Here is a 56003-nt window from a genome sequence, read left to right as displayed (position 1 = left end):
GCCAGGCGCCTCAGTGCTCTACCGCGAACAGCCGCCACTCGCCAGGGATACCCTTGAGGCTTTGCACTCCTCGATCCTGAAACACGAGCCCGGAACCTGCGACAAGATCCTTGACCGTGCCGGAGACCAGCACTTCGCCGGCGCGCGCCTGTGCAGCAACGCGTGCGCCGGTGTGCACAGCGATGCCGCCGACCTTGCCTCCCATCCATTCGCACTCGCCGGTGTGTAGCCCGGCGCGGATCTCGAGCCCGAGCGCACGCACCTCCTCGGAGATCGCACAGGCGCAACGCACGGCGCGCGCCGGCCCATCGAAGGCGGCGAGGAAGCCGTCGCCGGCGGTGTCGATCTCGCGGCCGCGAAAGTGCTCCAGCTCGTGGCGAATCAATGCGTGGTGGCTGTCGAGCAAATCGTGCCAGCGGCGGTCGCCGAGGCTGGCGGCGCGCTCGGTGGCGCCGACGATGTCGGTGAATAGGACGGTGGCCAGGAGCCGGTCAGGTTCCGCGTCGTGCCGAGCGCCGGTGAGGAATTCTTCGATCTCGTCGACGATAGCGTCGCAGTCGCAGCCCCAGGGAACGTGATCGATGCCGTGCAGTTCGACCAGCTTGGCTCCGGGGATGTGATCGGCCATGTAGCGGCTTGCGCCGAATTCGATCGTGCGGTCGTTGCTGCTGTGCAGCAGCAGCGTGGGCACGCGCACGGCCGGCAGGACATGCCGGATATCGATCTCCATGTTCATGCGCACCAGCGTTGCCGCGGCCGCCGGGCTGGCGCTGGCGCGCAACCAGCGGGCCCACCACCGTCGGTAGCGCTCGTCTTGGGCCAGACTAGGGCACCGGGCATCGATGCCTACCGGTCCGCCCCAGTCTCGTTCGATCTGGTCGGCAAATGCCAGGTGCTGCTCGGCCGTCGGCCCCCAGGGGTAGTCGGGCGCCCGTGTGCGTCGCGCGAAAGCGCCGCCCATGATGAGCGCCGAAGACCGTTCCGGATACGTGGCGGCGAACAGAGCGCACATCGCGCCCCCCTCGGAATAGCCGAACAAGGCCGCACGCTGCGAGCCGACCGCATCCATCACCGCGCGCACGTCGTCCATGCGAAGCTCGAGGCTTGGCATGTCGTTGACACGGTCGGACAGGCCGGTGCCCCGCTTGTCGAACAGGATCAGGCGGGAGAACGAGGCCAGCCGCGTCAGCAGCCGGGCCAGCGTCGGCTCCTCCCAGAAGACGTCGATATTCGACACCCAGCCGGGAACCAGCACCAGATCACGCGGACCGTTGCCGATCGCCTGGTAGGCGATGTTGACGCCACCGCTCCTCGCATATCGGGTTTCGGGAACCATAGAAGGTTGAGCCTCCGCACGCCGGTCCACTGGCACTTGTCCACGAGCGGGAGCTTGCCACAAAACGCACCGTCGCACCTTCGTGTTCAGCTCCCTGGCTCAAATGCGAACTCACAGTCTCGGCCAGGAACGGACATTCCTTCTCTTCCGTTGATGAAAATCATCCTGTCTCTCGGCCCCAATACCGGCTTCAGGTCGCGAACGCAGCCAGTGACCGGCCGGTTTCCGTGCGCGCAAGCAGGACGAGCACAACGCCGCCCTAGGTCGCGCGTTGGCCATTGGTGGCCCGCGCTGTCGAAACCGGCGCTAGACCCCCGCCACCGGATCCGCCGCCGCGAACCGCGGTTCGCGCTCCGCCTCGGCCTTCGCCGGTCCGAAGCTGAAGCTGGCATACCCATCCTGTACGGCCGCCGTCGTGTACTGACGGTAGGCATGGAAGCCCCCGGTGAAGAGCGTGAGCCCCTGCGGCTTGTCCTTCACATTCGCGCCTACCCACCAAGTCTTGGCCTTGTTGATCAGCGAGCGCTTGGCAAGGTTGCGCACGACGCCCATCCAGTCCTCCTCGGCCTTGGGGGTCGGCTCGATGGTGGTGAGGCCGTTCTTGTGCATATGGGTGATGGCCCCGGCGATCCAATCCACGTCGTGCTCGCTGATGCGGATGATGTTGGCGAGCGCCGCCGGACCGTTGGGGCCGGTGGTCATGAAGAGGTTCGGGATTCTTGTGCTCGTTCATGGTTGTCTTCTCGATCGATGAGTGGCGAGATCGGCTTCAGGCGAGCTTGTCCTTGAGCCGGTAATAGGCCCCTACCAGCGGCAGGAACCACGGTGGTCCGACATGCCCCGGGATCGCGGGCCAGTCGAAGTCTTTCCAGGGATTGAGTTCGGCGCGCCCGTCCATGACTTCCGCCATGATCGTCCCCATCAGGGTCGACATCTGGGTGCCGTGGCCGCTGTAGCCCATCGAGTAGTAGATGCCATTGCGCTCGCCGGCGCGTGGCAGGCGGTCACGCGTCATGTCGACCATGCCGCCCCAGCAATAGTCGATGCGCGCTTGGCGAAGGTCGGGAAAGACGTCGTGCAATGCCGCCTGCAGGATCGCGCCACTCTTCTCGTCGGAGGTCGGGTTGGAGACGGCGAAGCGGGCGCGTCCACCGAACAGCAGCCGGTTGTCGGGCGTCGTTCGGAAGTAGTTGACGAGATTCTTGGTATCGACCGCCATCCGGCGCCGCGGCAACAGCCGGTCGAGCGTCTCTGTCGGCAGGGGCTCGGTGACGATCAGGAACGCGCCGACCGGCACGATGCGGCGTCGAATCCAGCCCAGCGGCCCCGTCTGCGAGGTTCCGCTCGCCAGCAGAACCTGCTTGGCGTAGAGCCGGGCCTTCGGCGTTTCGATCTGGTGGCCTCCGCCGGGCGCGGGTCGCAGGCCCGTCATCGGCGCCTGCTCGTGGATCTCCACGCCACGCCGCGCTGCCGCTTCCGCCAGGCCGCGGACGAAGCGCCCGACATGCATGCCGGCGCCTTTACGGTAGATCAGCCCGCCGTGGAAGCGGTCCGACCCCACCTCGCCGGCAATGTCGGCGCGACTGACCATCTCCGTGTCGGGGTCGACGTTGGCCGCCAGCAGTTCCTGACTGCGCGCCAGCTTGTCGTAGTGCTCGGGCTTGGCCGCCAGCTTGATCTTGCCAACGCGCGCGAAGCTGCAGTCGATCTTCTCTTCCGCCACCAAGCGCTCGACCGTATCGACTCCGGCGTCGAAGGCCCGATAGAGCCGGTCGGCGACTTCCTTGCCGAGTTTGGCCGACATCGTGCCGTAGTCCTGGGCGAAGCCGTTGTTGCACATGCCGCCGTTGCGACCGGAGGCGGCGTGCCCGATGGTCTCGGCTTCCAGGAGTACGACGCGTGCACCCTTCTTGGCAAGCGCCAGCGCAGCCGAGCAGCCAGTCAGGCCGCCGCCGATCACCGCCACGTCGCAGCTGCCCTGCACCGGTCCTGCAGTGGCACTACGGAAGGGCTCCGAGGTGTCCAGCCAATACGAGGTCAGCTTCATAGCGGCCTTTCCGGGGTCTTCGAGCGCGGCATCGTGATGTCTCCTAATTGAACGACTGGTTGGCCAGCGCGAACATGCGTGCTGGCCCCGCCGGCGGGATGTGCGGCCCCTTGACCATGGTGGTGGCGTCACCGACCTGGCGCAGGCCGATGCTTTCGAGCCAGTCCCCGAGCTGCGAGGTGGCATCGGTGTCGACGCGGACGAAAACCTGGCCGAGATGTGCGAGCGCGGCTTCGATCAAGGCGCGCGCATCGGCCGCACTTTCGGCAACCACGGGACCGATGACGTGCCCGCGGCCGAACAGGCGTGAAATGGCAAAGCCGCGCGGCTCGCCGTCACGCACGAGCACGTGGCCGTCACCAGCCTGGATGAGCCGATCCAGCATCTGCCGCCTGGCCCAGCCCGTGGCCTGCTGGTCCAGACGCGCGACCGCCTCGACATCCGATGGAGTAGTCGCCCTGACCAGGCTGGCCGGTGGCGCCTGGTGGCGCTCGTCGGGAACGCCTTGATGCTGTTGGATGACGCCGATGCGGACAAAGCCGCGCCTTTCATAAAGCGCCAGACCTTCGGCCGTCGAGTTCAGCGTGATGGTCCGCGGGTGCGCCCCTGCCAGCAGCGCATCCATCAGCCGGGCACCGTGGCCACGGCCTTGGGCCGCGTTGGCGACGATGATCATCCCGGCTGAAGCATGGTCCTCGCCGTAGGCCCACCAGGCCGCAGTCGCGATCACCGTACCGGCGCCGTTGCGGAGCACGAAGCCCTGGCCGAGCTCGAGCGCGAGGGCCCAGTCCTCGAGCCGATAGGGCCAGGACATCTCCTGCGAAAGCTGGAGGGCGCTTTCCAGGTGTTCCGTGGCAAACGGGACCAGCACCACGTCTTCGTGGTCGTGGTGGCCGGACCGGGTCGCCATGGCGGTCATGGTTCGCGCACCGCGATGGCGTCGATCTCGACCAGGTACCCGTAGTGCAATTCTGGCACCGGAACCACGCTGCGCGCGGGGCACGCACCTGGCAGCATGGACGCATAGACCGCGTTGAAGCGGGCCCAGTTGGCGATGCCGACGATGTAGGCCGTCACCTTGACGATCTGTTGCGGCGAGCTGCCCGCGGCGTGCACGATCTCCAGCATGTTCTGGATCGCCTGCCTGGCCTGCGCCTCGAATCCGTCGTCGTCCAGCGCACGTCCATCCGGGCGGATCGGCAACTGGCCGGAAACGAAGACGTGGGCGCCCGAGACAATGGCCTGCGTGTAGTGACCTGCCGGCTTCGGCGCCCGGTCCGTCAGGATGCCGGTCGCGAACTGCTCGCCGCTCATCGCCAGCCCCCGAAACGCGACCACTCGGCTTCGACCCGGTCGGAAGCGCCGCGAACGACGTGATAAGCCCGGTGCTGGGCGCCTGTGGCGCAGGCGTGGTTCGGCAGGATCCGCACACGATCACCGATCGCGAGATCGGGCAGCTTGCCCCCCGAGCCGGGACGCACCGTGATGATCCCGTGCTCCTGGTTGGCGTCGGCAACGAGCAGGTCCGGATAGGGCACGCCGGCGGTGTCGCACACCTGCCCATAACCTTGGTCGATCGCCTGCCTGCGGGTGCCGCGGTCCTGCGATAGTGCCATCCAGCCGGCGTCGATCACGATCCATCCCTTGTCGCGCTGGTGGCCGATCACCGTCGCGAGTACCGACAGCGCGATGTCGTCGACCTGGCAGACACCGATACCGGCCATCACGAGATCGAAGAACACGAACACGCCCGCCCGCACTTCGGTGACGCCGGTGAGGTCGGTGGCGTTGTGCGCGGTCGGTGTGGAGCCGACGCTGACCACCGGACAGGGCAAGCCCGCCTCACGCAGGACGGTGGCGGCATCGACCACGCTGCGGCGCTCGACCTCGGCACATTCACCCAAGGCCTCGGCCCCACGGGCCGAATAACTTGCGCCGGCGTGCGTGATCACGCCCCGCAGTTCCGCGCCGTCTTCGAGGGCGTGGCCGATGTCCAGCAGCAGCTGCCGGTCGGTCGGCAGCACGCCGGAGCGGTGGCCGTCGCAGTCGATCTCGATCAGCGCCGGAATGCGCGTGCCGGCCTGGCGCGAGGCCCGGGCAACCGCTTGCGCCTGCTCCACGGTGTCCAGCACCACGGTCACGTCGGCGCCCCCGGCGCGCAGCGCCAGCACCTGTGGCAGTTTCGATGGCGCGATGCCGACGGCGTAGACGATGTCCCGCACGCCGGCCGCCGCGAACTGCTCGGCTTCAAGAAGCGTCGAAACGGTTGCCGGACCCGACGGCGACGTCATGACGCGGCGCGCGACGTCCACCGACTTGGACGTCTTGAGGTGGGGACGCAGCGTGACGCCCAGGCCGTCCAGCCTGGCTTTCAGGCGTGCGATGTTCCGCTCCATCCTCTCAGCGTCGAGGACGAGGCAAGGCGTCGCCAGTTCCCCCAGCGTCGTTGCGGTCTGTTCGGCTTGCGCCTGCTTCATGGCTAAGGGCTGGCCCAATGTCGTGCTCCGAGTTGTGCTTGTCCGATGCGGCCTGCTGGATGCGGGCCGGCACCGACCAAGTGAGATGACCGGATGTTGCGCCTGATCGATTCAACCTACAATTTATCGAACCTGCATAGCGAGTTAAGGTCCCACTAAATGATCAGCTCTGAGGATCTGCGCTTCTTCAACATGCTGGCCCAGTCCGCGTCGCTCGCTGAAGCTGCCCGGAAGATGGATGTCACGCCGCCGGCCGTCACCCAGCGCCTGCAAGCGCTGGAAGCACGGATTGGCATCCGGCTGATCGACCGTTCCGGCCGCAGGATGGTCCTCACCGATGAAGGCGATTTGGTCGCATCGCACGGGACGATCGTGGCCGATGCGATGGAGGCGCTGTCCGAGGCATTGGCCAATCGCAAGAAGGCCGTCAGCGGGCATCTACGCATAGCCGCCCCGCATGGCTTCGGCCGGCTGCATGTCGCACCCGTGGTCGATGCGTTTGCAAAAGCGCACCCTGGCGTGACGGTCACCCTGGACCTTGCCGACCATCCCGGCGCGCACCTGGTCGAGAGCAGCGACGTCATCGTCCACATCGGACCGCCTGGCGCCCAAAACCAGATCGTCACGACGCTGGCACCGAACCGACGCATCCTCTGCGCCAGCCCGGACTATCTCGCCAGTGCTTCGCCGATTCAGTCGCCTTCAGATTTGCTGCGGCATCGATGCCTGGTGGTGAGAGAGAACGACGAGGACGTCACACTGTGGCGCTTCGTGCACGCTTCCCGCGAGCCGGAGACGGTCCGGATCCGTCCCACCATGTGCAGCAATGACGGCGCGGTGGTGCGCGACTGGGCGGTCACAGGGCAGGGTGTCGCGATGCGGTCGGAGTGGAACGTCGCTGCCGATCTGGCAGCCGGTCGGCTCAAGCGGGTGCTCGCGAGCTGGGATGTTCCTGCCGCCGACGTCGTCGCCATGCTGGGCACCCGCTTCGGGCGAAGTGCGCGGGCAACGGCCTTTCTGGCGATGCTGCGCCAATCTCTTGCGCCGCCACCTTGGAGGCGAAGGACCGTGCGATGACGCCGGGACTAAATGCTGCTGGTCGCTGTTCTTCCTTCAATGCCCGCTTAGGGTTTGTATTGCAGACATCTTCAAGGTGCATGCCAACGTCATTCTTCCGCGATTGATCAGCACGATGGGGCTCAAGCCAGAGCCCCATACACGCTGCCACACTTGACGTCAGAATGCGTGACGCAGCCCGAAGTCGTAGCCCGTAGCGCTGCGCGGCGCCAAACCCGCCACGCCCGAACCCGTAGACAAGAAGGCAGGGCCCCCAAGCCCGACGGCCATGATTGCAGGGTTGTTCTGCCCGTTCTTGATCCGAGCGCGAGCCACCGTGGCGTAGAGCGCGGTGCGCTTCGACAGGTTGTGGACGTAGCCGAGCGCGAGCTTGTTCACCGACGCGTCGCGGTCCAGTGCCGACAACGTCGGCGCGGCGGAACTCGGGTCGTTCTTGAACTTGACGCGAGCGTACGACGCCTTCAGAACGCCAGCACCGACGGGGACCGTCATGCCGATCATGGCGCCGTTGTACTCGTCATTGTCTTTGAAGGTGAGTCTGCCGGCACTCAAGGGAGCGGTGGTGGTCTCAGCCTTGTCCTTGACCTGCGACAACTCGCCCATCAGCTTGAGGACACCAAAATCGTAGGACGCGCCCAAGTTGATTGTGCGCAGTTTCTCGGAAAGCCGGGTGCCGGCCACGACCCCGGCCTCGCTGATCAACAAGGTGTCGGCTGCCGTGCTTTGTCCGTAGGCAACCGCCATATCGAGCGGGCCGCTTGCATAGCCGAACCGCCCGCCGTAGTAGCGGCCACGTTGGGACGGGCTGTCGGACAGGTAGCTGTATTTCACGTTCTCAGGAAGGGCGTACATGACCTGACCGTAGAAACCGCCGAGATCGCGAGGCAGGAAGTAACCCACGCTGTTGGACGCCCGAATCGCGTTGTCATTCGCGGCAATGGCGGAGCCCGGGCCGCGCGCCGTGGCGATGTTGCCGCTGATGCTCTTGATGAGGTTTTCGCCGACGCCGACTGCACCCATCGGATCGAACACGCTCTCGTTCCAGTAGGTCGGAACATAGTCCCGGCCGAGCCTGAGTTCACCGAATCCGCCGGACAGGCTCACCGTTGAGCGACGGCTGAACGAGGTCAGTCCGTTTGCGCCGCTGTCCTGGTTGAAGCCCGACTCGAGCCAGAATCCTGCTGCCAGTCCCCCGCCCAGATCTTCGGTGCCACGGAAGCCGACACGACTCGACGAGTTGGCGCCGCTCGACAGGACGGTTTGGGAGCGCGTTGCTTCTGCCACGGCGAGAGCTGATGGCGGCGGGAGCGTCCCCGTGTTGTTGTAGAAGGAACTCTTCACGCTGTAGTGACTGACCGCCGAATCAGCGACGCCGAAAAGCGTCAAGGACGACTGCGCCGAAGCAGCGCCCGAAGCAGCCAGCGCCGCAAAGGTGATCAAGGACTTACGCATAGCAAGTGTCTCCAAGGGACGGACAAGGATTACCGGCGCCTCGCAACGCCGGTGGTGGATGCGGCAACGTGCCGCAAGATGGTTCGGCAACGAGTGCCGGGTCTGGGTGATTCGGCCGATCAATCCGCCGCAAGCAGACGGATGTCTTGCGGCGCGAGGCCGCCCTCGTCCACCACGTCCTGCCAACGACCGAACTCGTGCCGAACGCGTTCTCTCAGTGCAGAGGGCGGACCGGCCTCGACCCTGGCGCCTTGGCGTTCGAATCGGGCAACCACTTGCGGATTGGCGAGAACCTCGTTGAGGGCGCGGTTGATCTGCGCGACCACCGCGGGCGAGGTGCGTGCAGGGGCAAACAGCCCATACCACTGCGAGACATCGACCCCTTCGATGCCTGATTCCGAGAGCGTAGGCACCGCAGGCAACGCTTCGAGACGCGCCGGGGCCGCAACGGCGAGGGCGCGCAGCCGGCCGTCGAGGATGAAGGGATGCGCGGTGAACAGGCTCGGAAACATGACCTGCGAGCGACCATCGAGTGTGTCCACGATCGCAGGCGCTGCACCCTCATGGGTTCTACCTTCCATCCTCGTGCCCGTGTTGAGTTGGAACAGCTCCGCCGCGAAGTGTGGCGGCGTACCGTCACCGGCCGACGCGTATCTGATGCTGCCCGGCCCGCTGCGCAGACGCTGCAGGAGGCTGCGAACGGTGTCGAAGCCGGCGTGCTGGTTGGCCACCATCAGGGTCGGCGACGATCCGATCAACCCGACCGGCTCAAAGTCTTTGACAGGGTGGTAGCCCAGCTTCTGGAGTGCGGGGTTCATGGCGTGGGTGCCCACGTAGCCGAACATGAGGGTGTGGCCGTCCGGTTCTGCCCTGGCCACATACTCGCTCGCGATGGCACCATTTGCGCCGGCCCGGTTGTCCACGAGAACTTCTTGGCCGAGCATCGGCTTCAGTTCGGCCGCGATGATCCTGGCCATCGTGTCGTTGCCGCCGCCCGCACGGGTCGGCACGATGATGGTGATCGGTTTGCGCGGGAACGTGGCCGACTGACGCGCAACGGCCTCAGGGCGCGTAAAGACATAGTCGGGCAACTGCATCTCGCCCTGCATGATCTTTCTGGCGGTACGCACCAGCGCCGCCGCTTTCACGGTCGCATCGTCCGCCCGACCCGCAAGCTCGACTTCCACGTCGATCTGCCCTGCCGGGTGCAGGAGAACCAGGTTGTGACGGCCTGGCTCGCGAGCAGAGGTACTGGCGACGGTGCCCGGGAGTGCGAAGGCGCTGAGAACGCCGATCGCACCAGTCACCGCATGCGAAGCATGGCAGCGGCGTGGGGTGAAGTAGCGCGAGGTGATGCTGTCCGGCGAGTCTCCTGCGCTGACCAGCACCGGCTTGGGAATGACGCTGCCCGAAACATCCCCGAGTCCCATCAACAGGCCGGCCTGAAGACGCAGCTTCTCGAGCCGCTCCAGCAGTACCGTATTCGAATCGAGCGCCCCGGGCTTTTCGCCGCCGGTGACGCCCAGGTCACGCGCGCGCACGATCATCAGCGGCATCGCCGCATCGATGCACGTCACCTCGATATCGTCGATCGTGTCGATCCGCCGACCGGTCGGAAAGACCTTGCCCGTCACGGCACCCCACGCGTCCAGGAAGTTCAGGAGGATTGGTGCAGCCGTACCGGCCACGCCATCGATGCGCGCATCTCCCTCGTAGGTGACGCGCTTGCCGGGCGTCCTGACCGTGACGTCGATGCGCGATCGCGTGTTGACATTGAAGACGCGTACCCGCGTCACCCCGTCCTGCGCCTTGACCAGCCCCTGCTCGATTGCGAAGGGCGCGACGCCCGACAGCATGTTGCCGCAGTTCGGCCGCGTGTCGACGGAACGGTGTCCGACTCCCACCTGCGCGAACAGGTAGTCCAGATCGCAGCCCGGTTCCTTTGAACGGGAAACGATGGCGACCTTGCTGTTGAGGGTGCTGCCGCCGCCCAAGCCGTCGAGCTGCAGCGGATCGGAGGCACCGATCGCGCCGATCAGCGCCTGGTCGCGCTCCTCGTCGCTTTCAGGCAGCCACTCCCTCAGGAAGAAAGGGCCGCGCGAGGTACCCGCACGCATCAGCACGCAGGGAATGGTCCTGCTCATCTCAGTCGGCCGAAAGCTTTGCCGCCTGGACCACCTTCTTCCACTTGACCTGCTCCTGCTGCACATAGGTGCGCATCTGCTCGGAAGTCATGGTTTCAACCTCGGCGCCGTGGTCCTCCAGCTTCTTGATGACGCCCTTGTCGGCCAAGGCCGCATTGAGCACCTTGTTGAGTTGCTCGATCACGGGCTTCGGAGTCTTGGCTGGCGCGAAGATACCGTACCACTGCGAAACATCCACGTTGTCGACGCCCTGCTCCTTGAGCGTCGGCACGTCCGGCATCTGCGGCGAACGCTTGGTACCGGCTACGCCGATCGCCTTGAGCTTGCCGGCTTTGACGTAGGGCATGGCAGTGAAGAGGCTCGGGAACATCACCTGTGTCTGGCCGCCGATCGTGTCGGTGATCGCAGGCGCCGATCCCTTGTACGGTACGTGAAGCATGCTGGTGCCCGTCGACAGCTTGAACATCTCAGCGGCGAAATGCGGTGCCGTTCCGTTGCCAGCAGACGCGTAGCTCGTCTTGTCGGGGGCGGCCTTGAGCGCGGCGACCAGTTCTTTCGCATTGTTCGCTTTGACCGAAGGGGTCACGACCATCAGCGTCGCGGACGTGCCGACCATGGCCACGGGCTCGAAGTCCTTCACCGGGTCGTAGCGCAGCTTCTGCAGTGCGGGATTCATCGCATGCGTGGCCACATAGCCGAGCATCAGCGTGTAGCCATCCGGCGCGGCGCGCATGACGAACTCGCTGGCAATCGCGCCGTTGGCGCCCGCCTTGTTGTCGACGACGACCGGTTGCTTGAGGGCGGCCGACATCGCCTGGCCGATGACTCGCGCCATCGCGTCGTTGGCGCCCCCGGCGGCGGTCGGCACGACGATGGTGATCGATTTTTCGGGATAGGCGGCGAGCGCGCCGCTGCAGAAGAGCACAGCCGCCGAGGCCAAGGCACACAGGACGGGTGCGTTGTGAAGTTGCATTGATGTCTCCGATGGTTGAAAGATTGGCATCCAGGTCGCTTCCTTGACCGTGGACCTATGGTCTTCGGTTCGATGCTTGCTGTGAATTGCATGTTTAGGATCGATTGATGCACACTGTCGATCAGTCAAACATGCCTGCGGTACCTGACCATGGCGATCAATTTCAACCTCAACGACCTGCAGGCGTTCCGCGCCGTCGCCGAACTGAACAGCTTTCGCAAGGCGGCCGAAGCGCTGCACGTATCGCAGCCCGCGTTCAGCAGGCGCATCGAGAAGCTGGAAGAAGCGCTCGGGGTACGGCTGCTGGAGCGGACCACGCGGCGGGTGAGCCTGACGGCGGTCGGGCGCGACTTCGACCGGAAGGTGCAGCAGCTGCTTGACGATCTGGACCTCACGCTGCTGGGCATCCGCGGGGTGGCGGCAACGCGCATGGGCGAGGTCACCATCGCTTGCGTGCCCTCGACGGTCTACTACTTCGTGTCGCAGGTAATCTCGCGCTATCACGAGCGATACCCGAAGGTCCGGGTCAAGGTCTTCGATGCGAGCGCCAACGAGGTGCTGGCCGCCGTGTCGCGCGGCGAGGCGGATTTCGGGCTTAACTTCATTGGGGGGCAGGAACCCGACATCGAGTTCAAGCCGCTGATGGAGGAGCGCTTCGTTGCCGCTTGCCGGCGCGACCATCCGCTCGCCGGCAAACGGAAGGTGAGTTGGACCGAACTGGCGCAGTACGACTACATCTCGGTGAGCAAGGCGTCCGGAAACCGCTTGCTGCTGGACCAGGCGCTATCTGGTTTGCCAGGGCGCCCGCAGGCGATCTACGAGGCGCAGCACGTCACGACGATGTTGGGCTTGGTCGAAGCCGGGCTCGGCGTTGCGGCAGTTCCCTCGATCGCCATGCCGGGCGCCGATCATCCGCTGCTGGTCAGCGTGCCGTTGGTTGAACCGGTCGTCAGTCGCAAGGTGGGCTTGATCCGGCGCAAGGGCCGCACCCTTTCTCCGGCCGCCATGCAGTTCTTCGAGTTCTTCTCAGAGATGAAGGGCAGGCGCGCCCAGGCCGGGAGAAAGCGCACCTCGGCTTGAAGGCTCAGCGACGCGCCGTCAGTACCCGATCGACCATCACGCCGGCCTGGCCAAGGTTGTTGACGGGGTCGCACATCGCGTCGAGCTGGGCGCGCGTGACATGCTTGCTGATCTCCGGGTGATCTGACAGGATCTCGATGAGCGGGCGATTCTTGCTAATCGCTTCGCGGCACAGGTCATACACAAGATCGTGAGCGTACTCGCGGCCGATGTACGGCCCCAGTCCCATCATCACGGCTTCAGACATCACCAAGCCGTTTGTGAGGTCGATGTTGGCGCGCATGCGGGTGGCGTCGACTTCGAGGCCCTTGAGGATGAATTTGGTCTGCTTCAGCGCCCCGGACATCAGGCAGAAGATTTCCGGCAAGGACACCCACTCGATTTCCCAAGGTCCGGTGGAGCGCTCGTGGTCGGCCACCATCGCATCCATGAGCGCAGCGACATGCTGGCGCGCCACGGAAATGTTGGCATGGATGTAGAGGCACGAGATCGGGTTGCGCTTTTGCGGCATGGTCGACGACGAACCGCGGCCAGGTGCAAATGGCTCGAACACCTCGGCGACTTCGGTCTGCATCATCAGCTTGACGTCCATCGCGATCTTGCCGAGCGAGCCGCCCACCAGTCCAAGGAAGGCGCCCACCTCCGCGATGGTGTCGCGCACGGTGTGCCAGGAGATCAGCGGCTGGGCAAGGCCAAGTTCCTTCATCAGTCCGGCCTGTGTTTCCATCGCGCCCTTCTCCAGCGACGACAGCGTGCCCGACGCGCCGCCGAACTCCCCCATCAGCACCCGCGGCTTGAGCTGCTGCAGACGCTCGCGGTGACGGTCGATACCGGCCAGGATGCTTGCCATCTTGTAGCCAAAGGTGATCGGTGTGGCCTGCTGCAGATTGGAGCGGCCGATCACCGGCGTATCGCGGTACCTTTTTGCCAGCGAGGCCAGCGCGTCGCCTATCTCGTCCAGGTCCTGCTCGACCAATGCGAGGCCTTCACGCATCTGCAGCACCGCTGCCGTATCGGTGATGTCCTGAGTGGTAGCGCCCCAGTGGCAATACTCGCCCAGCTTGTCGCGGCAGTTGGCGTTGATCTGGTTGACGACCGCAATGATTGGATAGCCGATCTGCTCGGTCTTGGCCTTGAGCTTCACCCAGTCGATCTGGGATAGCTCGCAGTTGCGGACGATCTCGTCTGCCGCATCCTTGGGGATGATACCGAGCTCGCCCTGCACCTTGGCCAGCGCGCGTTCGATGTCGAGGTACTTGGCGGTCCGGTTCTCGTCAGACCACACGTCGCGCATGCGCGCGTCGCTGAACATGTCGCCAAAGATGCGCGAGTCGATGATGGTGGAGGCCATGGTGTGGGATCTTTCTGGGCTGGATGTTGAGGGTAGGTTTATTCGCGGGCCAGGGCCAGCGTGCGTTGTGCCTGCAGCACCACAGGTCGATCGACCATGCGGCCATCGAGCCGCGCAGCGCCCGGGGACGCGGCATCGGCTGCCAGCACTCGCTGTGCCCACTCCAGTGCTTCTGCGGGGGGTCTTAGCGCGGTGTGAATGGGCTCCACCTGGCTCGGATGAATGCACAGTTTGGCGCCAAAGCCCACAGCACGCGCCGAAGCCAGGTCGGCCAGAAGGCGCTTGCGATCGTCCAGCCGGGGCGTGACCCCGGCAACCGGCGCCGGCAGGCCTGCCACGCGCGAGGCAATCGCGATGCGGCTGGCCGCGTAGGCGAGACCCGAGGCGTCGTTGTCAATCTCGATGTCCAGGTCCAATGCGAAGTCCAACGTGCCGAACACCAGGCGCGACACGCCCGCGGCGGCGACGGAGTCGACTCCGGCCACTCCGCGCGCACTTTCGATCAGCGCGAGAACGCTGGCTCCGGGCAGCGCGGCGAGCGTGGCCGCGACCTGCTGTGCAGACTCGGCCTTGGGCAGCAGAACGCTGCAGGCCCCGACCTTGCGCAGCGCCGTCAGGTCGTCATCGAACCACGGCGACGCGGCATCGTTGATGCGCACCACCGTGCGCGACCGGTCGCCCGCGGATGCGGAACGGAACCAGTCTGCGATCGCCTGGCGGGCAAGCGCCTTGTCGTCGGCTGCGACCGCGTCTTCAAGGTCCAGGATGACGGCATCCGCGCCGCTTGCCAGTGCCTTGCCGAAGCGTTCCGGCCGCGTGCCCGGAACGAAGAGGTAGGTGCGAGGAATATTGGAAGCAACGGACATGATGCCCACCTCAGACAGCCTTGGACGCGCGCAGCGCCTCGATCTCGGCCGCGCCGTAGCCCAGCTCGGCAAGGATTGCGTCGGTGTGCTGGCCGAGTGCCGGCACGGGGTCCATGCGCGGCCCCACGTCCCAGGTGCCGGGCGGCAGCATGGCGGGGAGCGGGCCGTTCGGCGAGCCGACTTCGGTCCAGCGCCCGCGCGCCTTCAGTTGCGGGTGGGCCCAGACATCATTCATGGTGTTGACCTGGGCATTGGCGATTTGCGCGAGTTCGAGCCGTTCGACCACCTGTGCCCTGGTCAGGGATGAGAAGGCTTCCACAATGATTCTGCGCAGCGCGTCGCGCTCGGCCACCCTCTTGAAGTTGGCTGTGAAGCGAGGATCGGCAGTCAGCGCCGGTCGCTGCAGCACCGTCTCGCAGAAACTGGCCCACTCGCGTTCATTCTGAAGGCCCAGCATCACCATGTTGCCGTCACCCGTGGGGAACGGGCCATAGGGGTAGATCGTTGCATGACTGGCGCCGGTTCGCGGTGGTGGTGCGGCGCCTTCGAAGGCGTAGTAGAGCGGATAGCTGGTCCATTCGGCGAGCGACTCCAGCATGGAGATGTCGATGCGCTGCCCCTTGCCGGTCTGGCCGCGTTGCAACAGCGCCGCGAGAATGCTGCTGTACGCGTACATGCCCGCGGCGATGTCGGCGATCGATGGACCGGCCTTGCACGGCTCATCGGGCGTGCCGGTGACCGAGACGAACCCCGCTTCGCTCTGAATAAGAAGATCGTAGGCCTTCTTGTCACGGTACGGACCGGGGTTGATCGGGTCGTCGCCATAGCCTGAGATGTCGCACACGATCAACCCCGGCTTTGCGGCGGACAGCATTTCATACCCGAGGCCGAGGCGCGCAGCGGCACCGGGCGCGAGGTTCTGTACAACGACATCTGCCTTCTCCAGCACCAGGCGTTCCAGAATCGTGGCCGCCTCGGGATGCTTGACGTCGAGCGTCAGGCTCTCCTTGGAGCGGTTGGTCCAGACAAAGTGCGACGCCAGTCCGTGCACGCGCTCGTCATAGCCTCGGGCGAAATCGCCCGATCCCGGCCGTTCGATCTTGACGACGCGTGCGCCGAGGTCAGCGAGTTGGCGCGTGGCGAAAGGCGCCGCGATCGCGTGCTCCAGCGTGACGACCGTGAGGCCCTTGAGTGGCTGCATGTGTTGCTCTATCCGAAGGTAGGTGGGTTGATGGAGATCAGCGCAGGACCGCAGTCGCGTCCATCGTGAGCCAGCCTTCGTGATCGGAGGCCCAGAGCCGGATGGTCTTTCCGTCGGCTTCAGGTTGTCCCTGGAGATGGAACGGATGCAGGTCGAATGTCGGGCGCACCGCCTTGAATCGAAAGCTGGCCACATCGGCTTGCGGCATCTGGCGCCGAAGGAGATCCATAAGCAGCGTTGCAATCAGCGGTCCATGCACGATCAGGCCGGGATAGCCCTCGACGTTGGTGACGTACTGCCTGTCATAGTGAATGCGATGGCCGTTGAAGGTGAGTGCCGAGTAGCGAAACAGCAGCACGTCATCCGGCACGATGGAGCGCCTCCATTGGGCTTCCGCAGGCGCGGCTTGTGGCGGTGGGGCGACGTCGTTCGGACCCTGAGCCTCGCGGTAGACGATGTCGTGGAATTCGACGAGCGCTGGTTCGCTGCTGTCGTTGCAGCGCACCTCGTGCCTGACCTTGACGAAGACAAGCGTGCCGGTGCGGCCCTCTTTGACGGTCACGTCGTCGATGGTCGAGGTTCGCGCGACCCGGTCACCGACTCGTATGGGCGAGCGAAACTCGAACTGGCTGCCGGCCCACATGCGGCGAGGCAGTGGCACCGGAGGAAGGAAGCCGCCGCGCTTGGCGTGCCCATCGGCGCCGATTTCCGACTGTCGATGCATCGGCAGGAAATACAACCAATGCCAAAGGTACGGCAAAGTGGTGCCGGTCTCGACGGGCACCGAAGGGTGATCCAGCGTGGCGGTCAGCGCGATGACGGGCGTCGGGTTAACAGCGTCCTGAATGGTCTCGCTGCGTCCGATCCAGGCACGAAGTTCTTCAGCTTGAAGAGTCACTCACTTGTCTCCAGTTGCGGCTCCTGTATCTGAGGAACCTTGCGAACGAGTCTCGCGCCTTGGCAGGACAAAGTGAATTGCAAGATTCAGAACGATTGATGCATCGGGCGCATAAACGATATGCTCGCGCAGGATCGGTCCGCGGCAATATCGGCATTGACAAGAACGGCCAGGCATTCGATCCGCAGTACTCCACTGCGCTCGAGGCCGGATTGAAGCTGCAAACGCGGGATCAGCGCCTGGGCGCCAATCTGGCGGTGTTCGACATCAAGAAGACGAACGTACTGACAGCAAGCGACACACCGGGATTCTCCGTTGCGGAGGCGAAGTCATGGAACAAGCGATTTCGTTCAAGCGTCGGCCTATTCCCCCCGCGGCGAGTTCCTTGAACGGACACATCAATTGAGCCTCGATCGACATCAAGGCCGCCGGCATCAAGCTCGATTGAAGCTGACGTACCAATCTGGAAGTGAGGTATTACCCTCGCACTCGGTTTTCGGGCGCAACCGATGCGATGAACTCCGACCTGCGCCGGGCAACTCAGACCGAAATCTTCTCCAGGTAATAGCAGCCTAGCCCGCGAACCGTTGCGACGCGCACCGGCCCCTTCTCTATCTTCTTGCGCAGGCGATGGATGTACACCTCAATCGCATTGAGGCTCACCTCCTCGCCCCATTCGCACAGGCGCTCCACCAACTGGTCCTTGCTGACCGGCCGCCCTGCGCGCTGCAGGAGCACCTCGAGCAGGCTCAGCTCCCGGCCCGACAAGTCCACCATCTTGCCGTCGAGCGTTGTCAATCGGCTGGCCTGATCGTAGACCAGCGGGCCATGCCTGATCGCGTTGCCGGAGATGCCCATGCCGCGTCGCGAGAGCGCGCGTACGCGCGCCTTGAGCTCCTCCAGGCTAAAGGGCTTGGCCATGCAGTCGTCGGCGCCGTTGTCCAGGCTCCTGACGCGCTCCTCCACGCTGTCTGCCCCGGTGAGTACAAGCACCGGTAGGTGCGACCCGCGGGCACGCAGGCGCCTGAGGATCTCGAGGCCGTCCATGGCGGGAAGGCCGAGATCGAGGATCAGCAGGTCGAACTCGCCATGGGTGATGAGGCTCGTATCTGCCTCCGAGCCGTTGGTCACGTGATCAACCACGGCGCCCGACGCACGCAGGGTGCGCAGGATCGAGTCGGCCAGCACCTGATCGCCGTCCGCGACAAGAATTTTCATGGTGATCTCTTACGTTGATCCCCTGACCACCGCTCACGGAGTCGCACGAGCCGCCAACGATTGACAAGCTGCGTCTTCGGTTCTCTCATGCAACGCCTCAATGCAGCTTGACGTGGGGCTCGGTGCGCCGCGTGATGAGCCGGGCCAGCGTGTCGAGCGAGACCTTGACCACGCCGTGCAGCGCGAGTTCGTGCATCTTGTAGAGCGACACGTACATTAGCCGTGCGAAGGCGCCTTCGATCATCAGGCTGCCGCCGATCAGGCCGCCCATCATGTTGCCCACCGTGCTGTACTCGCCGAGCGAGACCAGCGAGCCGAAGTCGCGGTAGCGGTAATCCTTCAGCGGCGTGCCGGCCAGGCGGCGACGAATCTGCGCGGCGACGTGCGAAGCCTGCTGGTGCGCCGCCTGTGCGCGCGGCGGCACGAAGCCGCCCTTGCCGCCGTTGGCCTCAGGCCAGGCGCAGGCTGCGCAGTCGCCGATCGCGAAGATGTCGTCGTCGCGCGTGGTCTGCAGCGTCGGGCGCACCGCGAGCTGGTTGCTGCGGTTGGTTTCCAGGCCCGCGATGTCCTTCAGGAAGTCGGGCGCCTTCACGCCCGCGGCCCATACCACCAGCTCGGCCGGCAGCGTGCGGCCGTCGGCCAGGCGCACGCCCTCGGGCAGCACCTCGGCCACCTTGGCCGAGGTGTGCACGTCCACGCCGAGCTCGCGCAGCAGATCCTCGGTGGCCTTGGACAAGCGCGGCGGCAGCGCCGGCAGCACGCGATCGGCGGCCTCGATCACGCTGACCTGGATGTCCTTCTCGGCATCCACGCGATCGAGCCCGTAGGCCACGACCTCGCGCGTGGTGCGATGCAGCTCGGCCGCCAGCTCCACGCCGGTGGCGCCGGCGCCGATGATGGCCACGTGCAGCTGCTCGGGGCGCAGCGGCGTGGTCTGCGCGTGCGCTCGGATGCAGGCATTGACCATGCGCATGTGAAAGCGCTGCGCGTCGGCCTTCGACTCGAGCCTGAGCGCATGCTCGCGCACGCCGGGCGTGCCGAAGTCGTTGCTGAGGCTGCCGATGGCGACGACCAGCGTGTCGTAGCCGAACGCGCGCGCCGGCGTGACCAGCCGGCCCTCGTCGTCCATGTAGGGCGCGACATGCACCTCGCGCCGCTCGCGGTCGATGCCGGTGAGCTCGCCGAGCCGGAAGCGGAAGCGGTGCCAGTGCGCCTGCGCGAGATAGTCGACCTCGTGCGCACTCATGTCCATGCTGCCCGACGCGATCTCGTGCAGCTTGGGCTTCCAGATGTGGGTGCGGTGCATGTCGATCAGCGTGATGTCCGCCATGCCGCGCTTGCCCAGCGTATCGCCGAGGCGAGTGGCCAGCTCCAGACCGCCGGCACCGCCGCCCACGATGACGACTCGGTGCTTGGACAAAGGGCTGTTCATGGTTGACTGCTCGTACAGGCGCGGGGGCACTTCAATGCGGCCGGGCCACGATGACCGATCGGTTCGCCGGGCACGGCCACCTTGTGGAGGTGCGCCAGCATTCCAGGCCGAGGCCCAGCGCTGCTACAGCTGCCCCTGGCACACGTACTTGATGTGCATGTAGTCGTCCAGCCCGTGCACCGAACCCTCGCGGCCGTAGCCGGACTCCTTCACGCCGCCGAAGGGCGCGGCCTCTGCCGCCAGGGCGCCTTCGTTGATGCCGACGATGCCTGATTCCAGCGCCTCGGCCACGCGCCAGATCCGGCGCACGTCGGTCGAGTAGAAGTAGGCCGCGAGCCCGAAGGGCGTGTCGTTGGCGGCGGCGATCACCTCGGCTTCGCTGTCGAAGCGCGTGATCGGCACCACCGGCCCGAAGGTCTCCTCGCAGCTGCAGGCCATGGTGGCATCGGCGTTCACCAGCACCGTGGGCGCGTAATAGTTCGGGCCCAGATCTACAAGACGCCTTCCGCCAGTGAGCACTTTGGCGCCCTTGGCGACCGCGTCCTGCACATGGCGCTCGATCTTCTCGACCGCGCGCGCATTGATCATCGGACCGATCTGCGAGCCCGGCTCGCTCGCCGGGCCCACCTGGAGCGCACCGACGCGCCCGGCCAGCTTGTCGGCGAAGGCGTCATGCAGGCGCTCGTGCACGAACACGCGGTTCGGGCAGACGCAGGTCTGGCCGCCGTTGCGGAACTTGGCCGCCATCAGGCCTTCGACGGCGGCATCGATATCGGCGTCTTCGAAGACGATGAAGGGCGCATTGCCGCCGAGCTCGAGCGAGAGCTTCTTCAGCGTGTCGGCCGAGCGGCGCGCCAGGTGCTGGCCCACCGGCGTGGAGCCGGTGAAGCTGATCTTGCGCACGCGCGCATCGTCCAGCCACACGTCCACCACCTCGGGCGTGCGTTCGCGCGAGGCAGTGACGATGTTGATGACCCCCGCCGGCACCCCGGCCTCCTGGGCCAGCTTGACCAGGGCCAGCGATGTCAGCGGCGTGTCCTCGGCCGGCTTGCACACCACGGTGCATCCGGCCGCGAGCGCCGGCGCGATCTTGCGCGCGATCATGGCGGCCGGGAAGTTCCACGGCGTGATGGTGGCGACCACGCCCACCGGCTCCTTCAGCGCGAACATGCGCCGTCCCGGCACCGGCGCGGGGATCACCTCGCCATTGGCGCGCGTGGCTTCCTCGGCAAACCACTCGACGTAGCTGGCGGCATAGGCCACCTCGCCCCGGCCCTCGGCCAGCGGCTTGCCCTGCTCGCGCGAAATGAGGCGGCCCAGGTCTTCCTGGTGCGCCATCACCAGATCGTTCCAGCGCTTGAGGATGCGGGCGCGCTCCTTAGCCGGCACGGCGCGCCAGGCGGGGAAGGCGGCATGCGCGGCATCGACGGCGGCGCGCGCGTCGGCGGCCGTGCCGTCGGGCACGCTGGCGAAGACGGCGTCGGTGGCGGGATCCGTCACGTCGAGGCGGCGTGCGTCGCTCGCCTCGCGCCATTCGGCGCCGATGAGATGGGTGCCGGGCATCAGGTCCTGGCGTTCGAGGGTCAGTGTCATGGTGTTTGTCATGGGGGGTTCAGGCTGCGGCGACGCGCTCGGCGATCGCGATGCCCATCTCGGTGGTCGATGCCGTGCCGCCGAGGTCGCGCGTGCGCGGGCCCTCGCGCAGCACCGCCTCGATGGCGGCGAGGATCGCATCGTGGGCGGCGCGGCCGGCGCCCTGCCCTTGGGTGAGGAAGTCCAGCATCAGCGCCCCCGACCAGATCATGGCGATCGGGTTGGCGATGTTCTGGCCGTAGATGTCGGGCGCCGAGCCGTGCACCGGCTCGAACAGCGACGGGAACCTGCGGTCCGGGTTGAGGTTGGCCGAAGGCGCCAGGCCGATGGTGCCGGTGGTCGCGGGGCCGAGGTCGGAGAGGATGTCGCCGAACAGGTTGCTCGCCACCACCACGTCGAAGCGCGTGGGCTGCAGCACGAAGCGCGCGGACAGGATGTCGATGTGCTGCTTGTCGACCTGCACCTCGGGATAGTCGCGGCCGATCGCGTCGGCGCGGCCGTCCCACCAGGGCATGCTGATCGCGATGCCGTTGCTCTTGGTGGCCACCGTCAGGTGCTTTCTCTTGCGCGCCTGGGCGAGTTCGTAGGCGTACTTCAGCACGCGGTCGGTGCCGTGGCGCGAGAACACCGATTCCTGGATCACGATCTCGCGCTCGGTGCCCTCGTACATCACGCCGCCGAGCGAGGTGTATTCGCCCTCGGTGTTCTCGCGCACCACGAGGTAGTCGATGTCGCCGGGCTGGCGGCCGGCCAGCGGGCAGGGCACGCCTTCGAACAGGCGCACCGGGCGCAGGTTGATGTACTGGTCGAATTCGCGGCGGAACTTCAGAAGCGACCCCCACAGCGAGACGTGGTCGGGCACGGTGGCGGGCCAGCCGACGGCGCCGAAGTACAGCGCGTCGACGCCCTTCAGTTGTTCCTTCCAGTCGTCCGGCATCATCTGGCCGTGCGCGGCGTGGTAGTCGCAGCTGGCCCAGTCGATGGTGCGGCAGTCGAGCTCGAAGCCGAAGCGCGCCGCTGCGGCCTGCACCACGCGCAGGCCTTCGGGCATCACTTCCTTGCCGATGCCGTCGCCGGCGATCAGCGCGATGCGGAAGGTGGGTGTCATTTCGGTTTTCCTCATGATGCTGCCGCGGCCTTGCGGTCCATGTCGTCGAGCCAGCCCTGGCGCAGCTCGGGCACCGAACGGGCGAGTAGTTCGTAGTAGGGGTGGTGCGGCCCGCGCTCGTAGTCGCAGCGCGCCACCTGCGCGAGCTTGCGGCCGTGCTGCATCACGACGATCTCGTCGCACACCGCGCGCACCGTGTGCAGGTCGTGGCTGATGAAGAGATAGGAGACGCCGAGCTCGCGCCGGAGCTCCGCCATCAGGTCCAGCACCGCCGCGGCGACCACGGTGTCGAGCGCGGAGGTCACCTCATCGCAGAGGATGAGGTCGGGATCGGCCGCGAGCGCGCGCGCGAGGTTCACGCGCTGCTTCTGCCCACCCGAGAGGCCGCCCGGCAGGCGAGCGGCCACCGAGTGCGGCAGCTTCACGAGATCGAGCAGTTCGCGGATGCGGCGTTTCAGCGGCTCGCCGCGCAGGCCCTTGTAGAACTCGAGCGGGCGCGCCAGGATGCGCTCGATGGTCTGCGAGGGATTCAGCGCCGTATCGGCCATCTGGAACACGATCTGGATGCGGCGCAGCTCGTCGCGGTCGCGCTGCTGCAGCGTCGGCTTGAGCTCGCGGCCGCGAAACAGCACGCTGCCGTGGCTGGGCTTCAAGAGGCCGGCCACGGCCCGCGCCAGCGTGGTCTTGCCCGAGCCCGACTCGCCGATCACGCCGATCGCCTGGCCGCGGTGGAGCTTCAGATCGATGTCCTGCAGGATCGGCTTGGCCGGACGCCCCTGCGCATCCACCGGGCCGTAGCCGGCCGAGAGCTGCTGTACATGGAGCAGCAGCTCGGGATCGTCGTTGGCTGCCTTGCCCGATTCGCGCGTTGCCGGCCGGGCGGCGGCCAGCAGGCACTTCGTGTAGTCGTCCACCGGTGCCGAGAGGATCTGCCCGGTCGCGTTCAGCTCACGCATTTTTCCGTCGCGCAGCACCAGGATGTGGTCGGCCATCTGCGCCACCACGGCGAGATCGTGGCTCACGTACACCGCAGTGGCGCGGCGCTCGCGCACCACGCGGCGGAAGGCGCGCAGCACCTCGATCTGAGTCGTCACGTCGAGCGCGGTGGTCGGCTCGTCGAGGATCACGAGCTCGGGGTCGCCGATCAGCGCCATCGCGGCCATCAGCCGCTGCAACTGGCCGCCGGAGACCTGGTGCGGGTAGCGCGCGCCGATGGTTTCCGGATCGGGCAGCGCCAGCTCGCGGAAGAGCTGCACCGCCTTCGCCTCGGCCTCGGCCCGCTTGCACAGGCCGTGGATGACGGTCGGCTCGACCACCTGGTCCATGATCGTGCGCGAGGGATTGAAGGAGGCGGCCGCGCTCTGCGCGATGTAGGAGACGGTGCGGCCGCGCAGCGCGCGCTGCTGCGGCGCATCGAGCGCCAGCACGTCGGTGTTGCCGATCTGCACGCGGCCGGCCGAGATGCGGCAGCCGTGGCGCGCATAGCCCATCAGCGCCAGCGCGGTGGTGGTCTTGCCGGAGCCCGACTCGCCGATCAGCGCCAGCACCTCGCCGGGCTGCACGGAGAAGCTCAAGGCATCGACCAGCGTGTTCGCGCCGGCGCAGATGCTGAGGCCCTGGACGGTGAGTGGTGCGCCCATCAGCGTGCTCCTCTTTCGCGGGCGGTGCGCCCCGGCAGGTTGTCGATGACGAGGTTGACCGCGATGGTCAGGCTCGCGATGGCCAGCGCCGGCACGATCACCGAGGCGCCGCCCATGGCCAGCGCGCCGATGTTCTCGCGCACCAGCGAACCCCAGTCGGCCGCCGGCGGCTGGATGCCCAGGCCGAGGAAGCTCAGGCTCGCCAGCAGCAGCACGACGTAGACGAAGCGCAGGCCCAGGTCGGCCAGCATCGGCCCGACGATGTTGGGCAGGATCTCGCGCAGCATGATGTAGAGCGTGCCTTCGCCGCGCGTGCGCGCCACGGTCACGTAGTCGAGCGCATTGATGTTGACGGCCAGCGAGCGCGCCATGCGGTAGGCGCCCGGCACGTAGATGATGCCCGCCGTGACCACCAGCATCGGCACCGAGGAGCCGAAGCCCGCCACCATGATGAGCGCGAACATCTTGCTCGGGATCGCGGTCAGCGTGTCCAGGCCGCGGCTGAGCACCGCGTCGATCCAGCGGCCGCTGGCGGCGGCCAGCAGCGCCAGCGTGGTGCCGGTGCCGCTGGCCAGCAGCGTGGCAAACAGCGCGACGCCGATCGTGTAGCGCGCCCCCTCGATGATGAGTGCCAGCATGTCGCGGCCCAGGTAGTCGGTGCCCAGCCAGTGCTTCGCGCTGATCGGCGCGAAGACGTTCGAGGTGCCCATGGCCGCCGTGCTGTGCGAGAGCAGCCAGGGGCCGAGCAGCGCTGCGAGCAGCCAGAACAGCAGCACCGCGAGGCCAAGCAGGCCGGAGGGGCCGAAGCCGCCGAGCCGGCGCAGCGGGTTGCTTCGACGCTCGGGTGGCGGGGCCGCGACGGAAGCCATGGCGTTCACGGCCGAGGTGGAGGTGGAGGTGGAGGTTTCCATGGAACTGGCCTCAACGGTGCCGCAGCCGCGGGTTGGCGAGGATGCCGCAGATGTCGGCCGTCGTCACCAGGATCAGGTAGGCGCAGCAGAAGATCATGGCGCAGGTCTGCACCAGCGGCATGTCGCGCTGCGACACGCCGTCGACCATCAGCTTGGCGATGCCCGGGTAGTTGAAGATGGTCTCGACGATGATCACGCCGCCCAGCAGGTACGACAGGCTCAGCGCCACGGCGTTGGCGATCGGCCCTACCGCGTTGGGCAGCGCATGCGCCAGCACCATGCGCATCGGCGAGGCGCCCTTGAGCCGCACCATCTCGATGTAGGGCGCCTCGAGCTGGTCGATGACCGCGGCGCGCGTCATGCGCATCATCTGCGCCACGATCACGCAGCACAGCACCAGCACCGGCATCGCGAAGGCGCGCAGCAACTGGCCCAGCGACTCGATGTCGTTGACGAAGGAGAGCGCCGGCAGCCAGCGCAGCTGGACCGCGAAGACCAGCACCGCGAGGGTTGCGACCAGGAACTCCGGCACCGACACCACGCCCACCGCCGTCGTCGAGGCGGCGCGGTCGAACCAGGAGCCGCGCCAGACCGCCGAGGCGATGCCGAGCGCGAGCGCGATCGGCACCGAGAACAGGGCCGTCACCGCCGCGAGCAGCAGCGAATTCGGCAGCCGGCTGGCGACCAGCTCGGCCACCGGCATCTGCGTCGTGGCCGAGCGGCCGGGGTCGCCCGTCACCATACCGAGAAGCCACTTCGCGTAGCGTTGGGGCGCCGGCACGTCCAGGCCCATCTGCGCGCGCAGCGCGGCGACCGCCTCGGGCGTGGCGTCCTGGCCGAGCTGTTCCTGCGCGGCATCGCCGGGCAGCACCGCGGTGATCGAGAAGACGATCACCGACACCGCCAGCAACGACAGCAGCGCCAGCGCGATGCGCTGGGCAAGAAGCTTCAGGATTACATGGTTCATCTCGGTGCTCCGTGGGGCGAGGCGAACGGCTGGGGAGGCGTCATGCCTCCAGCCATACGTTCTCGGCGAAGTTGTAGCCCATCAGGCCGCCCAGAGGGATGGGCGACAGGCCCTTGAGCTTGGACGTGTGGCCGTCGATGCTGGCGAGGAACAGCGGGATGCCGATGCCGGCGTCCTGGTGGATCATGGTCTGCATGTCGGCGTACATCTGCTTGCGCTTGGCCAGGTCGGTCTCGGCGCGCGAAGCCAAGAGCAGCTGGTCGAACTTCTCGCTCTTCCAGCGCGACTCGTTCCAGGCCGCGCCCGACTGGAAGAACTGCGTCAGCAGCACGTCGGCGCTCGGGCGCGGGTTGACGTTGCCGAAGCCCACATGGCTGTTGAGCCAGTGGTTCGACCAGTAGCCGTCGGCCGGCATGCGCTTGATGTCGATCTCCAACCCCGCGCGCTGCGCCGTCTGCTGCAGCAACAAGGCCATCTCCACCGAGTAGAGCGCGGCTGGCGATGCCACCATCGGCACCTTGCCGGTGACGCCCGACTTCTGCAGGTGGAACTTCGCCTTGTCGAGGTCGAAGGGGCGCTGCGGCAGGCCGGCGAAGTGGAAGCGGTTGGTCGGGTCGATCGGCTGGTCGTTGGCGACCACCGCATAGTCGAGCGCGATGGTCTTCTTCATCTGCTCGCGGTCGAAGAGGTGCTTCATCCCGAGCACGAAGTCCGGGTTGGCACCGGGGCCCACGTCCTTGCGCATCACGAGGTCGGAGTACTGGCCGGACTGGGTGACGAAGATCCCGAAGCCGGGCGTACCCTTCACGCGCTCCACCGAGCGCGGATTGACCGAGCCCACCAGGTCCATGCCGCCGGACAAGAGCGCATTGACACGCGCGCTCTCGTCGCCGATGCCCACGAACTCGATCTCGTCGAGGTAGGGCTTGCCGGGCTTCCAGTAGGCGTCGTTGCGCACCATCAGCGAACGCACGCCGGGCTTGAACTCCTTGAGCTTGTAGGGCCCGGTGCCGATGCCGGCATTGAAGTCGGTGGTGCCCTCCTTGACGATGTGGAAGTGGAAGGTGCCCAGGATCACCGGCAGGTCGGCGTTCGGCGCGCTCAGCACGAAGGTCACCTCGTTCGGGCCGGTGGCCTTGGCGCTCTCGATCTGGTCGGCGAGCACCTTGGCCTTGGATGCGGTGGCCGGGTCCTTGTGGCGCATGATCGAGAACACCACATCGGCCGGCGAGAGCGCCTTGCCGTCGTGGAAGCTCACGCCCTTGCGCAAGGTGAAGACCCAGGTCTTCGCGTCCTTGGTCGTGAACGATTCGGCCAGCGCGGGCTGCGGCGTCAGGCTGCCGTCCAGCGAGGTCAGGCCGTTGTAGATCATGTTGCCGCGCGAGTAGTCGGTCTGGTTCGACTGCTTGGCGGGGTCGAGCGTGTCGGTGGCGGCGGCGGTCGCGCCGGCCACGCGGATGCGCCCGCCCTTCCTGGGCGTCTGCGCATGCGCGGACATCGCCGCGCCCGCGATGCCGCCGGCCAGCGTGGCCTGCATACCGCCGGCCATCAGCATCGTGAGGATGTCGCGCCGCGAGGCGCCGCGCTTGAGCGACTCCATCACGCGAAGGCTTTCGCCGGGACCGACGAGGTTGTCGAAGCTCTTGTTGCTGCTGCTGTCGCTCATGGTGGGGTACTCCTCTGGTTGTCGATGAAGAAGGGCGCTCAGGCCAACCTGTCCTTGAGCGTGTAGTAGAGGCCGATCGCCGGCAGGAACCACGGCGGGCCGAAGTGGCCGGGAATGGCGGGCCAGTCGCGGCCCTGCCAGGGGTTGGCGAGCGCGTCGCCGCCCATCACGGCCGCCATGCGCTCGCCCATGTGGACCGACATCTGCGTGCCGTGGCCGCTGTAGCCCATGGCGTAGTAGAGGCCGTTGCGCTCGCCGGCGTGGGGCAGGCGGTCCTGCGTCATGTCGACCAGGCCGCCCCAGCAGTAGTCGAGCCGCACGGCGCCGAGCTGCGGAAAGGTCTCGGCCAGGCCCGCGCGCAGGATCTCGCCGCTCGCGGCATCCGTCTGCGGGCTGGAGACCCCGAAGCGCGCACGCCCGCCGAACACCAGCCGGTGGTCGGCGGTGAGCCGGAAGTAGTGGTGGATGTTGGCCACCGTGACGTAGGTGCGCCGGGCCGAGAGCAGGGCCTGCGCGCGGTCGGCGCCGAGCGGCTCGGTGACGACGATGAAACTGCCGATCGGCACGATGCGGCGACGCAGCCAGCCGAAGCTGCCGTAGCCGCCGTGGCGCGTGGCACCGGTGGCCAGCAGCACCTGCTGGGCGCTGACGGTGCCGCGCTCCGTGTGCAGCCGGTGCGCATGGCCGGGACCCAGCCGTTCGAGGCGGCGCACGGCGGTGCCGGTGTGGATCTGCGCACCGTGGCGCTCGGCCGCTGCCGCCAGGCCGTGAGCGAAGCGGCCCATGTGCATCTGGCCGCTGCGCTTGTAGAGCAGGCCGCCGTGGAAGCGCTCGCTCTGCACTTCGGCGTGCACGCGCGCCGCGTCGAGGATCTCGACCTCGCTGTCCACGCCGTCGGCGATGAGGCGCTCGGCGCTGCGTTCGAGCGCCGCCATCTGGTTCGGCCGCGTCGCAAGCTTGAGCTTGCCGTTTCGCAGGAAGTCGCAATCGATGTCTTCGTCGCGCACCAGCCGCGCCACCGTGTCCACCGCATCGTCGTAGGCGCGGTACCAGGCACGGGCCCGCTCGACGCCGACCTTGGCGGCGACATCGGCGTAGTCCACCGCCAGCCCGTTGTTGACATGCCCGCCGTTGCGGCCCGAGGCTTCGGCCGCCACGCGCTCGCCGGCCTCCAGCACCGCCACCGTGGCGCCGCGCTTGGCCAGCGCCAGCGCCGCCGACAGGCCGGTGAAGCCGCCTCCGACGATCGCGACATCCACCTGCGCCGGCAGCTCGCACGAGCGCGGGGCGAAGGCGGGCGCCGAATCGGTCCAGTAGGAGTCGAGCTTCATTGCGTGGTGCACTTGCAGAATTTCAGAGGCCGACCACGCCCGGCAGGCCGCCGATGTCCTTGATCTCGACATAGCGGTAGGCCGGATTGCCCGGGCCGTGGCCGCGGTTGACGAAGACCTTGTTGACGATGCCGAGGTCGTCCGCCGACATCAGGTCGTAGCGCAGGCTGGAGGACACGTGCAGCACGTCTTCGGGGTTGCAGCCCAGCGAGTCGAGCATGTACTCGAAGGCCTGCAGGCGCGGCTTGTAGGCCTGGGCCTGCTGCGCGGTGTAGACGCGGTGAAAGGGCGCGCCGAGCATGGCCACGTTCTTCTGGATCTGGCTGTCCGAGGCGTTCGACAGGATCACCAGCGGGATCTCCTTGGCGATCTTGGCCAGACCGGCGGGCACGTCCTCATGAGGAGTCCAGGTCGGCACCGCGTCGTAGTACTTCTGCGCTTCGTGGTCGAAGTACTGGATCTTCCACTTCTTGCAAAGCCGGCGCACCGCGTTCTTCAGCACCACCTCGTAGGGCTGCCAGTCGCCCAGCACCTCGTCGAAGCGGTAGGCCGTGAAGTCGGCGATGAACTGCTCCATGCGCTCGGCCGGAATGCGGTCAGCAAAGATGTCGCGCGTAAGTTCGCCCATGCGAAAGCGCGTGAGGGTGCCGTAGCAATCGAAGGTGATGTACTTGGGACGGATGCTCATGGTCTCTGTTCCTTGGATGAGAGATGTAAATGCGACGAACTCATGACGAAGCGATTGCAGCACGCACAAGCGCTCGGGTTGTAGGGAAATGGGGCGCCCGGCGCACGAAAGCTGCGGTTTGGAGGGGGTGCGGCGGCATGCCGTGCGGTCTGCCCCTCGCGTGTGCAGCGACGCACCTCGGTGCGTTGCTGCGCAGGCGATGGGCACGCTCTTGAAGCGGCAGCGGCTGCGCCATGCTCAGGCCATGATCCACACCTTGCGCACAGTCTCCAGGGTGCGCCAGGTGCCGGTGTAGCCGGGCTTCATGATGAAGCAGTCCCCGGCCTTGTAGGTCACTGGGGGCTGTCCGTCCTCGGTGAGCTCGACCACGCCGGACAGGATCAGGCAGAACTCCCAGGTCTCGCCCTTGATGGAGCGGTTGACGCCGGGTGTCGACTCCCACACGCCAGCACGCACCTTGTCGTCCTTGGCGCTGTCGACGTCCCAGTTGCGGCACACGATGTCGCCTTCGATGACGCGTTCGGCCGGCGGCCGGTATTCGCGAGGTTCTCCGAGCTGGTCGAAGTTGAAGTTGATGAGCAGATTTTTTGACATGAAGAGTGGACTCTCAGGAGGGTGGAACACGACCCTGATGCTATGTTTGGGTGTCCCCGCGTGGGTGCCGAAGCCGATGCCGAAAACGGTGACAAATGCGCGATTGGCTGCCGGCAAAGCGCAATCTGCTTTGCGCGGGCAATGCGTGAGACTGCCGCGATCAGTTGGAGAAGTCGTTGCCTGCCGCCAATGCCGGGCCGATCTTGGTGACGGCCTGCGTGATCGGGAAGTTCCAGGGTGCGACGGTCGCAACGACCGTAGGGCTCACCGCCGAGTATTTAGGCGCGTGCACGAGGCGCTCCCGTCGCCCGATACGAAGTCTGGAATGCGACTTGCGCGTTGCTCACCGCGCGGTCGACGATGACTGCAGCAGCGATCGGCCCTCGGCGTAGACCATCCCATCGGACGGGCAACGAACCTCCAGCACCTCACCCTCGCCATCGCCATCGCCATCGACCAGCACACCCCCGATGAAGTGTCCGTTCGGAAAGGAGGTCCTGTTGGGATCGAAATCAAGCATGTTCAAGTCCGGGTCGAAGCTTTGCATGGCGATCGATCCTAGGGAGATTGACTCAGCATTTGTATGCGTAAGCAGGCCCTCCGCCGCAGCGAATTGCAAAACAGGCGCGCTTTGCAGGCGAAGCTTGCGAGTTGCGAAAGAGCGCGAATTCGGTCTGGCGAAAGGCGCGGATGTCGTCCAAGATGAGCTGTCCTATTGCTCGCACGAAGACCTGCCGATGCCCGCCCAGACACTGAACGCACCCGCTCTCGACGGCGTGGTGCTGAGACCGATGACCGCTGCCGACCTGCCGGTCGCGCACGCGTTGACTGCCGAGCTGCGCTGGCCGCACCGCCCCGCGGACTGCGCGCAGGTCTTCGCGCATGCCGAGGGCATCGTTGCCGAGCGCGACGGCGAGCTCGTCGCCACCGCGCTGCGCTGGCGCTGGGGCGAGCGTCACGCCACCATCGGCCTCGTGATCGTGGCGCCGGCCTGCCAGGGTCGCCGCCTCGGCCACCGGCTCATGAGCGCGCTGCTCGAAGGCCTGGACGCGCACACGGTGCTGCTGCATGCGACCGCCGACGGGCGAGGTCTTTACGAGCGCCTGGGCTTTGTGCGCACTGGCGAGCTGCGGCAGCACCAGGGCGTGGCCCAGCCGGCGCCGCTGGTCGCGCTGCCCACGGGCTGGCGCCTGCGGCCCGCCGGCCAGAGCGAGGCGGCATCGCTGCAGGCGCTCGACGCGGCGGCGCGCGGCATGCCGCGGGATGCGCTGATCGCCGATCTGCTGGCCGCGTCCGACGCCTGCGTGGTGCTCGACCACGACAACGCGCCGCGCGGCTTTGCGATGCTGCGGCGCTTCGGGCGCGGGCACGCGATCGGTCCGGTGGTGGCGCCCGATGCCGAAGGCGCGAAAGCGCTGATCGCGCATCTCGCCGGCCTGAACGCCGGCCACTTCACGCGCATCGACATCGACTTCGCGAGCGGGTTGGCCGAATGGCTCGAGAGCATCGGCCTCTTGCGCGTGGACGCGCCGACGACGATGGTGCGCGGTGCGCCGCTTGCCACGCCGCCGGGCGGGCCGGCGCTGTTCGCGATCGTGACCCAAGCCGTCGGTTGATGGCGATGGGCACGGCCACCTTTCTCTACAAGTCAGACCCGGTGCGCGGCCGCCAGTGGGCCGAGGTGTTCGGGCGCCGCGCGCCCGGGATCGACTTCCGCATCTGGCCCGACATCGGCGACCCGGCGCAAGTGCGTTTCCTAGCGGCCTGGGAGCCGCCGCCGAATCTGGCCGAGCGCTTCCCTAACCTGGAGGTGCTGTTCTCTTCCGGCGCCGGTGTCGACCAGTTCGACTTCGCGGCGCTGCCGCCGGACTTGCCGGTGGTGCGCATGGTCGAGCCCGGCATCGTGCAGGGCATGGTCGAGTACGTGACGCACGCGGCGCTCGGCCTGCATCGCGACATGCCGCGCTACCGGCGCCAGCAGCAGGAGGGCCAGTGGCGCCCGTTGCCGGTGCGACCCGCGGGCGAACGGCGCGTCGGCGTGCTCGGGCTCGGCTCGCTCGGCCAGGCGGTGCTGGCGCAGCTTGTCGGCCTGGGCTTCGATTGCGCAGGATGGAGCCGCTCGCGGCATGCGCTCGAGGGCGTGGAATGCCATGCCGGCGCCGATGAGCTGCCGGCCTTTCTCGCGCGCACCGACATCCTCGTGTGCCTGCTGCCGTTGACCGAGTCGACGCGCGGCTTTCTCGATGCGCGACTGTTCTCGATGCTGCCTTCGGGCGCAGGGCTGGTACACGTCGGCCGTGGGCCGCAGCTGATCGACGCAGACCTGCTGGCCGCATTGGCCAGCGGCCAGATCGGCGATGCCGTGCTCGACGTGACCGACCCCGAGCCGCTGCCGCCGGCGCATGCCTTCTGGCGCCATCCGAACATCCAGCTCACACCGCACATCGCGAGCGTGACCCAGCCCTTGAGCGCGGCCGAGGTGGTGCTGGACAACCTGCGCCGCTTCGAGGACGGCGAACCGATGCTCGGCCTGGTCGATCGCGCGCGGGGGTACTGAGGAGATGCAGGAAGCTCAACGCGACAACGAGCAGCGCTGGGAGCAGGTGCGCGCGTGCTATCCGGCGCAGGAACCGCTGCTCAACCTGAACAACGCGGCCGTCAGCCCGCCACCACGAGCCGTCGAGCAGGCGGCGATCGAGGCCCTTCGCCTGGTCAGCCGCAACCCGGACGTCAACATGTGGACCCGGCTCGATGCGAATCTGCCTTCGATCAAGGACGCGCTGGCTGCCTTGGTCGATTGCGATCCGGCCGAGATCGCGCTCAACCGGAACTCGACGGAGGGACTCAGCACGGTCATCTTCGGCGTGCCCCTGCAAGCTGGCGACGAAGTGGTGGTCTCCGAGTGGGACTACCCGAGTGCCCTCGGCGGCTGGCGGCAGCGCGCCGCACGGGAAGGTATCCGGGTCGTGACCGCGCGCTTCGATCCGCTCGCCGATGACGACGCCATCGTGAGCGCCTACTCGAATGCGTTGACGCCGCGAACGCGCGTGATGCAGCTGACGCACATGCTGCATTGGACGGGGCGTGTGCTGCCCGCCGAGCGCCTGTGTGGGCTGGCGCGCGAAAGTGGCGTGGTGTCCTTGGTCGACGGTGCGCAGACCTTCGCGCAAATGCCCGTCAGCTTCCGAACGCTCGGCTGCGACTTCTTCGTCACCAGCCTCCACAAGTGGCTGGGTGCTCCCGTTGGCAACGGCATGCTGATCGCGCGCCGCGACCGCATTGCGTCCACTTGGCCTTTGATGGCGCCGTTCGAAGACGCGCCGGATCGCATCGACAAATTCGACCACTGGAACCTGGGGACCTACAACTCCGCCCTGCAGGCGGGCATCGCCCCCGCCATCGAGATGCATCGCGAAATAGGTGTCCATGCCATGCACGCTCGCTTGCGCGAGTTGACCCGCTATTGGGTCGGACTGGCCAGCGGCATTCGAGGGTTCAGGCTGCACACGCCGGTCGACGACGAGCGGCTCGCAGCGGTCAGCCTGTTCTCGATTGCCGGCGTCGACATGAGGCATGTCGAGCGGGAGCTGCGCGAAGGGCACCAGGTGCACGTGAAGTACCGCCGCATAGGGCCGATCGAGGGCTTGCGAGTCTCGCCGCATGTCTACACCCGGAAATCCGAGCTGCAGCGCTTCGTGGAGGCGCTGGACCGCGTGCTCGGCTAGCACGGCATCAGACGCAGGCGCTTTCTCGCCGCAGAGGAATCCGGGTCCCAACAGTATGATTCCGGCCCCAAGCCCCTGCCATGCTTCTGCGCCACCTACTGATCCGACTGCTGTTGCTGGCCGTGTTCTTCAACACGGTCATCGGCATGCCTGCGCACGAAGCAGAGCATCTGCAGCAGACCGCGGCTGCGGTGACGACACTGTCGGCCCAGCTGGCGGACGAAGACGCCGATGCCTCGGAGCATGGCAACGAGGCTCATGGCGTGTGCGCGTGGTGCCTCGCCTATGCGCATCTGGGCATCGCATCCACATCATTGCCGGCCGTGCATGCATTGACCGCGCAAGCCGGCCTTCCGCGGCCGCATGCACCGGGGACATTCGTCCCCAGCCCCGGCCGTTGGCCCTTCGCCTCGCGCGACCCGCCTCACGCCGTCTCCTGAAGTCCGCCGTTGTGGCGGTGCCTTCGCTCGCTCCGCAGTCCCGTCGCCCGGCGTGAAGTCACGCGCCACGGGCGGCGCGTGTCCGGCCCTTGCCGGGCTCGCCGCTGCGCCCCCCTTTTTGCCTTGCCGAGTCTCCTCATGATTTCCATTCAACGCCCTGGGGCGAGTGCGCCCTTTCCTCTCGCCCTCGCGGTCGCAGCATTGTTCACCCACCCTGCGATCGCCCAGTCTTCCGGAGCCGGCCCTGAGGCCGCCCAGCTGTCCACGGTCGAAGTGGTCGGCCGCACCGAGTCAGGCGCCTACCACGCCGACGAAGCGGCCGGCGCCAAGACCGACTTGCCGCTACGCGAGCTGCCCCAGTCGGTACGCATCGTCACGCGCCAGGCCATCGACGATCTCGGCGCGACCAAGCTCGACGACGTGCTCGACTACGTCGGCGGCGTCTCGCGCCAGAACAATTTCGGCGGCCTCTGGGACAACATCGCCATCCGCGGCCTGCCGGGCAACGAGAACACCGGCATGGCGACGCTGCTGAACGGCTTCTCCTCGAACCGCGGCTTCAACGCCCCGCGCGATCTGGCAGGCGTCGAACGCATCGAGTTCCTCAAAGGGACGGCGGCCGCTCTCTACGGCAGCAGCGAGCCTGGCGGAACGCTCAACATCGTGTCCAAGCGGCCGCTCTGGAAGGCGGCCCATTCCGTTGAAGGCTATCTCGGCAGCTACGGCCTCAAGCGCGGCGCGTTCGACAGCACCGGCCCGATCGGCGAGAACTTCGCCTACCGGCTCAACGTCGCAGTGGAAGACCGCGACAGCTTCCGCGACCACGTGAGCGCCGAGCGAGGCGTGATCGCGCCGGCTTTCACGTGGAAGCTCGGCCGCGACACTGTGCTGGAGTATTCGGGGGAGTTCCTGCGGCACGCCACGCCGCTGGACCGCGGCGTGGTCGCGGTCGACAACCGCCTGGGCGCCATTCCGCGCAGCCGCTTCCTGGGCGAGCCCGCCGACGGCAACGTGACGGTGGAGAGCCAGACCCATCAGCTCATCCTGTCGCACGAATGGAATGCCACTTGGCGCAGCCGGCTGGGCCTGTCCTACCGCGAGACCTCGGTGAACGGCTTCTCGACCGAGGCGACGGCCCTGCGCGCCGACAACGCGACGCTCACGCGCCAGCGGCGCTTCCGCGACTTCGACTCGGACGACATCGCCTTGCAGGCCGAGCTGCAGGGCAACGTGAAGACCGGCGCCATCGAGCACGAGCTGCTGTTCGGCCTGGAGAGCTTCCGCTTCAGCATGGACTCGCTCATGCTGCGGGCCAATCCGACGACGGCTCGGCCCTATGCAATCAACATCTACAACCCGGTCTATGGCCAAGCCCAACCGGTGCCGGGGCGCAACACCGACACGCTGGAACACCAGCGCAACACCGCGCTCTACGTGCAGGACGCGATCAAGCTCGCGCCCGAATGGCGCCTGGTCGCCGGCGCGCGCGTGGACAACTACCGCCAGTCGCTCGAGAACCGCATCACCGGCACCACCGCCCGCCAGGATCCGTCGTCGACCTCGCCGCGCATCGGCTTCGCCTGGCTGCCGGCGCCGCAATGGACCGTCTACGCGAACGCCGGCCTCTCGTTCCGCCCCAACGTGGGTTCCGACTTCGCGGCCCAGGGCTTCGAGCCGGAAACCGGCCGCGCTCTCGAGCTCGGCACCAAGTGGGAAAGCGCGGACAAGCGCATGGGTGCGACCGCCGCGCTGTTCGACATCCGCAAGCGCAACGTGCTGACTGCCGACCCCGTCAACACCGGCTACTCGATGGCCGCCGGCGAGATCCGCAGCCGCGGCCTCGAATTCGACTTCGCGGGCCAGCTGACGACGAACTGGCGCCTCAATGCCAGCCTGGTGCTCAACGACGTGGAGATCGCGAAGGACAACACGCTGGAGGTCGGCGGCCGCCTGCTCAACGTCCCCCGTGTCAACGGCAGCTTGCTCGCGGTCTACGAGAACGCGCTTGCCAACGGGCAACGCTATGGCATCGGCGGCGGGGTCACGCACGTGGGCAAGCGCCTGGGCCAGGCCCGCACGCAGGCCGAAGCCGATGCCGCGACGCCCGCCTTCGATCTGCCGAGCTACACCACCGCCAAGCTGGTCGCCTACTGGCGCATCAACCCCAGCCTGCGCGCGACGCTGGACGTCGACAACCTGTTCGACACCACCTACTACAGCAGCTCTTACAGCCGCCTCTGGGTGACGCCGGGCACGGCGCGCACCATCACCATCGGCTTGCAAGCCAAGTTCTGAACGCGAGCGAATGCAGACCATGCCCTTGACCGACCTTCCACCGCCGCGCGCTGTGACCGCGCCCCATCCTGCCCTCGAAGCCGCCGGTGTGGTCGCCGGCTACGGTGCCCACACCATCCTGCACGGGTTGGACCTCAGGGTCGAAGCCGGTGAAATCTATGCGCTGCTGGGTGCCAACGGCGCCGGCAAGACCACCACGCTGAGCCTGTTCCTGGGCTTCGTGGAGCCCGGGCGCGGTCGCGTGCGCGTGAACGGCACCGACCCTGTGGCCGACCCGACGGCGGCGCGGCGCCAGCTCGCATACATCCCCGAGAACGTGGCGCTCTACGAGCATCTGAGCGCGCGCGAGAACGTGGCCTACCTGCTCGACCTCGCGGGACAGCGCGCCAGTGTGCAGGCGATCGACGAGGCCCTCGCATGCGCCGGCCTGGAAGCTGCGGCGCACGGGCGGCGCGTATCGGGGTTTTCCAAGGGCATGCGCCAGAAGGTGTCGATCGCGCTGGCGCTGGCGCGCAAGGTGCCGGCGCTGCTGCTCGACGAGCCCACCTCCGGCCTCGACCCGCAGGCCACGGCCGAATTCAACCGCCTGCTGGGGCTGCTGCGTGCACAGGGGGTGGCCATCCTCATGGTCACGCACGACCTGCTCAGTGCCGCCGACGTGGCGGATCGCATCGGCTTCATCGACGGTGGACGGCTGGTCGAAGAAGTCGCAGCGTCGGGCCCGGAGCGTTTCGATGTGCGCGCACTGCACCGGCGCTACGCCGGCCAGGAGGCGCAGCAATGAGCGCCGTGCTGCGCATCGCGCGCGAGGAGTGGCGCCTGCTGCGGCGCGACCGCGTTGCAGTGCTCGGGTTGACCTTGCTGCTGCTGCTGACGGCCGTGGCCGCATTCACTGCTTGGGAACAGCGCTGCACCACGGACGCCGAGCGCGCGCGTCACCAGACGCAGGTGGACCACGAGTTCGAGGCCCAGCCCGACCGGCACCCGCACCGCATGGTGCACTACGGGCACTTCGTGTTCCGGCCGCTGAATCCGCTGGCGGCTTTCGATTCCGGGGTGGATGCCTACACGGGCCACACGCTCTTCCTCGAAGGACATCGGCAGAACAGCGCCAACTTCGGCGACGTGCGGCAATCTTCGCTCCTGCTGCGCTTCGGCCAGCTCACGCCGGCCTTCGTGCTGCAGGTGCTGGCACCACTGCTGCTCGTCTTCGTGGGCCATGCGGTCCTGGCGCGCGAGCGCGAGTCGGGCACGCTGCGCATCCTGCTGGCCCAGGGCATTCGAGCGCGAGAAATCGTGGCGGGCAAGCTGCTGGCCCTGAGCGGCGTGGCCGCGCTGGTGCTGTTGCCGGCGCTGCTGGTGCTGACCTGGATCGGCGCCGCAACACCGGCACCAGCCAGCCTGGCGGCCTTGCTGGCGGTGGGCTACGGGCTGTGGCTGCTGATCTGGGCCGTCGGCATCGTTGGCCTCTCAGCATGGTTCGCGCGCGGGCGCGACGCTCTTGTGGCATTGCTGGCGGTCTGGGCGGTCAGTGTCATGCTCGTGCCGCGCCTGGCGCCCGAACTCGCGGCCTCGGCCCTGGCGCTGCCCATGCGCTTCGAGACCGACATCGCGGTGGCGCGCGACCTGGCGGCACTGGGCGACAGCCACAACCCCGACGACCCCTACTTCGCCGGCTTCAGGAAGCAGGTGCTCGCGCAGTACGGCGTCTCGAAAGTGGAAGACCTTCCCGTCAACTACAAAGGCCTGCTGGGCATGGAGGGCGAGCGGCTGACCAGCGCGCTCTTCGAGCGCTATGCCAACGCCAGCTTCGAGCGCCAAAACGCACAGTTGCGCCGGGTCGACCGCTTTGCGGTGCTGAGCCCGGTGATCGCGTTGCGCCGCCTCTCGATGGCGGCCGCAGGCACCGACCTGCAGAACTACCGTCGCTTCGTCGAGCAGGCCGAGCACCATCGCTATCGGCTGGTGCAGGAACTCAACCGGCTGCAGGCCGAGAAGCTCAGCTTCGCTGGCGACCGTTCCAGCCGCGACAGTCGCATCAGCCACGCACACTGGCACGATTTCGCCGAGTTTCGCTACGAAGCCGCACCGCCCATCGACGCGCTGCGCCGTGCGGCGCCAGCCGCAGGTGTGCTGCTGCTCTGGCTGGCGATGCTCGCGGGTCTGTTGGGACTGGCAGCGCAACGCCTGGGAAGGATCACGCGATGAGCTGGCTCGCCCATGAATGGCGCCTCCTGGCGCGCTCGAGACTCGCTGTGACTGCGCTGGCATTGCTGCTGGTTCTGTCGGCCGTGGCCGTCATTTGCGGCGCCCGCGAAGTCGCGCGCCAGCAGCAGACGATTGCGCGTCTGGCCGAGCTACAGCAACATGATCTGGCTGCGCAAGCGCGCAAGTACACCCACGGCGGTGATGCTGGCTCCGCCGCCTACTTCACCTTCCACAGCACCTGGGATGCACCGTCTCCCACAGCCTTCCTCGCGCTCGGGCTGCGCGATGCCGCACCCTATGTGCTGCGCGTGCGCGCACTGGCGCTGCAGGCTCAACTGCACGAAGGCGAGAGTTTCAATCCCGAACTGGCACTGGCCGGACGCTTCGACTTCGGTTTCGTGCTGGTGTACCTGGCGCCTCTGTTCGTGATCGCCTTGTTGTACGACCTCGTTTCGGGCGAACGCCGGTCGGGCCGGCTGGGTACGCTACTGGCGATGTCCGGCGCCGGTCGGCGCCTGTGGCTGCGCCGTGCAGGGCTGCGCGTGGCGCTGGTATTCGCTTGCCTCGTGCTGCCGGTGCTGGGCGCAGGGCTGAGCAGCGGCACCGCAACGACAGCCCTGGCCACGGCACTCCTGGTCACGGCGGCCTACCTGGCGTTCTGGGGCGGCTTGGCGCTGATCGTGGCGACACGAAGCGGAAGCTCTGCCGCCAACGCAACGGCGCTCATGGGCTGCTGGGCGGTGTTGACCCTGGTCCTGCCCACCATCGCCAACGCCGCGCTTGCGCGCGCCGTCCCGGTGCACCAGGGCGTGGAGCTGATGCTGGCGCAGCGCCAGGCCGTGCATGGCGCGTGGGACCTGCCACCAGAGGCCACGATGGAGAAATTCTTCCGCACGCATCCCGAATGGAAGCACACCGCGCCGCTGCCTTCGGGCTTTCACTGGAAGTGGTACTACGCCTTTCAGCAGCTCGGCGACGAGAGCGCGGCGCCGCAGGTGGCGGCTTATCGCGAAGGCTTGCTCGCGCGCCAGGAGTGGACCGCACGCCTGGGTTGGCTGCTGCCGGGCGTCGGTGTGCAGGCCGCGCTGCATCGCCAGGCCGATACCGATCTGCAGGCGCAGCTCGCGTATCAGGATCGCATCGCAGATTTCCACACGCGGTTGCGGACCTACTACTACCCGTACTTGCTCGACGACGTGCGCTTCGGTCTCCGCGACTTCGCCGCCCAGCCGCGCTTCGGCCCGTCGGCCAGGTCCGCGGAGACACCTGCGGGTCAATTGCCGGGACTCGTGCTGATGGGCATATGGGCCTTGGTGCTGGGCGTGGCCGCCACCGGTCGAGTGCGACCGATGTGAACGCCCGTGACGTATGCGCGACGGCACGATCTGCTGTAGCGACTCGCACAACCGCAGCCTGCTTTGCGCAAGGCCCTCAATGCAGCACCCGCGCGAGGGGCACGCGGCCTAAGCTTTTGGACATCCAAAGGCCCGACCTCAGCCCCACCATGACACACCCCACCGCATTACCCCACCAAGCCGCGCTCGACGCCATCGACCGCGCGCACCTCATCCATCCCGTCTCGCCCTGGCGCATGCATGAAGAGCGTGGCCCTACCGTGCTGGCCTCGGGCCGCGGTGCATGGCTCACCGATGCGAGCGGCCACGAGCTGCTCGATGCGTTCGCCGGCCTCTGGTGCGTGAACGTGGGCTACGGGCAGGAGAGCGTGGTGCAGGCCGCGGCCGAGCAGATGCGCCGCCTTCCCTATGCGACCGGCTACTTCCACTTCAGCAGCGAGCCGGCCATTCGCCTGGCAGAGAAGCTGGTGCAGATCACGCCCGCATCGCTGACCCGCGTGTACCTGACGCTCGGCGGCTCCGAGGCGATCGATGCCGCGGTGCGCTTCATCGTGCAGTACCACAACGCGATCGGCAAGCCGTCGAAGAAGCAGTTCATCGCGCTGGAGCGCGGCTACCACGGCTCCTCGTCCACCGGCGCCGGCCTGACCGCACTGCCGGCCTTCCACCGCGGCTTCGACCTTCCGCTGCCCACGCAGCACTACATCCCGTCGCCCTACGCGTATCGCCATGCGGACGGCGCCGACCCGCAGGCGCTGATCGCAGCATCGGTTGCCGCATTGCGCGCCAAGGTGGCCGAGCTGGGCGCGGACAACGTAGCCGCCTTCTTCTGCGAGCCGATCCAGGGCTCGGGCGGCGTCATCGTGCCGCCCAAGGGCTGGCTGAAGGCGATGCGCGAGGCCACGCGCGAGCTCGGCATTCTCTTCGTCGTCGACGAGGTCATCACCGGCTTCGGCCGCACCGGCCCCATGTTCGCGTGCGAGGCCGAGGGCGTGGAGCCCGACCTGATGACCATGGCCAAGGGCCTGACCGCCGGCTACGCGCCGATGGGCGCGACGATGATGTCGGAGCAGGTCTATGCGGGCATTGCCGACGGCGTGCCGGCGGGCGCGTCGGTCGGCCACGGCGCCACGTACTCCGCGCACCCGGTCAGCGCCGCGGTCGCGCTGGAGGTGTTGCGCCTGTACGAGGAAGGCGGCGTGCTCGCCAACGGCCAGCGCGGCGCGGCCCATTTCGGGGCCGGGCTCGACGCGCTCTGCGCGCACCCGCTGGTGGGCGATGCGCGCCACCGCGGTCTGCTGGGTGCGTTGGAGCTAGTGAGCGACAAGGCCACGAAGCGCAGCTTCGATGCCGCACTGGGCTTGTCCGACCGCATCTTCGCCGCCGGCTATCGCAACGGCCTGGTGTTCCGCTCCTTCGGCGACCACATCCTCGGTTTTGCGCCTGCACTCACCTTCACCGAAGACGAGTTCGCCCAGATGTTCACGCGCTTGAAGAAGACGCTGGACGAGGTGCTGGCCGCGCCCGACGTGCGCGCCGCACTGGCCGGCTGAGCGCGCCTGCGCAAACCAGGACCGACGCACGCAGAATCGGGGCATCTCTCCTACCCGGCACCGCCATGTCAGAAGCTTTCAAGATCGACCGACTCGACCTGCGCATCCTGGCGCAGCTGCAAAAGAACGGGCGCATGACCAACGTGGACCTGGCCGATGCAGTGGGCCTGTCGTCCAGCCCCTGCCTGATGCGCGTGAAGCGGCTGGAGCAGGCAGGCTACATCGCCGGCTACGGCGCGCACCTGCGGCTGGAAAAGCTCGGCGACACGCTCACCGTGTTCACCGAGGTCACGCTGCAGGACCACCACCGCGAGGACTTCGCACCTTTCGAGGCCGCGATCCGCGAGGTCGACGAGGTGCTCGAGTGCCACCTGGTGAGCGGCGGCTACGACTACCTGCTGCGCTTCCTGACGCGGGGCGTGAACCACTACCAGGAAGTGATCGAGGAACTGCTCGAACGCAACATCGGCATCGCGAAGTACTTCAGCTACATCGTGATCAAGTCGCCCTTCATCAAGACGCATTGTCCGATCGGACGGCTGTTTCCCCACCCGCGCTGAGAGGCGCGCCTTCGTTCCGTCCATACCCGCCACTGCGCTGACGGGCGACTGGCGCAGCCGCGGTTGACGGGCGACTATCACACGTACTTGTTCAAAGAAATGCGCTTCGGTCCCGGCGACTTCGCCAGCCGAACGCTTCAGCCGGTCCCCCCGGTCGGCGGAGACACCTGCGGGTCAAGCGCTGGGACTGGTGCTGATTGCGTACTGGCTTGGTGCTGGGCGCGGGCGCAACCGGTCGAGTGCGTCCGATGTGAACGCCTCTGACGTATGCACGACGGCAGCATCTGCTTTGGCGAGTCGCACAACCGCAGTCTGCGTTGTGCAAGACCCTCATTGAAGCACCGGCGCGAGGGGTGTGCAGCCTAAACTTTTGGACATCCAAAGGCCCGACCTCAGCCCCATCATGACGCACCCCACCGCATTAACAAGCCTCCGTGGCCACGCCTTTACGGATGGCAATGAACAACCCTCACGTCTTTTCCAGAAGGCCGACTCCATGAACTCCTCCATCATCGAGCACCTCAGGAGCGCTGGCCGCCTGGATCGCATGTTCATTGACGGCGAGTGGGTCGTGCCTCAGGGGCAAGCTCGAGCCTCTGTCATCGATCCGTCGACGGAGGAGCCTGTCGCAGAGATCGCGCTGGGCAGTGCAAGAGATGTCGCTGCAGCCGTGGCTGCGGCGCGGGGCGCCTTCGCGACCTGGTCCGTGAGTTCCGCCCAGAGCAGGGCCTTGCTTCTCGATCGCGTCCACTCCCTGATCCTCGAGCGCGCAGAAATGTTCGCTCAGGCGATCTCGTTGGAGATGGGCTCTGCCATCGGCGTTGCGCGCAGCACGCAGGTGCCGTCTGCGGCGCAGCACATCCGCGTGGCCCGGGACAATCTGGCCAGCTATCCGTTCCTCACCCATCGCGGAGACATGGCCATCATGCGCGAGGCCATCGGCGTGTGCGGCCTGATCACACCCTGGAACTGGCCGCTCTACCAGATCACCGCCAAGGTCGGACCCGCCCTGGCAGCGGGATGTACGGTCGTTTTGAAGCCCAGCGAGCTGTCGCCCCTGAGCGCCTTGCTCTTTGCCGAGGTGATGCACGACGCTGGCATCCCGCCGGGTGTGTTCAACCTGGTGAACGGCAATGGGCCGGAGGTCGGCGCGGCCTTGGCCACGCATCCCGACGTGGACATGATCTCGATCACCGGTTCGACGAGGGCCGGCGTGCTGGTTGCCCAAGCGGCCGCCGCCACGGTGAAGCGCGTGGCCCAGGAACTCGGCGGGAAATCGCCCAACGTGATCCTGCCGGATGCGGACCTGGCGCGTGCTGTGCCAGCAGGCGTGGCGGCCGCCTTCCGCAACGTCGGCCAATCCTGCAGCGCTCCGACGCGCATGATCGTGCCCCGCGAGCGCCTCCAGGAGGTTGAGCGGCTCGCGCTCGAAGCGGCAGCCAGCCTCGTCGTGGGCGATCCGCGTTCGAATCAGACCACGCACGGCCCGGTGGCGAATCGCGCGCAGTTCAATCGGGTGCAGGAAATGATCGGCATCGGAATCGCCGAAGGCGCGCGGCTCGTTTGTGGCGGCCTCGGGCGGCCAGAGGCCTTAAGCCGCGGCTTCTACTGCCGTCCGACCATCTTCACCGCGGTGCATCCTCGAATGCAGATCGCGCAGGAGGAAATCTTCGGGCCCGTGCTCGCATTGATCCCCTACGACAGCGTGGACGAGGCCGTGGAGATCGCCAATGGCACTGTCTACGGCCTGGGCGCCCATGTGCAAGGGAAGGATCTCGGCGCCGCGCGCGCCGTCGCGGCGCGCATCCGGTCCGGGCAGGTGCACATCAACTATCCGGCCTGGAACCCCCATGCCCCCTTCGGCGGCTACAAGCGCTCGGGAAATGGCCGCGAATACGGCATAGAAGGTTTCGAGGAGTACCTGGAAACCAAGGCCGTTCTTGGCTTCCAGGATGCCTCGGCACCCAGTGCCATTTGACAGACTTTCAGTGAAAACATCGCGCATCGCGCAGGAGCAATCATGACCGTGGCCTTAGTGCTGCATCGCGCCGACGGCGCACCCGTTTCAACCTCCTTCCGCAGGACGGCGTTCGGCAAGGACGACCCCTTTCCGCGGCATCGGGAGATCGCGTGGGAAGGACCGGGTTCGATGAGCGCAGGCCGAATCAGCTTCATCGGCGAGCTCGAAGTCCCGAGCTTTCCCCACACCGAGACCATCGTCGTCATGGCCGGAGAGCTCAGCCTGACGGCGGCCGGCGCGGCACCGCTCGTGCTCCGCCCCGGTGAAGGGGCCGTCATCGCCCGCGGCACGGCAGTTCGCATACTGGCCCGATCGCGCACGCTGTTCGTGTTCTGCGCCGCAGCGGCAGAGGGGCCGAACAACCCCGGCATCACGCCGCTGCGCGCCGGCAGCGTGCGGTTCGCAGCCCCTGATGGAAGCGTCCTGTCGGTGGGAACGGGCGATGCGCTGTTCGTACCCCAGGGCGCACCGATCGGGTGGGAAAGCAGTGATCGCGTGGCGAAGTTCTACGTGGTCCAAAGCGTCCAGGCTTGAATCGACGAGCGAGATTCATCATGTCCCCTCCGCTGCACCATATCAACACTTCCCCCAAGCTTCCGGCCTCCGCTGACGTCGTCGTGATCGGCGGCGGCATCATCGGTGTCTTTACCGCCTACTACCTGGCCAAGCGCGGCGTTTCAGTCGCCTTGGTCGAAAAGGGCAGGATCGGCGCCGAGCAGTCGAGCCGCAACTGGGGCTGGTGCCGGCAGCAGAACCGCGACGCGCGCGAACTGCCCATGGCGAGCAAGAGCCTCGATCTCTGGGAACGATTTGCCGCCGAAAGCGGTGAAGACACGGGTTTTCATCGCTGCGGGCTCTTGTATCTCAGCAACGACGAGGCCGAGCTGTCCCGTTGGTCCAGCTGGCGTGATTTTGCGAAGACCGCCGGCGTGACGACCTACATGCTCAACAGCCGGCAGGCCGCGCAGCGCGGGCAAGCGACTGGCCGCGCCTGGAAAGGCGGCGTCTTCTCGCCCACCGATGGCACCGCCGATCCTGCCAAGGCTGCGCCGGCCGTGGCAGCCGCGCTCATCAAGCTCGGAGGCAGCGTTCATCAGAATTGCGCGGCCCGCGGCATCGAGACGGAAGGCGGACGGGTCAGCGGCGTCATCACGGAAGCCGGGGTCATCAAGACCAGGACCGCCGTGCTCGCCGGTGGCGCCTGGGCCTCCTCGTTCTGCCGGCAGCTCGGCATCCGTTTTCCCCAGGCCTCGATCCGCCAATCCATCCTGAGCGTGTCGCCTGTGGAGCATCGCTTGCCGGATGCCCTGTTTACGGCGGGCGTGTCCGTCACGCGCCGCAACGACGGACGCTACGCACTGGCCATCAGCGGCCGCGCACGCGTGGACGTGACGCCACAGTTCATGCGATTCGCCCCGCAGTTCGTGCCCATGTTCGCCAAGCGCTGGCGCAGCCTTCTTCCGGGAGGCCTGGAAGGCATTCGAGGTGGCCACGAAACGCTGAAGCGGTGGCGGCTCGATGCGCCGACGCCGATGGAGCGGGTGCGCATCCTCGATCCGAAGCCCTGTTTGTCCACGGTCAGGGAGACCCACCGCCGCGCTGTCGAACTCCTGCCTGAACTGCGCGAAGCAAGGATCACGGACGCCTGGGCCGGCTTTGTCGATAGCACGCCGGATGGTGTTCCCGGCATCGGCGAAGTGCCGTCCATCCCGGGCTTCATCCTGGCTGCGGGCTTTTCCGGGCACGGCTTTGGCATCGGCCCTGGGGCCGGCCACCTCATCGCGGACCTTGCCACCGGTGCCGAACCGATCGTGGATCCCATACCGTACCGGCCCGAGCGGTTCAGCGGCTCAGCATGGGGCAAGGTCGCTGATTTCTAGGCCGCGCACAGCATCGCGGTAACGGGCACCAAAGGCATACATGTCTTCGAGCGATGTGATCGTGATTGGCGGCGGCTTGGTCGGCACGGCAGTGGCCTACGGGCTGGGCCAGCTCGGCAAGAACATCACGGTCCTGGATGAAGGCGACGATGTGTTTCGCGCTTCCCGCGGAAACTTCGGCTTGATCTGGGTTCACGGCAAGGGCCGCGGCGTTCCCGACTATGCCCGCTGGACCAGGGAGTCCGCGCGGCTGTGGCCCGCGCTCGCCGCGCAACTTCACGGCGAAACCGGCATCGATGTCCAGGCCAGGCAGACCGGCGCCTTCAACCTGTGCTTTTCCGAGGCCCAACTCGCGGCGCGCAGCGAGCGGCTTGCCGCCGTGCGCGATGAAGTAGGCGGCGAATATCCCTACGAGATCCTCGACCGCGCGGCCCTGCTGCAGCGATTGCCCCACGTCGGACCGAAGGTGGTCGGCGCCAGCTACTCGCCGATGGACGGCCATGTCAATCCGCTCAAGCTGCTGCGCGCCCTGCACACCGCGTGCATCCAGCGGGGCGTGATGCTGAAGACAGGCCATGGGGTGGAGCGCATCACGCACGCAGACGGCCTGTTCACGGCGCACATCCGGGGGCAGCAGTTTCGCGCGCCCAAACTCGTACTGGCCGCGGGACTCGGCAACGCGAGCCTGGCCGGTCAAGTCGGCCTCCACGCGCCGGTGCGGCCGAATCGCGGGCAATTGATCGTCACCGAGCGCACCGAAAAGCTCTTCGACTATCCCACGGGGCATATCCGGCAGACCGACGAGGGCGGCATCCAGATCGGGGAGTCCATGGAAGACGCGGGCTTCGACGACAGCACAACGACCAGCACCTTGGCCGAGCTCGCGCGCCGCGCCGTCGTCAGTTTTCCCATGCTCGGCCAGCTCAATGTGGTCCGGGTATGGGGCGCGTTGCGGGTGATGACGCCCGACGGCTATCCGATCTACCAGGAGTCGACATCCTGCCCGGGCGCCTACGTCGTCACTTGCCACAGCGGCGTGACCCTGGCCGCGGCCCACGCCTTTCGCATCGCCCCGTGGATCGACGGCGCAGCCGCGCCCGAGGAGCTGGACGCCTTTCGGGGCGATCGCTTTCCCGCCGCAGACCATCCGACACAGGCCCTGGATTACGCCATTGCCAACTGAACCGCTCTTTCACGCGATCTCGGCGGCCACCGAGCCCTCCATCGATGTCGAGTTCGACGGTCGCCGCCTTGCGGTGCTGGGCCAGCGCTCGGTGGCTGCCGCCTTGCTGGCGGCCGGTGTGTCGCGCTTTCGCTCCACGCCCGTGTCGGGTGCGCCACGTGCTCCCTACTGCACGGCCGGTTCCGGGCATTTTCGGCGTCCGATGTAGGCCCTGCTTAGGGCCCCGATGCAGTCTTTCAGTTCTCTCGGAAGCTGTCATTCGATTCGGTCGCCCACCATCTACCTCGAGAGCTTGACCAAGAGGCCGAGCGTCGGCTTGGGCGGTGCGCCTTCGGCGCGGAGCTTTCGGCGTTCGTGCCCCTGGAGCGCATCTCAGTGTCGACGCAAGTCATAGGAGTTTTTCCGGTGTGATCGGCAGGTCGCGGACGCGCTTGCCGGTGGCGTGATACACCGCATTGGCGATGGCAGCCGGAATGCCGACCATGCCCAGTTCGCCCATACCCTTGACGCCCAGCGGGTTGACGATGGTGTCGTCTTCCTCCACGAAGATGGTCTCGATCGAATGGATGTCTGCATTCACCGGCACGTGGTAGTGCTGCAGGCTTGCGTTCATGATGCGCCCGGTGCGGTGATCGACTTCCGTTGCTTCCTCCAGCGCCATGCCGATGCCCCAGACCACCCCGCCGATCTCCTGGCTGTGCGAGGCCAGCGGATTGAGGATCTTGCCGCAGGCGGTGATCTCGACCACTCGGCTCACTCGGATCGTGCCCAGGTCGGGATCGACCTTCACCTCGACGAACTGGGCGCCGTGGGCCAGCGAGGCACATTTCGCGCGTTCGGGCGACGGCATAGAGTTGTGAACCTCGGTGATCTCGTTGGTGCCGGCGCGCCGCATAACCTCGGCGATGTTGACGGAGCGGGCTGGATCTCCCTTGGCGCGAAGGCGGCCGTCGAGCATCTCCACATCGGTGGCAGCCGCGCCGCGTAGCGGAGAGCCGGAATCCTGGTTCGCCATGTCCAGCAGCTTCTCGGCGATGGTGAGCGCCGCGCCGCGCACGGCCGAGCCGACGCTGGAGGTCGTCCACGAGCCCCCTTGGGCGGGCGCCTGGGGCTGGCGTGTGTCGCCCAACTCAAACTTCACTTGATCCAGCCGAAGCCCCAGGAACTCGGCGGCGATCATCGTCATCACCGTGTAAGTGCCTGGGCCGATGTCGCTGGTCGCGCTGGTCACGCTGGCGGTGCCATCGACTCGGTAGGTGACGCGCGCGCTCGCGGGCATCTGCATGGCGCCCCAGACGCTCGATGCCATGCCCCAACCCACCAGCAGCTTGCCGTCGCGCATCGATCTCGGCTCGGGGTTGCGGTTCTTCCAGCCGAACTTCTCCGCGCCCAGACGGTAGCATTCGCGCAGAGCCTTGCTGGAGAACGGCTTGCCGCTTTCAGGATCGACCTCAGCATAGTTGATCAGGCGCAGTTGCAGGGGATCGATCTTCAGTGCGTAGGCGAGTTCGTCCATTGCACTTTCCAGCGCGAACATGCCACTGACCGCCCCGGGTGCGCGCATCCACGTCGGGGTCGCCAGATCGGTGGCGGCGACCTTCAATGGCGCGTGCAGATTGGGGCAGGCATAAACCTGCTTGAGAAAGCCCGTGGTGTTGTCAGAGAACGGCTCGAACGACGAAGTGTTGTGAAACGCCTCCTGGACGATGGCATGCAGCTTGCCGCTGCGGTCCGCGCCCAGAGCGACCTTCTGGATCGTCTGCGGCCGATAACCGTGCCCTGTGAACATCTGCGCGCGCGTAAAGACCACCTTGACCGGACGCTTGAGTTCCAGCGCCGCCATGGCGGTGAGCGACGGGTAGTAGTTCGGCTTGAGCGAGGAGCCGAAGGCGCCACCGACGAAAGGCGACACCACACGGATGTTCTCGGCCGGAACGCCCAGGGCTTCGGCCAGGTGCTTCTGGACGCCGTAGACGTTCTGGGTCTTGTCGAAGATCGTGAGCTGGTTTCCTTCCCAGAAGGCGATCGCCGCGTGAGGCTCCATCGGGTTGTGGTGCTCGATCGGAATGCGGTATTCGGACTCGACCTTCACCGCCGCGGCCTGCAGCGCGCCTGCAGGATCGCCTCGCGGAGGCGTATTTTGCGGTGCGGGCTCGGCGCGCCCAAGCACCGCCTCCAAGTCGGTGATGTGCGGCTCGGCCTGATAGCTGACCTTGACCAGCCGAGCCGCATGGCGCGCCTGCTCGTAGGTCTCGGCGACTACCAGTGCGATCGGCTGGCCGTTGAAGAACACCCGGTTCGACTGCAGCGGCCAGGACCATTGCGGCGGCGCGTCGGCTGCCGGCGCCTTGCCCAGGCGGCCCGCGTTCAGATGGGTGAAGACGCGCACGACGCCCGAGGACTGCTCGGCTTCGCGGGTATCGATCGCGGTGATCCTGCCCTTGGTCACCGTGCTCAGCACGATGAAGCCGTAGGCCACGTGCGGAACCTGGAACTCAGCCGTGAATTTGGCCTTGCCGGTGACTTTGGCGATCCCGTCCACGCGGGTCGTTTCTTTTCCGAGATGGCGTGCCATGGTAATTTTTTCCTTCGCTCAAGCCAGCTTCGCGGCGCGCATCAACGCACGCACAACGGATCGTTGACCCAGTTCCACCTTGTAGGCGTTGTGGGACAGAGGGCGGGCATCGCGCAGCGCTGCTTTGGCGGCCTGGTCGAACGTGTCCTCGCTGGCTCGGCGGCCGATCAACATCGCCTCGGCCTCGACGCTGCGCCAAGGCTTGTGGGCGACGCTGCCCAGCACCACGCGCGCCTGGCGGATGGTGCCGCCATCGAGCTGCAGCGCGGCCGCAACGGCGACCATCGCGAAGGCGTATGAGGTCCGATCGCGCACCTTCAGGTAGTGGGAGTTCCGCGCGAACTCCGCTGCCGAGACTGGCAATTCGACGGCCAGGATCAACTCACCGTGTTGGAGGTTGTTGTCCCGCTGCGGCGTGTCGCCCGGCAGCCGGTGGAAATCAGCCATCGGGATCAGGCGCTCGCGACCGTCCGTTGCACGCACGCGCACGTTGGCGTCCAACGCATACAGCGCGTTGGCCATGTCGCCCGGGTAGGTCGCCACACAAGCTTCGCTCCAGCCAAGGATGGCGTGAATCTTGTTCAGCCCCTCGCGCGCGCCGCAGCCGGTGCCGGGCGCGCGCTTGTTGCACGGCGTGGCGGTGTCGTAGAAGTAGTTGCAGCGGGTGCGCTGCAGAAGGTTGCCACCATTGGTCGCCATGTTGCGCAACTGCCCGGATGCACCCGCGACGATGGCCTGGGTCAACAGCGGATAGTTCTCGCGGATCAGCGGATGGTTGGCGGTCTCGGTGTTGGTCGCCAGGGCCCCGACGGACAGGCCGGCGCGCGTGCGCTGGATCTGCCGCAACGGCAACTGGCGGATATCCACCAGACGCGTGGGCCGCTCGACGTCTTCCTTCATCAGGTCCACGAGGTTCGACCCACCCGCGAGGAACTTCGCGCCAGGAACGCTCGCCACTGCTGTAGCGCCCGATGCGGCATCGGCCGCCCGTACATACTCAAACGGTCTCATGGCCATCCTCCCTGCGCACCGACGCCAATTGCGTTTCTGTGGCGAATCCCCAGGTCTGGGCGCTCTGGCGGCCCGAGTGCGCCTCCTGCACCGCGGCAACGATGCCGGGGTACGCGCCGCAGCGGCAGATGTTGCCGCTCATGCGCTCGCGGATCTCGTCGTCGGTCAGTCGTGTCGTGGTCTTGCCGACGTCGGCGGTGACGTGGCTGACGTGCCCGCGCCGGGCTTCGCCGAGCAGGCCGACCGCCGAGCAGATCTGTCCCGGGGTGCAGTAGCCGCACTGGAAACCATCGTGCTTGATGAAGGCGGCCTGCACCGGGTGCAGTTGGTCGCCCTGGGCCAGCCCTTCAATGGTGGTGACTTCACGCCCTTCGAGCGTCGCCGTCAGGGTGAGGCAGGACAGTACTCGCTGACCGTCCACCAGCACCGTGCAGGCGCCGCATTGGCCTTGATCGCATCCCTTTTTCGATCCTGTCAACGCCAGGCGTTCGCGCAGGGCGTCGAGCAGAACGACGCGGGAGTCAAGTTCCAGCGTCTTTGCCATGCCGTTGATCAGGAAGTTCACCTTGACGACGTTCTGCGCCTTGATCGACGCCGTTGCGGCGCCTTCGGCAAGCGGCATCTGTGCCAACGCAGCCTCTTGGGCAAGCAAGTTCGCCGCGAACAGGCCAACGCCGCCCGCGGCGGAGCTAATCATGAAAGCGCGCCGCGATTGGCCGACGCCATCGAGCTCGGGCATTTCTCTCAGAAGCGCTGCTTCGTCGGCGCTCAGCTCGATCGGTGGTTCGGTCTCGATGGGGTATTTCATCGTGAGGTTCTTTCTGTAACGCTAAAAGGCGTTGGCGGTTTGGCATTGCCAAGGGATCGGCTGCGCAAGGTGCGGCCTCAGCCACTTCTACGTCTTATGAATTGCGGGGACCAGATGCGCATCTGGTGGTAAGCCGGCACGATCTTTCATGGGCGGATTTCCTCGCGTCTAGTTCTTGGAGAACTCAATCTGCACGGTGCCGCTGCCGAGCGCCTGAGCCAAACCAGCGGGCTCGTCTACGTGGCCGAGACGGGTGTACGAGTAGGTCGAGTTGAAGGTCTGGTAGAAGACGACCAGGGTTCGCGACCCGTACAGCATCAGATCGCCGGTGCGAATCGTGCCGGGGCGAATTGCATTCGTCGGCAGTGGTTTCCGCAGTTCCGCATGCTTCTCGTTGTTGTTGAGGTCGGGCATGCCTATCGAGAGCGGCAGCATCGCGGCGAATTCGCGGGCTGCTTCGGTGTCGGCCAAGGTGATGGCGAAGCGACGTGCGCCAACGGTCATCCACATGCGTGACTCCTCCGGTTGGAGAGCGGCCGCCTGGGTGGCTGCAGCAGGCGTGCCTGAAGCCCCAGGCTGGGCGGCGTCACATCCCCCGAGCACGAGCAGGCCGCACAGCAGGCCAAGCCCACGCAAAGCCCGCAGCCCGCGCGCGCGACGGTTCTCAATGGCCGAGTGGCGTTGGCTGGCGCGAAGAACACAGAGGCTCGTGGTCATCGGCTCCTCCTGGTGTGATGCGCCGCTCATGTCGCTTGCCGCGCTTGCGAACGCGAGGTGAGAAAGGCGAGGAAGGCCCCAAGCAGCAGCACGGCGGAACTCGCTACGAAGGTGCTCCGATAGCTTGTCGAGTCGAACAGCAGACCGCCCAGGGTCGAACCCAGGGCGATGGCCAACTGGATCACCGCCACCATCAGCCCGCCGCCAGCTTCGGCGTTGTGCGGCATGGCTTCGGCAATCCAGCTCCACCAGCCGACCGGGGCGGCAGTTGCCATCAGGCCCCACAAGCCCAGCAGCGCCACGACGGCTGAGACCCGAGCGCCGAAGGGCATGAGCGTCACAGCGACGACCGCCATCAGGATCGGAATGATGATCAGCGTCTTGTACAGGCCGCGCTTGAGAACGGAGCCAATCAGCGCGGTGCCGACAAGCCCGGCCACGCCGATCACGAGCAGGATGAGCGACAGCGTGGACACGTTCACGTGCGTCACCGTTTCGAGGAACGGACGCACGTAGGTGAACAATGCGAACTGTCCCATGAAGAAGGCGCCGCATGCAGCCATGCCCAAGGCAACGGGGCGGCTCTTTAGCACCTTGAACACATTGCCGGAACCCGGCGCGCGCTCCTGGGCCTTCATGGGCGGCAGGCCCATCCACTGCCAGACCAAAGCGATCGCCGCCACTGGGACCAGGCAGAAGAAGGCTCCGCGCCAGCCCATCACCGAACCGAGATAGCTGCCCAGCGGCGCGGCGATCACCGTGGCTAGCGCATTGCCGCCGTTGAAGATTGCCAGGGCGCGCGGTACCTGCTGAGGCGGCACCATCCGCATTGCCGTCGCGGCCGACATGGACCAGAAGCCACCGATGACAACACCGATGAGCGCACGGCCGACCATGTAGATCAGATAGCTCGGCGCCCACGCAACCACGGCACCAGATACGGCCATCAGGGCGGTCAATCCCAGCAGCAAGGTCTTGCGGTTCATGCCGCCGGCGAGCGCTGATATCGAGAGGCTGGTCAGCACTGCGAACGCACCTGAGATCGCAATGCCTTGCCCGGCCATCCCTTGGGTGACATGGAGATCGTGCGCGATCGGGGTCAGCAGGCTGACCGGCATGAACTCCGAGGCGATCAGCGTGAATACGCACAGCGACATCGCAAACACGCCGCTCCAATGCGCAGCCGCCGGTCGCGCGCCCGCCGCCCCCTTGGAGAGACTTTTCCGGTCCACGGCCTCGGACAGTTGTGCCGTCACAAAGCCACCGTCTGCGCCAGATGCCTGCCGAAGAACGAGGTCAGCTTGGCCCAGGGAATGAGGTTCACACGGTCGTAGAGATCGACGTGGCCGGCGCCCCGCACCCAGACCAACTCCTTCGGCTCGGCGGCGCGCCGGTAGGCGTCCTCGCTGAACTCCTTGGAGTGTGCTTGGTCCCCGCTGATGAACAGCAGCGGACGCGGCGAGATCGTCTCGATATCGTTGAACGGGTAGAAGTTCATGAACTTGACGTTGCTGGTGACCGTCGGCTTCGTTGTCCTTTGGGGGGATGCACCAGCAGGGGTGAACTCACCGCGCGGTGTGCGGTAAAAATCGTAGAACTCGCGCTGGATCGGATGTGTGTCTGCAGTCAGTTCGAGATCGGTGCCGCCCGCCACAGCGACTTCACCGCCTCCAAACTCTACGTAGCGCTGCTCGGCGGCCTTGGAGAGGATGGCCTTGCGTTGTTCCAGCGTCAGGGATTTCTGAAGCGCATGGCGGTTGACGGCGCCCATGTCATACATGCTCACGGTGGCAATAGCCCTCATGCGCGGGTCGATCTTGGCCGCGCTTATGACGAAACTGCCGCTGCCGCAGATGCCGATCGCGCCAATCCGGCTCCGGTCCACGAAGGGCCGCGTCCCCAGGAAATCGACCGCCGCGCTGAATCCCTCGGCATACATCTCCGGCGACACGAGATTGCGCGGCCCCTCGCTCTCGCCCCAGCCAGGCAGGTCGATGGAGAGCGTGACGAAGCCCTGTTCGGCCATCTTGGTCGCGTAGAGGTTCGCGCTTTGCTCCTTCACGGCTCCCATGGGGTGGCTCACGACCAGCGCCGCATGCGCTTTGTTGCGGTCTAAGTTCCTGGGAACAAAAAGGTTGCCAACGACTTTCATCCCGTACTGGTTCTTGAAAGTGACCCTCTCCAAAGTCACCTTGCCGCTCTTATAGAAGTTGTCTGCGCCGTTCGACATATCTGGAATCTCTTTCATGTTCGCCGCAAAAACGGCGCTGCCGGTGATTGACATGAGCCCCAGCGCCGCTGCGCCGGTGCCCGCTTTCCTCAGAAATTCGCGCCGCTCGGACGCGTGACTGCTGCTCATGGTTTCTGCGGCTTGTTCTGAGTTGAATAGGTTGCTCATGCTCGATCTGTTTTGTTGGTAGTCGGAACAGGCGGCCGATGAGGCGGCCTGCGGGATCACGCGGGTACAGCGCTGTCGTACTCAGCTCGGCCGATCTGATCTATCTGCTTCGCATTCCCCTGGAGAGATGCTTGATTCGCGGCGCAGAGACGGTCAGTCGGGCATGCGCTCGATCCTGACCTGTAGCGGCCCGGGGCGCTGCAACGCAGGCAGTCCCGTCTCCACTGCGCCGAGGCGCATCAGATCACCCGTGTAATTGCCAGTGCCGTCCTCGACGAAGATCGCCAGATTTCCCCAGGGGGCGTAGTAGGCGAGGTCGCCTTCTTTGACGGGGACTGTGCTTTCGACCCTGCCTTCGATTAACTTTCGTGGCAAATAAGCGATGCGCTCGATACGCGCATAGTCGTTCAGCGTCAACGACAGCGGCAACAGCGCCGCGAAGTCTCCCGCCGCAGGGTTGTCGTACAGCGTGGCGGTGACTGTCTGCCCATCAACGTTCAAACGAATCTTCATGCGGAGATCCTGTGGCATCCATATTGACTTTCTCTTGCCCTGAATGTTGGGCCACGGAAGTCAATCTGACTAGCTAATGAACCCTTAAAAGCTATATTAGTCCAGCTAATCAATCCCCATGGGAAACTGCCGTCATGGTCAAACGCAATCTCAACGATCTCCTGTACTTCGTGACAGTGGCTCGGGAAGGCAGCTTCACGCGCGCCGCCTCGCTGCTGGGTGTCACGCAATCGGCCCTCAGCCAAGCCATCAGTGGCTTGGAGGCGCGGCTGGAGATTCGGCTGCTCACGCGCACCACGCGCAGCGTGTCGCCCACGGCCGCCGGAGAGCGGCTGCTGAAGGCCATCGGCCATCGCTTCGACGAAATCGACGCGGAACTGGACGAGTTGACAGAGATGCGGGACAAGCCGGCGGGCACGGTGCGGATCACTTGCGGCGAACATGTCCTTCGGACCACGCTGCTGCCCAAGCTCACTCCCTTGCTGCGCGAATACCCTGACATCAAGGTCGAGTTCGACATCAACTACGGATTCCGGGACATCGTGGCCGACCGCTTCGACGCGGGCGTGCGTCTAGGCGACACCATCGACAAGGACATGATCGCGGTTCCGATCGGGCCACAGCTGCGCATGGCAGCGGCGGCCTCCCCTGCATACTTCAAGGCCCGTACCCCCCCCAAAACCCCACACGATCTGCTCAAGCACAACTGCAT

50 protein-coding genes and 2 pseudogenes (1 of these 52 only partly in view) are annotated in these 56003 nt (G+C 66.5%); 19 read left to right on the top strand and 33 right to left on the bottom strand.

Going from position 1 to position 56003, the window contains the following annotated elements:
• Positions 1-10 precede the first annotated feature (10 nt).
• The 6 genes from ACSQ9I_RS32265 to ACSQ9I_RS32240 form a co-directional block, all read right to left on the bottom strand.
• A complete protein-coding gene (locus ACSQ9I_RS32265; RefSeq protein ID WP_436316113.1) occupies positions 11-1336 on the bottom strand; it encodes an adenylate/guanylate cyclase domain-containing protein in 1326 nt (441 codons plus the stop codon).
• Between the two features lie 306 nt (positions 1337-1642).
• Positions 1643-2038, bottom strand: coding sequence for a hypothetical protein (locus ACSQ9I_RS32260; protein ID WP_436316112.1), 396 nt, complete (start codon positions 2036-2038; stop codon positions 1643-1645).
• Positions 2039-2105: 67 nt separating this feature from the next.
• Positions 2106-3383: an NAD(P)/FAD-dependent oxidoreductase gene (locus ACSQ9I_RS32255; protein WP_436316111.1), complete on the bottom strand. Its 1278-nt coding sequence runs from the start codon at positions 3381-3383 to the stop codon at positions 2106-2108.
• Between the two features lie 43 nt (positions 3384-3426).
• Positions 3427-4302 (bottom strand): GNAT family N-acetyltransferase, encoded by an 876-nt coding sequence (locus tag ACSQ9I_RS32250; RefSeq protein ID WP_436316110.1) that lies wholly within the window; start codon positions 4300-4302, stop codon positions 3427-3429.
• Positions 4299-4697 carry a RidA family protein gene (locus ACSQ9I_RS32245; RefSeq protein WP_436316109.1) on the bottom strand — a complete coding sequence of 133 codons (399 nt, stop codon included), beginning with the start codon at positions 4695-4697 and terminating at the stop codon, positions 4299-4301. The genes ACSQ9I_RS32250 and ACSQ9I_RS32245 overlap by 4 nt, the downstream gene beginning before the upstream one ends.
• The gene (locus ACSQ9I_RS32240; protein WP_436316108.1) at positions 4694-5860 is read right to left on the bottom strand and encodes a DSD1 family PLP-dependent enzyme; all 1167 of its coding nucleotides are present in this window, start codon (positions 5858-5860) and stop codon (positions 4694-4696) included. Before ACSQ9I_RS32240 ends, ACSQ9I_RS32245 begins: the two co-directional genes overlap by 4 nt.
• Before the next feature lie 159 nt (positions 5861-6019).
• On the opposite strand from ACSQ9I_RS32240, the gene ACSQ9I_RS32235 reads away from it, so the two are divergent.
• Complete coding sequence (locus ACSQ9I_RS32235) at positions 6020-6937, top strand: LysR family transcriptional regulator (protein WP_436307354.1); 918 nt, start codon at positions 6020-6022, stop codon at positions 6935-6937.
• Between the two features lie 159 nt (positions 6938-7096).
• Here the strand turns inward: ACSQ9I_RS32235 and ACSQ9I_RS32230 are convergent, their stop codons facing one another.
• The 3 genes from ACSQ9I_RS32230 to ACSQ9I_RS32220 form a co-directional block, all read right to left on the bottom strand.
• Complete coding sequence (locus tag ACSQ9I_RS32230) at positions 7097-8389, bottom strand: porin (protein WP_436316107.1); 1293 nt, start codon at positions 8387-8389, stop codon at positions 7097-7099.
• Between the two features lie 119 nt (positions 8390-8508).
• On the bottom strand, positions 8509-10533 hold the full coding sequence (locus tag ACSQ9I_RS32225) for a 4-oxalomesaconate tautomerase (protein WP_436316106.1): 2025 nt from the start codon (positions 10531-10533) through the stop codon (positions 8509-8511).
• A 1-nt stretch (position 10534) separates the two neighbouring features.
• A complete protein-coding gene (locus tag ACSQ9I_RS32220; RefSeq protein ID WP_436317091.1) occupies positions 10535-11506 on the bottom strand; it encodes a Bug family tripartite tricarboxylate transporter substrate binding protein in 972 nt (323 codons plus the stop codon).
• A gap of 150 nt (positions 11507-11656) precedes the next feature.
• Here ACSQ9I_RS32220 and ACSQ9I_RS32215 point away from each other — a divergent pair, with 150 nt between their 5' ends.
• Positions 11657-12586, top strand: coding sequence for a LysR family transcriptional regulator (locus tag ACSQ9I_RS32215; protein ID WP_436316105.1), 930 nt, complete (start codon positions 11657-11659; stop codon positions 12584-12586).
• A gap of 4 nt (positions 12587-12590) precedes the next feature.
• Here the strand turns inward: ACSQ9I_RS32215 and ACSQ9I_RS32210 are convergent, their stop codons facing one another.
• Genes ACSQ9I_RS32210 through ACSQ9I_RS32195 form a run of 4 tightly spaced genes read right to left on the bottom strand, consistent with a single transcriptional unit; the run spans position 12591 to position 16902 of the window.
• A complete protein-coding gene (locus tag ACSQ9I_RS32210; RefSeq protein ID WP_436295081.1) occupies positions 12591-13937 on the bottom strand; it encodes a class-II fumarase/aspartase family protein in 1347 nt (448 codons plus the stop codon).
• A 38-nt stretch (positions 13938-13975) separates the two neighbouring features.
• Positions 13976-14803, bottom strand: a complete 828-nt coding sequence (locus ACSQ9I_RS32205; RefSeq protein ID WP_436295151.1) for an HpcH/HpaI aldolase/citrate lyase family protein — start codon at positions 14801-14803, stop codon at positions 13976-13978.
• A 10-nt stretch (positions 14804-14813) separates the two neighbouring features.
• Entirely contained in the window at positions 14814-16004 is a 1191-nt protein-coding gene (locus ACSQ9I_RS32200) for a CaiB/BaiF CoA transferase family protein (protein WP_436316104.1), read from the bottom strand.
• A 37-nt stretch (positions 16005-16041) separates the two neighbouring features.
• Entirely contained in the window at positions 16042-16902 is an 861-nt protein-coding gene (locus ACSQ9I_RS32195) for an FAS1-like dehydratase domain-containing protein (protein ID WP_436296952.1), read from the bottom strand.
• A 119-nt stretch (positions 16903-17021) separates the two neighbouring features.
• Between ACSQ9I_RS32195 and ACSQ9I_RS32190 the strand changes: the two are divergent.
• Positions 17022-17234: pseudogene (locus tag ACSQ9I_RS32190) on the top strand (TonB-dependent receptor domain-containing protein); the annotation flags it as partial.
• Between the two features lie 208 nt (positions 17235-17442).
• Here the strand turns inward: ACSQ9I_RS32190 and ACSQ9I_RS32185 are convergent.
• The 13 genes from ACSQ9I_RS32185 to ACSQ9I_RS32125 all read right to left on the bottom strand — a co-directional run bounded on the left by ACSQ9I_RS32185 (position 17443) and on the right by ACSQ9I_RS32125 (position 30597).
• On the bottom strand, positions 17443-18120 hold the full coding sequence (locus ACSQ9I_RS32185; RefSeq protein ID WP_436295085.1) for a response regulator: 678 nt from the start codon (positions 18118-18120) through the stop codon (positions 17443-17445).
• A gap of 97 nt (positions 18121-18217) precedes the next feature.
• Positions 18218-19552, bottom strand: coding sequence for an NAD(P)/FAD-dependent oxidoreductase (locus ACSQ9I_RS32180; protein WP_436307368.1), 1335 nt, complete (start codon positions 19550-19552; stop codon positions 18218-18220).
• A 123-nt stretch (positions 19553-19675) separates the two neighbouring features.
• The gene (locus tag ACSQ9I_RS32175) at positions 19676-21145 is read right to left on the bottom strand and encodes an NAD-dependent succinate-semialdehyde dehydrogenase (protein ID WP_436316103.1); all 1470 of its coding nucleotides are present in this window, start codon (positions 21143-21145) and stop codon (positions 19676-19678) included.
• A gap of 19 nt (positions 21146-21164) precedes the next feature.
• Complete coding sequence (locus ACSQ9I_RS32170; RefSeq protein WP_436316101.1) at positions 21165-22253, bottom strand: tartrate dehydrogenase; 1089 nt, start codon at positions 22251-22253, stop codon at positions 21165-21167.
• An 11-nt stretch (positions 22254-22264) separates the two neighbouring features.
• Positions 22265-23893, bottom strand: a complete 1629-nt coding sequence (locus ACSQ9I_RS32165) for an ABC transporter ATP-binding protein (RefSeq protein WP_436316100.1) — start codon at positions 23891-23893, stop codon at positions 22265-22267.
• Positions 23893-24762, bottom strand: a complete 870-nt coding sequence (locus ACSQ9I_RS32160; protein ID WP_436306342.1) for an ABC transporter permease — start codon at positions 24760-24762, stop codon at positions 23893-23895. Before ACSQ9I_RS32160 ends, ACSQ9I_RS32165 begins: the two co-directional genes overlap by 1 nt.
• A gap of 52 nt (positions 24763-24814) precedes the next feature.
• Positions 24815-25771, bottom strand: coding sequence for an ABC transporter permease (locus ACSQ9I_RS32155; protein ID WP_436295090.1), 957 nt, complete (start codon positions 25769-25771; stop codon positions 24815-24817).
• A gap of 40 nt (positions 25772-25811) precedes the next feature.
• Positions 25812-27437 (bottom strand): ABC transporter substrate-binding protein, encoded by a 1626-nt coding sequence (locus tag ACSQ9I_RS32150; RefSeq protein WP_436316099.1) that lies wholly within the window; start codon positions 27435-27437, stop codon positions 25812-25814.
• Between the two features lie 38 nt (positions 27438-27475).
• Positions 27476-28768 (bottom strand): NAD(P)/FAD-dependent oxidoreductase, encoded by a 1293-nt coding sequence (locus tag ACSQ9I_RS32145; RefSeq protein WP_436316098.1) that lies wholly within the window; start codon positions 28766-28768, stop codon positions 27476-27478.
• Positions 28769-28790: 22 nt separating this feature from the next.
• Entirely contained in the window at positions 28791-29456 is a 666-nt protein-coding gene (locus ACSQ9I_RS32140; protein ID WP_436316097.1) for a haloacid dehalogenase type II, read from the bottom strand.
• A gap of 237 nt (positions 29457-29693) precedes the next feature.
• Entirely contained in the window at positions 29694-30050 is a 357-nt protein-coding gene (locus ACSQ9I_RS32135) for a cupin domain-containing protein (RefSeq protein WP_436295094.1), read from the bottom strand.
• A gap of 160 nt (positions 30051-30210) precedes the next feature.
• Complete coding sequence (locus ACSQ9I_RS32130) at positions 30211-30342, bottom strand: aldehyde dehydrogenase family protein (RefSeq protein WP_436295095.1); 132 nt, start codon at positions 30340-30342, stop codon at positions 30211-30213.
• A gap of 51 nt (positions 30343-30393) precedes the next feature.
• Complete coding sequence (locus tag ACSQ9I_RS32125; protein ID WP_436295096.1) at positions 30394-30597, bottom strand: hypothetical protein; 204 nt, start codon at positions 30595-30597, stop codon at positions 30394-30396.
• A gap of 190 nt (positions 30598-30787) precedes the next feature.
• Here ACSQ9I_RS32125 and ACSQ9I_RS32120 point away from each other — a divergent pair, with 190 nt between their 5' ends.
• From ACSQ9I_RS32120 to ACSQ9I_RS32050, 15 genes and pseudogenes are all read left to right on the top strand, one after another.
• Entirely contained in the window at positions 30788-31666 is an 879-nt protein-coding gene (locus ACSQ9I_RS32120; protein ID WP_436316096.1) for a GNAT family N-acetyltransferase, read from the top strand.
• Between the two features lie 5 nt (positions 31667-31671).
• The gene (locus ACSQ9I_RS32115) at positions 31672-32607 is read left to right on the top strand and encodes a 2-hydroxyacid dehydrogenase (RefSeq protein ID WP_436317090.1); all 936 of its coding nucleotides are present in this window, start codon (positions 31672-31674) and stop codon (positions 32605-32607) included.
• Between the two features lie 4 nt (positions 32608-32611).
• Positions 32612-33775 (top strand): aminotransferase class V-fold PLP-dependent enzyme, encoded by a 1164-nt coding sequence (locus tag ACSQ9I_RS32110; RefSeq protein WP_436316095.1) that lies wholly within the window; start codon positions 32612-32614, stop codon positions 33773-33775.
• A gap of 80 nt (positions 33776-33855) precedes the next feature.
• Entirely contained in the window at positions 33856-34215 is a 360-nt protein-coding gene (locus ACSQ9I_RS32105) for a DUF2946 family protein (protein WP_436295100.1), read from the top strand.
• A gap of 138 nt (positions 34216-34353) precedes the next feature.
• On the top strand, positions 34354-36510 hold the full coding sequence (locus ACSQ9I_RS32100) for a TonB-dependent siderophore receptor (RefSeq protein WP_436316094.1): 2157 nt from the start codon (positions 34354-34356) through the stop codon (positions 36508-36510).
• Between the two features lie 10 nt (positions 36511-36520).
• On the top strand, positions 36521-37294 hold the full coding sequence (locus ACSQ9I_RS32095) for an ABC transporter ATP-binding protein (protein ID WP_436316093.1): 774 nt from the start codon (positions 36521-36523) through the stop codon (positions 37292-37294).
• Positions 37291-38718, top strand: coding sequence for an ABC transporter permease (locus ACSQ9I_RS32090; RefSeq protein WP_436316092.1), 1428 nt, complete (start codon positions 37291-37293; stop codon positions 38716-38718). Before ACSQ9I_RS32095 ends, ACSQ9I_RS32090 begins: the two co-directional genes overlap by 4 nt.
• Positions 38715-40073 carry a DUF3526 domain-containing protein gene (locus ACSQ9I_RS32085; RefSeq protein WP_436316091.1) on the top strand — a complete coding sequence of 453 codons (1359 nt, stop codon included), beginning with the start codon at positions 38715-38717 and terminating at the stop codon, positions 40071-40073. The genes ACSQ9I_RS32090 and ACSQ9I_RS32085 overlap by 4 nt, the downstream gene beginning before the upstream one ends.
• 149 nt (positions 40074-40222) lie before the next feature.
• Complete coding sequence (locus tag ACSQ9I_RS32080; protein ID WP_436316090.1) at positions 40223-41626, top strand: aspartate aminotransferase family protein; 1404 nt, start codon at positions 40223-40225, stop codon at positions 41624-41626.
• A 65-nt stretch (positions 41627-41691) separates the two neighbouring features.
• Positions 41692-42186 carry an Lrp/AsnC family transcriptional regulator gene (locus ACSQ9I_RS32075; protein WP_436316089.1) on the top strand — a complete coding sequence of 165 codons (495 nt, stop codon included), beginning with the start codon at positions 41692-41694 and terminating at the stop codon, positions 42184-42186.
• Positions 42187-42682: 496 nt separating this feature from the next.
• Entirely contained in the window at positions 42683-44164 is a 1482-nt protein-coding gene (locus tag ACSQ9I_RS32070; RefSeq protein WP_436317089.1) for an aldehyde dehydrogenase family protein, read from the top strand.
• Positions 44165-44206: 42 nt separating this feature from the next.
• Complete coding sequence (locus ACSQ9I_RS32065) at positions 44207-44740, top strand: cupin domain-containing protein (protein ID WP_436316088.1); 534 nt, start codon at positions 44207-44209, stop codon at positions 44738-44740.
• 20 nt (positions 44741-44760) lie between these two features.
• Positions 44761-46086 carry an NAD(P)/FAD-dependent oxidoreductase gene (locus tag ACSQ9I_RS32060; RefSeq protein WP_436317088.1) on the top strand — a complete coding sequence of 442 codons (1326 nt, stop codon included), beginning with the start codon at positions 44761-44763 and terminating at the stop codon, positions 46084-46086.
• Positions 46087-46126: 40 nt separating this feature from the next.
• Entirely contained in the window at positions 46127-47269 is a 1143-nt protein-coding gene (locus ACSQ9I_RS32055) for an NAD(P)/FAD-dependent oxidoreductase (RefSeq protein WP_436316087.1), read from the top strand.
• Between the two features lie 16 nt (positions 47270-47285).
• Positions 47286-47453: pseudogene (locus ACSQ9I_RS32050) on the top strand (2Fe-2S iron-sulfur cluster-binding protein); the annotation flags it as partial.
• 204 nt (positions 47454-47657) lie between these two features.
• Here ACSQ9I_RS32050 and ACSQ9I_RS32045 read toward each other — a convergent pair.
• From ACSQ9I_RS32045 to ACSQ9I_RS32015, 7 genes are all read right to left on the bottom strand, one after another.
• A complete protein-coding gene (locus ACSQ9I_RS32045) occupies positions 47658-49844 on the bottom strand; it encodes a xanthine dehydrogenase family protein molybdopterin-binding subunit (protein WP_436316086.1) in 2187 nt (728 codons plus the stop codon).
• Between the two features lie 18 nt (positions 49845-49862).
• The gene (locus ACSQ9I_RS32040; protein WP_436316085.1) at positions 49863-50855 is read right to left on the bottom strand and encodes an FAD binding domain-containing protein; all 993 of its coding nucleotides are present in this window, start codon (positions 50853-50855) and stop codon (positions 49863-49865) included.
• Positions 50842-51663: a 2Fe-2S iron-sulfur cluster-binding protein gene (locus ACSQ9I_RS32035; RefSeq protein ID WP_436316084.1), complete on the bottom strand. Its 822-nt coding sequence runs from the start codon at positions 51661-51663 to the stop codon at positions 50842-50844. Before ACSQ9I_RS32035 ends, ACSQ9I_RS32040 begins: the two co-directional genes overlap by 14 nt.
• Before the next feature lie 168 nt (positions 51664-51831).
• A complete protein-coding gene (locus tag ACSQ9I_RS32030; RefSeq protein ID WP_436316083.1) occupies positions 51832-52380 on the bottom strand; it encodes a cyclophilin-like fold protein in 549 nt (182 codons plus the stop codon).
• 26 nt (positions 52381-52406) lie between these two features.
• Positions 52407-53537 (bottom strand): MFS transporter, encoded by a 1131-nt coding sequence (locus ACSQ9I_RS32025; RefSeq protein WP_436317087.1) that lies wholly within the window; start codon positions 53535-53537, stop codon positions 52407-52409.
• A 95-nt stretch (positions 53538-53632) separates the two neighbouring features.
• Positions 53633-54664, bottom strand: a complete 1032-nt coding sequence (locus ACSQ9I_RS32020) for an alpha/beta hydrolase (RefSeq protein WP_436317086.1) — start codon at positions 54662-54664, stop codon at positions 53633-53635.
• A gap of 267 nt (positions 54665-54931) precedes the next feature.
• A complete protein-coding gene (locus ACSQ9I_RS32015; RefSeq protein WP_436295411.1) occupies positions 54932-55291 on the bottom strand; it encodes a cyclophilin-like fold protein in 360 nt (119 codons plus the stop codon).
• Between the two features lie 134 nt (positions 55292-55425).
• Between ACSQ9I_RS32015 and ACSQ9I_RS32010 the strand changes: the two genes are divergently transcribed.
• Positions 55426-56003 carry the 5' portion of a LysR family transcriptional regulator gene (locus tag ACSQ9I_RS32010; RefSeq protein ID WP_436316082.1) on the top strand. Its footprint extends 337 nt past the window's final position, so 578 of the gene's 915 nt are visible here — the first part of the coding sequence; its start codon is at positions 55426-55428; its stop codon lies off the right edge, out of view.

Origin of the sequence: Variovorax sp. LjRoot84, from assembly GCF_964254305.1 — a bacterium.
Taxonomy (GTDB): domain Bacteria; phylum Pseudomonadota; class Gammaproteobacteria; order Burkholderiales; family Burkholderiaceae_C; genus Variovorax.
This window is presented reverse-complemented; position numbering and strand designations above follow the sequence as displayed.

Coding starts and splice junctions, on each gene's coding strand:
- ACSQ9I_RS32265 (WP_436316113.1), bottom strand. CDS start 1,336: ATGGTTCCCGAAACCCGATATGCGAGGAGCGGTGGCGTCAACATCGCC.
- ACSQ9I_RS32260 (WP_436316112.1), bottom strand. CDS start 2,038: ATGACCACCGGCCCCAACGGTCCGGCGGCGCTCGCCAACATCATCCGC.
- ACSQ9I_RS32255 (WP_436316111.1), bottom strand. CDS start 3,383: ATGAAGCTGACCTCGTATTGGCTGGACACCTCGGAGCCCTTCCGTAGT.
- ACSQ9I_RS32250 (WP_436316110.1), bottom strand. CDS start 4,302: ATGACCGCCATGGCGACCCGGTCCGGCCACCACGACCACGAAGACGTG.
- ACSQ9I_RS32245 (WP_436316109.1), bottom strand. CDS start 4,697: ATGAGCGGCGAGCAGTTCGCGACCGGCATCCTGACGGACCGGGCGCCG.
- ACSQ9I_RS32240 (WP_436316108.1), bottom strand. CDS start 5,860: ATGAAGCAGGCGCAAGCCGAACAGACCGCAACGACGCTGGGGGAACTG.
- ACSQ9I_RS32235 (WP_436307354.1), top strand. CDS start 6,020: ATGATCAGCTCTGAGGATCTGCGCTTCTTCAACATGCTGGCCCAGTCC.
- ACSQ9I_RS32230 (WP_436316107.1), bottom strand. CDS start 8,389: ATGCGTAAGTCCTTGATCACCTTTGCGGCGCTGGCTGCTTCGGGCGCT.
- ACSQ9I_RS32225 (WP_436316106.1), bottom strand. CDS start 10,533: ATGAGCAGGACCATTCCCTGCGTGCTGATGCGTGCGGGTACCTCGCGC.
- ACSQ9I_RS32220 (WP_436317091.1), bottom strand. CDS start 11,506: ATGCAACTTCACAACGCACCCGTCCTGTGTGCCTTGGCCTCGGCGGCT.
- ACSQ9I_RS32215 (WP_436316105.1), top strand. CDS start 11,657: ATGGCGATCAATTTCAACCTCAACGACCTGCAGGCGTTCCGCGCCGTC.
- ACSQ9I_RS32210 (WP_436295081.1), bottom strand. CDS start 13,937: ATGGCCTCCACCATCATCGACTCGCGCATCTTTGGCGACATGTTCAGC.
- ACSQ9I_RS32205 (WP_436295151.1), bottom strand. CDS start 14,803: ATGTCCGTTGCTTCCAATATTCCTCGCACCTACCTCTTCGTTCCGGGC.
- ACSQ9I_RS32200 (WP_436316104.1), bottom strand. CDS start 16,004: ATGCAGCCACTCAAGGGCCTCACGGTCGTCACGCTGGAGCACGCGATC.
- ACSQ9I_RS32185 (WP_436295085.1), bottom strand. CDS start 18,120: ATGAAAATTCTTGTCGCGGACGGCGATCAGGTGCTGGCCGACTCGATC.
- ACSQ9I_RS32180 (WP_436307368.1), bottom strand. CDS start 19,552: ATGAACAGCCCTTTGTCCAAGCACCGAGTCGTCATCGTGGGCGGCGGT.
- ACSQ9I_RS32175 (WP_436316103.1), bottom strand. CDS start 21,145: ATGACACTGACCCTCGAACGCCAGGACCTGATGCCCGGCACCCATCTC.
- ACSQ9I_RS32170 (WP_436316101.1), bottom strand. CDS start 22,253: ATGACACCCACCTTCCGCATCGCGCTGATCGCCGGCGACGGCATCGGC.
- ACSQ9I_RS32165 (WP_436316100.1), bottom strand. CDS start 23,893: ATGGGCGCACCACTCACCGTCCAGGGCCTCAGCATCTGCGCCGGCGCG.
- ACSQ9I_RS32160 (WP_436306342.1), bottom strand. CDS start 24,762: ATGGCTTCCGTCGCGGCCCCGCCACCCGAGCGTCGAAGCAACCCGCTG.
- ACSQ9I_RS32155 (WP_436295090.1), bottom strand. CDS start 25,771: ATGAACCATGTAATCCTGAAGCTTCTTGCCCAGCGCATCGCGCTGGCG.
- ACSQ9I_RS32150 (WP_436316099.1), bottom strand. CDS start 27,437: ATGAGCGACAGCAGCAGCAACAAGAGCTTCGACAACCTCGTCGGTCCC.
- ACSQ9I_RS32145 (WP_436316098.1), bottom strand. CDS start 28,768: ATGAAGCTCGACTCCTACTGGACCGATTCGGCGCCCGCCTTCGCCCCG.
- ACSQ9I_RS32140 (WP_436316097.1), bottom strand. CDS start 29,456: ATGAGCATCCGTCCCAAGTACATCACCTTCGATTGCTACGGCACCCTC.
- ACSQ9I_RS32135 (WP_436295094.1), bottom strand. CDS start 30,050: ATGTCAAAAAATCTGCTCATCAACTTCAACTTCGACCAGCTCGGAGAA.
- ACSQ9I_RS32125 (WP_436295096.1), bottom strand. CDS start 30,597: ATGCAAAGCTTCGACCCGGACTTGAACATGCTTGATTTCGATCCCAAC.
- ACSQ9I_RS32120 (WP_436316096.1), top strand. CDS start 30,788: ATGCCCGCCCAGACACTGAACGCACCCGCTCTCGACGGCGTGGTGCTG.
- ACSQ9I_RS32115 (WP_436317090.1), top strand. CDS start 31,672: ATGGGCACGGCCACCTTTCTCTACAAGTCAGACCCGGTGCGCGGCCGC.
- ACSQ9I_RS32110 (WP_436316095.1), top strand. CDS start 32,612: ATGCAGGAAGCTCAACGCGACAACGAGCAGCGCTGGGAGCAGGTGCGC.
- ACSQ9I_RS32105 (WP_436295100.1), top strand. CDS start 33,856: ATGCTTCTGCGCCACCTACTGATCCGACTGCTGTTGCTGGCCGTGTTC.
- ACSQ9I_RS32100 (WP_436316094.1), top strand. CDS start 34,354: ATGATTTCCATTCAACGCCCTGGGGCGAGTGCGCCCTTTCCTCTCGCC.
- ACSQ9I_RS32095 (WP_436316093.1), top strand. CDS start 36,521: ATGCAGACCATGCCCTTGACCGACCTTCCACCGCCGCGCGCTGTGACC.
- ACSQ9I_RS32090 (WP_436316092.1), top strand. CDS start 37,291: ATGAGCGCCGTGCTGCGCATCGCGCGCGAGGAGTGGCGCCTGCTGCGG.
- ACSQ9I_RS32085 (WP_436316091.1), top strand. CDS start 38,715: ATGAGCTGGCTCGCCCATGAATGGCGCCTCCTGGCGCGCTCGAGACTC.
- ACSQ9I_RS32080 (WP_436316090.1), top strand. CDS start 40,223: ATGACACACCCCACCGCATTACCCCACCAAGCCGCGCTCGACGCCATC.
- ACSQ9I_RS32075 (WP_436316089.1), top strand. CDS start 41,692: ATGTCAGAAGCTTTCAAGATCGACCGACTCGACCTGCGCATCCTGGCG.
- ACSQ9I_RS32070 (WP_436317089.1), top strand. CDS start 42,683: ATGAACTCCTCCATCATCGAGCACCTCAGGAGCGCTGGCCGCCTGGAT.
- ACSQ9I_RS32065 (WP_436316088.1), top strand. CDS start 44,207: ATGACCGTGGCCTTAGTGCTGCATCGCGCCGACGGCGCACCCGTTTCA.
- ACSQ9I_RS32060 (WP_436317088.1), top strand. CDS start 44,761: ATGTCCCCTCCGCTGCACCATATCAACACTTCCCCCAAGCTTCCGGCC.
- ACSQ9I_RS32055 (WP_436316087.1), top strand. CDS start 46,127: ATGTCTTCGAGCGATGTGATCGTGATTGGCGGCGGCTTGGTCGGCACG.
- ACSQ9I_RS32045 (WP_436316086.1), bottom strand. CDS start 49,844: ATGGCACGCCATCTCGGAAAAGAAACGACCCGCGTGGACGGGATCGCC.
- ACSQ9I_RS32040 (WP_436316085.1), bottom strand. CDS start 50,855: ATGAGACCGTTTGAGTATGTACGGGCGGCCGATGCCGCATCGGGCGCT.
- ACSQ9I_RS32035 (WP_436316084.1), bottom strand. CDS start 51,663: ATGAAATACCCCATCGAGACCGAACCACCGATCGAGCTGAGCGCCGAC.
- ACSQ9I_RS32030 (WP_436316083.1), bottom strand. CDS start 52,380: ATGACCACGAGCCTCTGTGTTCTTCGCGCCAGCCAACGCCACTCGGCC.
- ACSQ9I_RS32025 (WP_436317087.1), bottom strand. CDS start 53,537: ATGTCGCTGTGCGTATTCACGCTGATCGCCTCGGAGTTCATGCCGGTC.
- ACSQ9I_RS32020 (WP_436317086.1), bottom strand. CDS start 54,664: ATGTCAATCACCGGCAGCGCCGTTTTTGCGGCGAACATGAAAGAGATT.
- ACSQ9I_RS32015 (WP_436295411.1), bottom strand. CDS start 55,291: ATGAAGATTCGTTTGAACGTTGATGGGCAGACAGTCACCGCCACGCTG.